Genomic DNA, 45,600 nt, shown 5'->3' with positions numbered 1-45,600 from the left:
CCGAAGGGGCAGATTTGCGGTGTCATTGGTGCTTCTGGTGCAGGTAAAAGTACACTTATCCGTTGTGTAAACTTATTAGAAAGACCGACTCATGGTGCCGTTGTCATCGATGATGTGGATCTGACTCAACTTTCTGACGCTGAATTAGTGAAAACACGCCGCCAAATCGGCATGATTTTCCAACATTTTAATTTGTTGACCTCTCGAACCGTTTTTGAAAACGTAGCGTTGCCACTTGAATTAGAAAATAAATCAAAAGCAGAAATTCAAGAAAAAACGACTGCACTTTTAGCACTTGTAGGATTAAGTGATAAACATAATGTGTATCCTGCTAATCTCTCAGGCGGTCAAAAACAACGTGTAGCTATTGCTCGTGCACTTGCAAGCGATCCAAAAGTCTTACTTTGTGATGAAGCCACCAGCGCATTGGATCCGGCCACAACTCAATCCATTCTAAAATTATTAAAAGAAATCAACCGCACTTTAGGTATCACCATTCTTCTTATCACCCATGAAATGGAAGTGGTTAAACGCATCTGTGATCAAGTTGCAGTGATTGATAAAGGTCGCCTGATTGAACAAGGCACAGTTAGCGAAATTTTCTCTAATCCGAAAACAGAATTAGCTCAAGAGTTTATCAGCTCTACCTTCCACATTACCTTGCCGGAAGAATATTTAGAAAATCTATCTGATACACCAAAACATGCCAAATCGTATCCGATCATCAAATTTGAATTTACAGGTCGTTCAGTAGATGCCCCATTACTTTCTCAAGCATCAAAAAAATTTGGTGTTGAACTCAGTATCTTAACATCACAAATTGATTATGCCGGTGGGGTAAAATTTGGCTTTACCATTGCGGAGGTTGAAGGTGATGAAGATGCTATTACGCAAGCCAAAGTTTATTTAATGGAAAATAACGTTCGAGTAGAGGTGCTAGGCTATGTTCAATGAGTTATGGGCAACATTTAGCCAACAATTCCCTGATAATTTTGCGAGTTTATTAACGGTATCAACTGTTGAAACGGTTTATATGTCGGTATTGTCGACATTAATTGCGGCTTTATTAGGCTTACCACTTGGTTTTTTAACCTTTTTAACCAATAAAGGGGCGATTTTAGAAAACAAAAAACTCAATGCGTTCTTAAACGTCATTATTAATATCGGACGTTCAATCCCTTATATTATTTTGTTACTTGCTTTAATTCCGCTTACCAGTTGGTTACTTCCTGGCGGGAGCATTGGTTCTAATGCGGCAATTGTGTCATTAAGTGCTGCAGCAACACCATTTTTTGCACGTCTTACGAGCAATGCACTTTTTGAGATCCCAACCGGTTTGACTGAAACAGCAAAAGCCATGGGCGCAACCAATTGGCAAATTATTCGTAAATTCTATTTGCCTGAATCTTTACCAACGCTTATTAATGCGATTACACTCACCTTCGTGACATTAATTGGCTATACCGCAATGGCGGGAACGCAAGGCGGTGGCGGTTTAGGAAGTCTTGCCATTAACTATGGTGTCTATCGCAATATGCCATCGGTAACTTGGGCGGCTACGATTGTTATCGTGATAATCGTCATGCTCAGTCAAAAATTAGGCGATACGCTCGCAAAACGAGTGGATCACCGTTAATTATTTTCTATACCATTTTATTCACAACAAGGAAAAAACATGAAATTAAAAAACTTATTTGCTATCACCGCTATCGCGTCAGCATTAGTATTAACAGGTTGTAAAGAAGAGAAAAAAGCAGATGCAGCGTCAACTGCGCCTGCAGCAACATCAATCAAAGTTGGTGTAATGGCTGGTCCTGAGCACCAAGTAGCCGAAACCGCTGCAAAAGTTGCAAAAGACAAATACAACTTAAATGTTGAATTTGTTTTATTCAATGACTACGCATTGCCAAACACGGCTGTATCTAAAGGTGATTTAGATGCTAACGCAATGCAACACAAACCTTACTTAGATGAAGATGTAAAAGCGAAAAACTTAAACAACTTAGTGATCGTTGGCAATACCTTTGTTTACCCACTTGCTGGATATTCTAAAACCATCAAAAATGTAAATGAATTAAAAGATGGCGCGAAAGTTGTTGTGCCAAATGACCCATCAAACCGTGGTCGTGCATTAATCCTCCTTGAGAAACAAGGTTTAATCAAACTTAAAAATTCTAACGATCTTCTTTCAACTGTAGCAGATATCGTTGAAAATCCGAAAAACTTAAAAATTTCTGAAGTGGATACCTCTGTTGCAGCTCGTGCATTAGATGATGTTGATCTTGCGGTTGTAAATAACACTTATGCGGGTCAAGTTGGCTTAAATGCACAAGATAACGGTGTATTCGTAGAAGATAAAGATTCTCCATACGTAAACATTATTGTTTCACGTACTGATAACAAAGACAGCAAAGCAATCCAAGATTTCGTCAAAGCATACCAAACTGAAGAAGTTTACCAAGAAGCGAAAAAACACTTTAAAGATGGTGTTGTAAAAGGCTGGTAATCTTAGCTTAAGCAAAATATTTCAAAGCCACCGATTAAGGTGGCTTTTTTATTGATAAAAAGAAAGTGCGGTCATTTTTTCGATACTTTTCCAAAAGAAAAATTCGTTAAAAACTGACCGCACTTTCTTTATTGAGATAATAAAAAACCCGAGCCTAAACTCGGGTTTTCTTTTATCGATTAGCGATTACTCTGCATCATCTGCCATATTAAGCATTTCTGCCAAGTTAGTTGTTGCATCATCTGCTGTCATCACGAATTCATCAGCAATTGCTGCTTCATCGTCTTCAGACAATTTAATCACAACATCGTCTACAATACGTTTTTTGTGACGACCTTGGTGATACGCAAAACCAGTACCAGCAGGGATTAAACGACCTACGATTACGTTCTCTTTCAAGCCACGTAATTCATCACGTTTACCCGCCACTGCAGCTTCAGTAAGCACGCGAGTAGTTTCTTGGAACGATGCTGCAGAAATGAAGGATTCTGTCGCCAATGACGCTTTAGTAATACCAAGTAATTCACGTTCAAATTCAACTGGTAGTTTACCTTCCGCTTCACGTTTACGGTTTACAATTTTCACGCGAGCCACTTCAACTTGTTCCCCTTCGAGGAATTCGCTGTCATAAGCTTTCGTGATAACTGCTTTACGTAACATTTGACGTACGATAACTTCGATGTGCTTATCGTTAATTTTTACCCCTTGTAAGCGGTAAACTTCTTGCACTTCGTTCACGATATATTCAGTTACAGCACGAACACCGCGTAAACGTAAGATATCATGTGGAGTCTCTGCACCATCAGAAATCACATCACCACGTTCTACCATCTCGCCTTCAAATACGTTTAGTTGACGCCATTTTGGAATCATTTCTTCGTAGATTTCACCTTCAGTTGGGGTGATTAGCAAGCGACGTTTACCTTTGGTTTCTTTACCGAAGGACACGATACCTGAAATTTCTGCCAAGATAGCAGGCTCTTTCGGTTTACGAGCTTCGAATAGATCAGCAACGCGTGGAAGACCACCGGTAATATCTTTAGTACCTACAGATTCTTGTGGAATACGTGCAAGTGGTTCACCCACTTTCACTTCCGCACCGTCATCTAAACTTACGATTGCTTTACCTGGTAAGAAGTATTGTGCAATAACGTCAGTTTCAGGTAAGAAGATATCGTTACCTTTTGCATCAACTAATTTGATGGTTGGACGTAAATCTTTACCTGCAGTTGCACGTTCACCCACGTCTTGTACCACGATAGAAGAAAGGCCAGTTAATTCATCCGTTTGACGAGTTACAGTTAAACCGTCCACGATATCGATGAATTTCACAAAACCTGATACTTCAGATACAACTGGCATGGTATGTGGATCCCAGTTTGCCACTGTTTCACCCGCTGATACTTCTTGACCGTCTGCTTTATTCAATACTGTACCGTAAGGCACTTTATAGTGTTCTTTCGTACGACCAAATTCATCAGTCACCGTTAATTCAGTATTACGAGAAGTTAAAACTAATTTACCTTCGTCATTAACAACGAATTTCGCGTTAGCAAGGTGTAAAGTACCGTTGTTTTTGATTTGTACGCTAGATTCTTTCGCTGCTGCAGAAGCTGCACCACCGATGTGGAACGTACGCATGGTTAACTGTGTACCTGGCTCACCGATAGATTGAGCAGCGATAACACCAACTGCTTCACCTTGGTTGATGAGATGACCACGCGCTAAGTCACGACCGTAACATTTCGCACATACACCAAAGTCAGTATCACAAGTTACAACAGAACGTACTTTTACGCTGTCCACTGAGTTTGCATCTAACACATCACAAAGTTTTTCATCTAATAAAGTGTTACGTGCAATTAAGATTTCTTCTGTACCTGGTTTATACACATCTTCAGCTACAACACGACCTAACACTAATTCACGAAGTGGAACTTTCTCATCGCCACCTTCGATTAATGGAGTCATGACTAAGCCTTCGTGTGTACCACAGTCATCTTCAACGATCACTAAGTCTTGTGCCACGTCAACTAAACGACGAGTTAAGTAACCAGAGTTTGCTGTTTTTAATGCGGTATCCGCCAAACCTTTGCGCGCACCGTGGGTTGAAATAAAGTACTGAAGTACGTTCAAACCTTCACGGAAGTTCGCTGTAATTGGGGTTTCGATGATCGAACCATCTGGACGCGCCATCAAACCACGCATACCTGCTAACTGACGAATCTGAGCTGCAGAACCACGCGCACCAGAGTCAGCCATCATAAAGATACTGTTGAAAGAGGCTTGTTTCTCAGGGTTACCTTCACGGTTGATTACTTCTTCCTGAGATAAGTTTTCCATCATCGCTTTCGCTACGCGCTCATTTGCCGCAGCCCAAATATCGATTACTTTGTTATAACGTTCGCCAGCTGTCACAAGACCAGATTGGAACTGTTCTTGAATTTCTGCCACTTCTTCTTCCGCTGCAGAAATAATTTCGTATTTTTTCTCTGGGATAACCATATCGTCGATACCCACAGAAGAACCTGAACGTGCAGCATAAGCAAAACCGGTATACATAATATGGTCAGCAAACATTACTGCTTCTTTCAAACCTAAACGACGATACGCTTCGTTGATAAGTTTAGAAATTGCTTTTTTACCTAATGTTTGGTTGAACAATGAATAAGGCATGCCTTTCGGCGCGATCATCCATAAGATTGCACGACCGATAGTGGTATCGGTTAATGTGGTTTTCTCTTCTAATTCGCCAGCTTCATTTTTCACATATTCAGTAATACGTACTTTAACGCGAGAATGTAACTCTGCTTCACCTGTGCGATACGCTTTTTCAGCTTCGCGCGGATCTTGCAGTAACATCCCTTCGCCTTTACCGTTTACTTTTTCACGGGTCATATAATAAAGACCCAACACCACGTCTTGCGATGGAACGATAATTGGATCACCGTTTGCTGGTGAAAGTACGTTGTTGGTTGACATCATTAACGCACGCGCTTCTAACTGCGCTTCAAGTGTTAATGGTACGTGAACCGCCATTTGGTCACCATCGAAGTCCGCGTTGAACGCCGCACAAACAAGTGGGTGTAACTGGATTGCTTTACCTTCGATTAGAAGTGGTTCAAACGCTTGGATACCTAAACGGTGAAGTGTTGGCGCACGGTTCAATAGAATTGGGTGCTCACGAATAACTTCTGCCAAGATATCCCAAACGATCGCGTCTTCACGCTCAACCATTTTCTTAGCCGCTTTAATTGTGGTTGCATAACCACGGCTTTCTAATTTTGCATAGATAAACGGACGGAATAATTCCAATGCCATTTTCTTCGGTAAACCACATTGGTGTAAGTGCAAGTATGGACCTACAGTGATTACAGAACGGCCTGAATAGTCAACACGTTTACCTAATAAGTTTTGACGGAAACGACCTTGTTTACCTTTGATCATATCCGCAAGTGATTTTAATGGACGACGGTTAGAACCCGTAATCGCACGACCACGACGACCATTATCTAATAACGCATCAACAGATTCTTGTAACATACGTTTTTCGTTGCGCACGATAATATCTGGTGCGATTAAATCTAATAAACGTTTTAAACGGTTGTTACGGTTGATCACGCGACGATATAAATCGTTCAAGTCAGACGTTGCAAAACGACCACCATCTAATGGTACTAATGGACGTAAATCTGGTGGAAGTACTGGTAATACAGTCATCACCATCCACTCTGGTTTATTACCAGACTGTTGGAAAGCTTCTAATAATTTTAAGCGTTTAGTGATTTTCTTACGTTTTGTTTCAGAGTTAGTTTCTTGTAACTCTTCACGTAATTTTTCACATTCCACTTCAAGATCAATACCTTTAAGTAAATCTTGAATTGCTTCAGCACCCATTTTCGCTTCGAATTCATCTTGCCAACGGTCTTCTGCATCAAGGAATTGTTCTTCAGTTAATAACTGTCCACGCTCCAAATCGGTCATACCCGGTTCGGTCACGATGTACATTTCAAAGTAAAGCACACGTTCAATATCACGTAATGGCATATCAAGTAATAAACCAATACGGGACGGAAGTGATTTTAAGAACCAAATGTGTGCAACTGGACAAGCCAATTCGATATGGCCCATACGTTCACGACGCACTTTAGTTTGTGTAACTTCAACACCACATTTTTCACAAATCACACCACGGTGTTTTAAGCGTTTATATTTACCGCATAAACATTCGTAATCTTTTACTGGCCCGAAAATACGTGCACAGAAAAGACCATCACGCTCAGGTTTGAACGTACGATAGTTGATTGTTTCAGGTTTTTTAACTTCACCAAATGACCAAGAACGGATCATGTCTGGAGAAGCTAACCCAATTTTAATCACATCAAAATCTTCACTCGTTTTTGATTGTGCTTTTAAAAACTTAACTAAGTCTTTCACAAATAGTCTCCTGTCGGAGTTAAGGGTTTCAAAGTGCGGTCAAAAATATTTTGTTTTTTAACCGCACTTCGGCGATTTCTTCCTTTTGCTTCCCCTGCGAACAGAGGAAGACAGGTTTGTCGATTACTCTTCGTCTAACTCGATATTCAAACCAAGTGAACGGATTTCTTTCATAATTACGTTGAAAGATTCCGGTGTACCCGGATCCATTTGCTGGTTACCGCCAACGATGTTTTTATACATCTTCGTACGGCCGTTCACGTCATCGGATTTCACGGTTAACATTTCTTGTAAGGTGTAAGCCGCACCGTATGCTTCAAGTGCCCATACCTCCATCTCACCGAAACGTTGACCACCGAATTGTGCTTTACCACCAAGTGGTTGTTGAGTAACAAGACTATAAGAACCAGTTGAACGAGCATGCATTTTGTCATCAACTAAGTGGTTCAATTTGAGCATGTACATATAACCTACGGTTACTGGACGCTCAAATTTCTCACCAGTACGACCATCGTATAACGTAATCTGACCTGAAGTTGGTAAGCCACCAAGTTTCAACATTTCTTTGATTTCTTGCTCAGCAGCACCATCAAACACAGGTGTTGCTACCGGTAAACCTTTACGTAGGTTTTCCGCTAAACGCATGATTTCGTCATCGCTAAAGGTGCTTAAATCAACTTTTTGTGCGCCATGACCTAAATCATATGCTTTTTGCATATAGCCACGAAGTTTCTCAACATCTTGTTTTTGTTTGATCATCGCATTGATTTGATCACCGATACCTTTCGCCGCTAAGCCTAAGTGGGTTTCTAAGATCTGACCGATGTTCATACGAGACGGTACGCCCAGTGGGTTCAATACGATTTCAACCGGTTGACCGTTTTCATCGTATGGCATATCTTCCACAGGGTTGATTTTTGAGATAACACCTTTGTTACCATGACGACCCGCCATTTTATCACCCGGTTGGATGTGACGTTTCACCGCAAGGTAAACTTTAACCACTTTTAACACGCCTGGTGCTAGGTCATCGCCTTTAATGATTTTCTTACGTTGTACTTCAAGTTTGTGTTCAAACTCTTTACGTAATTCTTCATATTGCTCAGCAAGCTGTTCTAATTGGTTTTGTTTTTCTTCATCAGAAATGGTTTGTTCTAACCATTTGGTGCGATCCATTTTATCTAATTGAGCTGCATCAATACCGCCAGCGATAAGTACATTACGTACACGAGCAAACAAGCCAGCTTCTAAAATTTCTAATTCATCAGAAAGGTCTTTCTTAGCTTGTTTTAACTGCATTTCTTCAATTTCTAATGCACGTTTGTCTTTTTCTACGCCATCACGGGTGAAGACTTGAACGTCAATTACAGTACCACTTACGCTGTTTGGTACACGTAATGAAGAGTCTTTCACATCAGATGCTTTTTCACCGAAGATTGCACGTAACAATTTTTCTTCTGGTGTTAATTGCGTTTCGCCTTTAGGGGTTACTTTACCGACTAAGATGTCACCACCTTTCACTTCAGCACCCACATAAACGATACCTGATTCATCCAATTTGCTTAATGCAGATTCACCTACGTTTGGAATATCCGCAGTGATTTCTTCAGAACCTAATTTCGTATCACGCGCCACACAAGATAATTCTTGAATGTGGATTGTCGTGAAGCGGTCTTGTTGTACAACACGCTCAGAAACTAACATTGAGTCTTCGAAGTTATAACCGTTCCAAGGCATGAACGCCACGCGGATATTTTGACCTAATGCTAATTCACCTAAGTCTGTTGAAGGACCATCAGCTAATACTTCACCACGGTTAATTGGATCGCCTAAATTCACACAAGGAATTTGGTTGATACAGGTATTTTGGTTAGAACGGGTGTATTTAATTAAGTTATAAATATCGATACCCGCTTCGCCTGCTACAGTTTCGTCTTCATTTACTTTGATAACGATACGAGAAGCATCAACGTATTGAACTGTACCACCTCGTTTTGCTACAACAGCCACACCTGAGTCAAGTGCGATTGGTTTTTCCATACCTGTACCTACTAACGGCTTATCGGCACGTAAGGTAGGAACCGCTTGACGTTGCATGTTCGCACCCATTAAGGCACGGTTCGCATCATCATGCTCTAAGAATGGAATTAACGCTGCAGCCACAGATACGACTTGTTGGGTTGAAACGTCCATATAGTGAATTTCTTCTGGTTTATAAAGACCAGATTCACCACGTTCACCACGAGCAGTAACGAATGCATCTGTAAAGCGATTGTTCTCATCAAGGTTTGAGTTCGCCTGTGCAATGATGTAGTTTGCTTCATCAATCGCAGATAAATATTCGATTTCCTCGGTTACTTGGCCATCAACCACTTTACGATATGGGGTTTCTAAGAAACCGTAATCGTTCGTACGCGCAAACGCAGAAAGTGAGTTGATCAAACCGATGTTTGGACCTTCAGGGGTTTCGATTGGACATAAACGACCATAGTGGGTGTTATGTACGTCACGTACCTCAAAGCCTGCGCGTTCACGCGTTAAACCGCCTGGACCTAATGCAGAAATACGACGTTTGTGTGTTACTTCTGATAATGGGTTGTTTTGGTCCATGAATTGCGAAAGTTGTGAAGAACCAAAGAATTCTTTCACTGCCGCAGAAATTGGTTTCGGATTAATTAAGTCTTGTGGCGTGATCGCATCTAAATCGCCTAAGGATAAACGCTCTTTAACCGCTCTTTCTACACGAACTAAACCAATACGGAATTGGTTTTCTGCCATTTCACCCACAGAACGAATACGACGGTTACCCAAGTGGTCGATATCATCCACTTCACCACGACCATTACGGATATCGATGAGTTTTTTCATCACTCGAATGATATCGTCGTTACTTAAAATACCCGTACCCTCGCCTTCAGGAATACCTAACGAGCGATTAAACTTCATACGACCTACCGCAGATAAATCATAACGTTCTGCAGAGAAGAATAAGTTATTGAATAATGCTTCAGAAGATTCTGGTGTAGGTGGTTCACCTGGACGCATCATACGATAAATTTCATATAACGCACTTACACGATCGTAAGTTGGATCAACTCGTAATGTTTCAGAAATATATGGACCGTAATCTAAGTCATTAGTGAATAATGTTTCGATCACTTTATAGCCTGCTTGCGATAATTTCGCTAACACTTCTAAAGAAATCTCTCCATTTGCTGGGCAAATGATTTCACCAGATTCAAGATCTACATAATCTTTCGCTGCAACTTTACCTGCGATATATTCAGTTGGCACTTCAACTTGTGTCACATTATCTTTTTCTAATGCTTTGATGTGACGAGCTGTAATACGACGACCGCGTTCTACATAGACTTTGCCATTTGCTTCAATATCAAATGTCGCCGTTTCACCACGTAGACGTTCTGGCACTAATGTCATTAATAATTTATTGCCAGCGATTTCGAAAGTTACTTTGTCGAAGAATAAGTTTAAGATTTCTTCAACGGTGTAACCTAACGCACGTAAAATAATGGTTGCCGGTAATTTACGACGACGGTCAATACGCGCATATAAGTTATCTTTTGGATCAAATTCGAAATCTAACCAAGAACCACGGTAAGGGATGATACGTGCGTTATAAAGCACTTTACCTGAAGAGTGTGTTTTACCTTTGTCAGAATCAAAGAATACGCCCGGGCTACGGTGTAATTGTGAAACGATAACACGCTCAGTACCATTGATAACAAAAGTACCGTTGTCAGTCATTAATGGGATTTCACCCATATATACTTCGCTTTCTTTAATGTCTTTGACTGCGTGTGATGAAGATTCTTTATCGTAGCTAACCAAACGTAATTTTACGCGTAAACCTGCTGCATAAGTTGAACCACGAATTTGGCATTCACGCACATCAAATTCTGGCTCTTCTAAACGGTAATCAACATATTGTAATTCTGTATAACCGTTATTGCTTACGATTGGGAATACAGAACGGAATGCAGCTTCTAAGCCTTGTTGACCTTCAGGATCTTTTTGAATGAATTTATCAAAAGAATCTAATTGGATGGTTAATAAATAAGGTACATTTAAAACTTGCGGACGTTTGCCGAAGTCTTTACGAATTCGTTTTTTCTCAGTATAGGAGTAACCCATTATTGGTTTTCCTCTGTAAATTTTAGTGAGACCGAGTTGATATAAAAAAGTGCGGTCAAATTGATTGACGCTTTTATTTATATCGGAGATTGACGCCGTTTCGGATACCGCACTCTGAACCTTACTTCTGTAGTGGGTTACTTAAATTAAAACGTCTGATTAATTTAAGTGGAAACAGATACCATTAAACGGAAAATGCCTATCTGTTTTTTGTGCTGTTTTTGATAGCACAAAATGGCTGATGGTAAACCACCAGCCATTAAGCCTGAGAAACAGGACATAAGTGAATCAAAAATTATTTGATTTCTACTTTTGCACCAGCTTCTTCTAATTCTTTCTTAAGTGCTTCAGCTTCTTCTTTAGAAATGCCTTCTTTTAAGTTAGCTGGAGCAGATTCAACTAAGTCTTTAGCTTCTTTTAAGCCTAAACCAGTTGCACCACGTACTGCTTTGATAACTGCTACTTTGTTAGCACCAGCTTCAGCAAGAACTACGTCGAATTCAGTTTTTTCTTCTGCCGCTGCTGCTGCGCCGCCAGCTGCTGGAGCTGCTGCTACTGCTGCTGCAGAAACGCCGAATTTTTCTTCCATCGCTGCGATTAATTCAACGATTTCAGTTACAGATTTAGAAGCAATCGCTTCAATAATTTGTTCGTTAGTTAATGACATAACAATCAATTCCTAAAATTAATAAAGTTAAATGAAGTAAGAAACGCTTAATGATTAAGCTGCTTCTTGTAATTTGTCGCGTAATGCCGCAAAAGTGCGAACAAGTTTGCCTGCCGCAGCTTCTTTCATTGTGCCCATTAAACGTGCAATTGCTTCTTCGTAAGTTGGTAATGTTGCTAAGAATTCAACATCTTGGATCTTACCTTCAAAGGCTGCACCTTTAATTTCAAACTTATCGTTTGCTTTAGCAAACTCTTTGAACAAACGAGCAGCTGCGCCCGGATGTTCGTTAGAGAACGCGATAAGTGTTGGACCTACAAACGTATCTTTTAAGCATTCGTAATCTGTGCCTTCAACCGCGCGACGTAATAAAGTATTACGAACTACACGCATTGTAACGCCAGCTTCACGTGCTGATTTACGTAATTCAGTCATTTTATCAACAGTTACACCGCGAGAATCTGCGATTACTGCTGAAAGTGCACCTTTGGCTGCTTCATTTACTTCAGCAACAATTGCTTGTTTGTCTTGAAGATTTAATGCCATTGGCTTTTAGCTCCTGAATACACTCCGATTTCTCGGAATTAATTTACCTCATCGAAAGAGTTATCTTTCAGACTAGGATGACTTCGGTGCCCAGAAGCAAGAAATATTCTTATTCTGTTCACCATCTACGTAGGATTATTAAGACGATTATTGCTAACCATTCCCTACGGTCTTGGACGGGGCTTGAATAGGTCAAGCACCAACCAGAAATTTTACGCTAAGCGTAATTTAGGAGCGAGATTATAGTGATTAATCTCGCTCTTGTAAAGTCTATTGTAGAAAAAATCTGCAGATCTTAACCGCACTTTCCTATTATTTTCTTACCGCAATCGCTTCGATTTCTAAGCCAACATCTTTTGGCAAGCGAGCAACTTCTACACAAGAACGTGCAGGGAAGTTAGGATGATTATTTTCTTTGAAGAATTTCTCGTACTCTGCATTTACTGCTGCAAAATCATTCAGATCTTTCACAAACACAGTAGTTTTCACAATATCACCCACGGTCAAACCCGCTTGTTCAATAATCGCTTTCACATTCTCTAAAGATTGACGCGCTTGAGCCACAATATCTTTCGGCACTTCACCATTCGCCGGATTAACGGGAATTTGTCCCGATGTTAAAACTAAATTACCTAAATCTACCGCTTGAACATAAGGGCCGATTGCGGCAGGGGCTTTTTCTGTATGAATGATTTTAGTCATGATATTCTCCTTTAATCTTGACGTATAAACACGCTTACTATCCTAACATATAAGCGTCTTAATCACTTATATGAGTATTCTTAATCAATCTCTTTTAATACATCATCAGAGAGTTCTTTCTGTGAACCTTCTTTCACTTTACCATCATTTACTTTAAATTCTAAATTCTGATAATAAGCTTCGCGGAAGGTGACATAAGGATCTTGTGCTTGATTTAGCAACTCGGTTTGGTCCAATGTTTTCGAGCGTTTATCTACCGCTTGCACACCGTATTTCACAAGTGACCACGGACCACCTACCCAATTCCAGAACGGATAGGTATAAGCTGCATCAACTACTGCCCCTGTTAATTGACGAGGTGTCGTCGCATTATAGATAGGCAACACAATATAGGCTCCCGCATCTACACCGTAGGTGCCCAATGTTTCCCCAAAGCTACGTTGATCATAAACCTGTAATTCTTTACTTGCACTTGCAAAGTCAAATAAGCCACCAATACCAAAGGTTGAGTTAATCCAAAAACGGTTGAAGTGAACAAAGGCTTTTTTCGGCTCACCTTCTAATAAACGGTTTACAAAGCTCACTGGCTCATCCAAGTTGTTTGCCACATTGGATAAACCTTTTGTGATCGGTGTCGGCACGTAATCACGCCAGCCTTTTGCTGCTGGTTCCAACACATAGCGATCCATGACTTTATAGTTAAAATCAAACATCGTACGGTTAAAACCTTCTAATTTATCATTGCGTTCACCATCAGCTTTAGTTGCACAACCTGTTAAAACAGCCGTTGCCATTAAGCCTACCGCAAGTAAAGGTGCTTTTTTCATTCCACTTTCCTATTACAAAAAATTGTCTTTATTCTAACCAACTTGAAAGATAACTACAAAAGAATTTATTTAAGCCTTGAGATTGCTCTTTCTGTTAGCCATTATTGAAATCGTATTTTTTAGTTTTCAAAAAATCACTTTTGTTCCCTGCATAAACAAAAAGTGCGGTTATTTCTAACCGCACTTTCTTCTCTATCAAATTAAAGTTTTGCTGAAAGCATCGCTTCTAATTTCTCTTGGTCAACTGCAAATTTACGAATACCATCTGCTAATTTTTCGACAGCCATCGCATCACTGTTATGTTGCCAGTAGAATTCAGCTTCAGTTAATGGTTGAGGTTTCGCTTTTACTTCACCTTTATACTCTAATTTACGCACAAGTGGAGCTGTGTTTTCTTGTAATTCTTTAAGTAAAGCAGGAGCAATAGTTAAACGGTCACAACCCGCTAATTCAGTGATTTCACCTACATTACGGAAACTTGCGCCCATCACCACCGTTTTATAACCATATTCTTTGTAGTAGTTATAAATTTTGGTTACAGAAATTACACCTGGGTCTTCTGCCGGAGCATATTCTTTTTTGTCGGTATTTGCTTTATACCAGTCTAAAATACGACCGACGAATGGCGAAATTAAATAAACACCCGCTTCAGCACATGCACGCGCTTGCGCTTCGGAGAATAATAAGGTTAAGTTACAGTTAATCCCTTCTTTTTCAAGAATTTCTGCCGCACGGATACCTTGCCAGGTTGAAGCAATTTTGATCAAAATACGATCATTTGAAATGCCTGTCGCATTATAAAGTGCGATAAGTTTACGTGCTTTTTCAACGGTTGCTTGGGTATCGTAAGAAAGACGAGCATCTACTTCTGTTGAAATGCGTCCTGGAACAATTTTTAAAATTTCTAAACCGATGTTTACCGCTAATTTATCTTCTGCATCAATTAATTGTTGCGTTTTGTCTGCACTTTGTGCTTTTGCATAAGCAACCGCTTCATCAATTAATGGTGCATATTGTGGTAATGCTGAAGCACTTAAAATTAAAGATGGGTTTGTTGTTGCATCTTGCGGTTGGTATTTTTTAATGGCATCAATATCGCCAGTATCAGCCACAACGACGGTCATATTACGAAGTGAATCTAACTGAGTTGTCATTATATTCTCCTTGAATGGACTTGTTTGAATCTAATCAAGTTACGATAGCATAATTAGCTTTAAAAAGGTAATTTCTCCAGGAAAATATTTGCGATAGGAAAAACCAATACATTCTAGACTTCCTTTCTCATATCATCACTTTTAGCAATTTTTTCGCGATTTATTAGATACAAATCACAAAATGTTATTTTTCTTCAAATAATTTCCTGACAAATCTTTACAAAAATGAATTTTTGAGCTAATAAGTGGAGGACTCTTTATAAAAATATCGCCTAATGACAAGGAGGCTCAAATGCAACACAAACTACTCTTCTCAGCAATCGCTCTTGCTCTTTCCTATTCTGCTCAAGCGGTTATAGTACCTGAGGGAACGCAATTAGATGAAAAACAGCATATCGTCATCAATAACGGGGCAGAACCACAAAGTTTTGACCCACAAAAAACCGAAGGTGTGCCAGAATCTGCCGTTGCTTATCAATTACTTGAAGGCTTAGTCACCTCAGACTCTGAAGGTAAACTTCAACCAGGTGTGGCTGAAAGCTGGGAAAATACACCTGACTTCAAAACTTGGACATTCCATTTACGTAAAGATGCTAAATGGTCAAACGGCGATCCTGTTACCGCGCACGATTTCGTATTTGCGTGGCGTCGTTTAGTGGATCCTGCAACTGCAGCGCCTTATGCAAGTTACTTAAGTTACTTACAAGTAGAAAATGCGCAAGACATCATTGACGGTAAGAAAAAACCGGCTGAATTAGGTGTTGAAGCAAAAGATGATTACACCTTTGTGGTTCATGCAACCAATCCTGTGCCTTATGCAGTCAGTTTAACGACTCACCAATCCTTATTGCCATTACCACAAAAAGTGGTCGAAAAATTGGGTGATGCATGGGTGAAAAAAGAAAACTACGTGGGTAATGGCGCCTATAAACTGACTAACCACATCATTAACGAAAAAATTGAATTTGAACGCAACCCACTTTATTGGAACGATAAAGAAACCGTAATCAATAGCGCGACATTCCTCGCTATTGAGAACCCAAGCACCGATGTAGCGCGTTATCGTGCAGGTGATTTAGACATGACCAATTATGGTTTACCGCCAGAACAATTCGCTAAATTACAAAAAGAATTGCCAGGCGAAGTATACATTACTCGTACCCTAGCAACTTATTCTTATGAGTTAAACAATAAGAAAGCACCTTTTGATAACGTGAATGTTCGCAAAGCCTTGAACTTATCCCTTGATCGTAATGTGATCACCGATAAAGTATTGGGCCAAGGTCAAACACCAACCTATGTGTTTACCCCAACTTACATCGAAGAAGGTCATCTCATTCAACAACCTGCTTATTCAAAAGAACCGATGGCACAACGTAATGAAGAAGCCATTAAACTCTTAGAAGAAGCTGGTTACAGCAAAGCGAATCCGTTGAAATTCAGCATTCTTTACAATACCAATGAAAACCACAAAAAAGTGGCCATTGCTGCAGCATCTATGTGGAAAGCGAACACCAAAGGTTTGATTGATGTGAAATTAGAAAACCAAGAGTGGAAAACTTACATTGATAGCCGTCGTGCAGGTCGTTACGATGCGGCACGTGCAGGCTGGAATGCGGATTACAACCAAGCCACAACATTCGGCAACTATTTCTTATCTAATTCGAGTAACAATACCGCGAAATACGCGAATCCAGAATATGATAAAGCGATTGCAGAATCTTATGTTGCAACTGATGCAGAAGGTCGTGCAAAAGCTTATGCGAAAGCCGAAGAAATTCTTGCAAAAGATTACGGTATCGTACCAATCTTTAACTATGTGAATCCACGCTTAGTGAAACCTTACGTAAAAGGTTATTCAGGCAAAGATCCGCAAGATCACATCTACTTACGCAACCTTTACATTATTAAACATTAATTCGTTGCTAGTATTTAAGTGCGGTTAAAAATTATCGCGTTTTTTGACCGCACTTTTCGCCCATTTTGGTTGGAGTTGTTATGCTCAAGTTTATTTTTAAACGGCTGTTGGAAGCCTTGCCAACGCTGTTTATTTTGATTACTTTTTCTTTCTTTTTGATGCGTCTCGCCCCTGGCAGCCCGTTCACTTCTGAACGTGCTTATCCGCCAGAAGTCATGGCTAATATCGAAGCGAAGTATCATTTAAATGAACCATTATATAAACAATATTTCCTTTATTTAGAAAATCTTTCCAAAGGAGATTTTGGTCCCTCTTTTAAATATAAAGACCAATCAGTCAATGATTTAATCGCGTCAGCTTTCCCTGTTTCCATAAAATTGGGAATGGTGGCCTTCGCCTTTGCAGTCGTGTTAGGGGTAACAGCAGGTACGCTCGCTGCTCTCAATCAAAATAGCCGTTGGGATTATATTCTGATGAGTTTCTCGATGCTTGGAGTCATTATGCCAAGCTTTGTCTTCGCACCAGTCTTGGTGCTGATTTTCGCCATTTATTTAGGGTGGCTGCCAGCTGGTGGTTGGAACGGCGGTACCGCCATGTACATGATCTTACCTGTAGCCTCCTTAACTATCGCTTATGTTGCAGGGATTGCGCGTATCATGCGTGGCTCGATGATTGAAGTGTTACATTCCAACTTTATTCGTACCGCCAAAGCTAAAGGACTTTCCACGTCGAGAATCATTTTAAAACATGCTTTGCGCCCTGCTCTTTTACCAGTGATCACCTATTTAGGGCCTGCTTTCGTAGGGATTATTACCGGCTCAATGGTCATCGAAAGCGTATTTGGTTTACCTGGCATGGGGTTATTATTTGTAAACGGCGCATTAAACCGCGATTATTCTTTAGTTTTAAGTCTCACTATCTTAGTGGGGACATTAACCATTTTATTTAATGCGATTGTGGATATTTTATACGCCATCATCGATCCAAAAATTCGTTATTAAGGATAAGTTATGACAGATTATCGTACTCAGCCGATTAATCAGAAAAATGCGGATTTTGTGGAACAAGTGGCTGACCGTATTGAAGAAATGCAACTGGAAGGCCGCAGTCTATGGCAAGATGCGAAACGCCGTTTTTTCCGCAACAAAGCGGCCGTTGCCAGTCTGATTATTTTGGCGTTTATTATTATATTTATCACCGTAGCGCCTTGGCTCTTCCCATTTACCTATGAAGATACCGATTGGAATATGATGAGCGCTGCACCAACAATGGAAGGCTATCACTTCTTCGGTACCGATGCCTCGGGTCGAGACTTGTTGGTGCGCACTGCTATCGGTGGACGGATTTCCTTATTGGTCGGTATCGCAGGTGCTTTCATTTCAGTAACCATCGGTACAATTTATGGCGCGATTTCCGGCTATGTAGGCGGTAAAACGGATATGTTGATGATGCGCTTTTTAGAAATTCTTAGCTCATTTCCATTTATGTTTTTCGTAATTTTGCTGGTGACCCTTTTTGGCCAAAACATTTTCTTAATTTTTATCGCTATCGGTGCCATTGCTTGGCTTGGTCTTGCACGTATCGTACGCGGACAAACCCTAAGCCTAAAAAATAAAGAATTCGTCGAAGCCGCCATCGTTTGTGGCGTACCTCGTCGCCAAATCATTTTGAAACACATTATTCCGAATGTATTAGGCTTAGTAGCAGTTTACGCCTCGCTTGAAGTACCGGGACTCATTCTATTTGAATCATTCTTAAGCTTCTTAGGATTAGGAACTCAAGAACCGATGAGTAGCTGGGGTGCACTCTTAAGTGATGGTGCTGCGCAAATGGAAGTCTCGCCTTGGCTATTAATTTTCCCGGCATTTTTCCTTTGCCTTACCCTATTTTGTTTTAACTTTATCGGTGACGGGTTGCGTGATGCACTCGATCCGAAAGATAGATAGGAGCGAATAATGAATCCTTTATTAGATGTAAAAAATCTCTACGTTCGCTTCAAAACACCAGATGGCGTCGTCATAGCAGTCAATGACTTAAACTTCACGCTGAATGCAGGAAGCACGCTCGGTATTGTAGGTGAAAGTGGTTCAGGCAAGTCACAAACGGCCTTTGCTTTAATGGGTTTATTGGCAGCCAACGGTGAAGTGGAAGGCTCTGCCATTTTTGAAGGTAAAGAATTAGTTAATTTACCAAATGCTGAGTTGAATAAAATCCGCGCCGAACAAATTTCCATGATTTTCCAAGATCCGATGACATCACTCAACCCATACATGAAAATCGGTGAACAACTCATGGAAGTGCTGCAATTGCACAAAGGTTATGATAAACAAACTGCCTTTGCCGAATCCGTGAAAATGTTAGATGCAGTTAAAATGCCGGAAGCCAAAAAACGCATGGGCATGTATCCGCACGAATTTTCTGGCGGTATGCGTCAACGGGTGATGATTGCGATGGCCTTATTATGCCGTCCAAAACTACTCATTGCAGATGAACCAACAACCGCTTTGGATGTGACGGTTCAAGCACAAATCATGACCTTGTTAAATGAGTTAAAACGCGAATTTAATACTGCGATTATTATGATTACCCATGATCTTGGTGTAGTGGCTGGTATCTGCGATCAAGTCATGGTGATGTATGCCGGGCGAACCATGGAATACGGCACTGCAGAACAAATTTTCTATCATCCGACTCATCCTTATTCTATTGGCTTAATGGATGCGATTCCTCGTTTAGATGGCAATGAAGAACACTTGGTGACCATTCCTGGCAATCCACCGAATTTATTGCATTTGCCAAAAGGTTGTCCATTCTCACCTCGTTGCCAATTTGCTACTGAACAATGCCAAACTGCGCCAAAACTGACTACATTTAATCACGGTCAATTACGTAATTGTTGGTTACCCGCGGAGAAATTTAACCTATGACAGTCTCAAACAACAAAGAATTACTCCTTGAAGTCAATCACTTAGGCGTCAGTTTTAAAATTAAAAATGAGAAATCCCTTTTCTTCGCCAAACCGCAAACCTTAAAAGCGGTGAAGGATGTCTCTTTTAAACTTTACGCAGGTGAAACCCTCGGCGTAGTAGGTGAATCTGGTTGCGGTAAATCCACACTTGCACGCGCTATTATCGGTTTAGTCGAAGCGAGCGAAGGGGAAATCTTATGGCTTGGCAAAAATTTGCGAAAACAATCAGCGAAACAATGGAAAGAAACGCGTAAAAATATCCAAATGATTTTCCAAGATCCGCTCGCCTCTCTCAATCCGCGAATGAATATTGGCGAAATCATTGCTGAGCCATTAAAGATCTACCAACCTCACTTAAGCGCCGCTGAAGTGAAAGAAAAAGTGCAAGCAATGATGTTGAAAGTCGGGCTTTTACCCAACTTGATTAACCGCTATCCGCATGAGTTTTCGGGTGGCCAATGTCAGCGTATCGGTATCGCTCGCGCATTAATCATTGAGCCGAAAATGATCATTTGTGATGAGCCCGTTTCTGCGTTAGATGTGTCGATTCAGGCTCAAGTGGTAAATTTATTGAAATCCCTGCAAAAAGAAATGGGGCTTTCCTTAATTTTCATCGCTCATGATTTGGCGGTGGTAAAACACATTTCTGACCGCGTATTGGTGATGTATTTAGGCAATGCCATGGAATTAGGCAGCGATGAGGAGGTATATAACAATACCAAACATCCTTATACCAAAGCCTTAATGTCTGCAGTTCCGATTCCCGATCCGAAATTGGAACGCAATAAGTCCATCGAATTACTTGAAGGTGATTTGCCTTCGCCAATTGATCCGCCGTCTGGTTGCGTGTTCCGTACTCGCTGCCTAAAAGCCGATGAAAATTGTGCGAAACAAAAACCACCTTTCACCAGCCAAAACAACAGCCATTTTGTGGCTTGTTTGAAAGTCTTATAAAACAAAAAGTGCGGTCAAAATTCACCGCACTTTTTACTTTTACAATCCTAACTTTTCTTCGATTACTTTGGCCAAATCATCTAGCATCGCATAACGCTTGCGATACATGGAACGTTTTTTACTCGGTACACCATCAAGATTTCTATCTATTTCTAAAGGTAATTCCCAATAGTCCTTCAACTGTCCACCTGATTCAGCAAAAATCGCATCATAATCTACGACATAATGTGAACTTTGAATAAAACGCGATTTATTTTGATATTTTTGTGGAATGCCCAATAACGTCTTAAAACCCAACGCTTTCGTCAATGCTTTCATCGTTTCCACCATCAAATAAGCAGGGCGCAAACCATGACAAGTTTTTGTGAGTTGCTTCACCATCTCTTTAGAACCCTCAAAATTGGGCCCCTGCACCACAGAAATAAGCAATGACTCGTCAAGTTTGGCAAAAGTAAGCAAATACACTAATTCATTACGTGGTTTATGCCATAACTCCAATACCCAATAGCCTTCCATTGGTTGGTGTGTGGTCATCGACAATATCATTTCAAAATCAGGAATCACTTCACCAAAACTTAATGACGTTTTATAAATAGGTGCTGAAAGTGCGCTCAATTTTTTAGGTAAAAAAAGTAGATTATCGCAGATAGCTTGGAAACGCTGTTTACTGTTAAAACGTTTATCTAAAAAACGATAAACTAACGGATAGCTATAATCTGCATGTTCATTTAATAACGTCACAAGAAAAGGATGCTGGTTAATAAATTGCTCAAATTGAGCAATTAATCCACGGTGTAAAAAAGCACGAAGACGATAACGTAGGCGCTTAAGCGTATAAGAACGCCCAGGTCTATCGGGATAAACGGCTTCCGCTTTTGGCCAGCGATATTGATTCTCTTGAGATTCCATAGTTATTAATATAATTAAAGAGGCTTTAAATCACACAAAGCGCGCATTCTCTCATAATTTCAGCAATTTTTCTATTTGTGATATGCTAGGATCAATTGATGAAAGGAACCATTATGTCTGAAATTAAACTGAATTATCATAAAACGCATTTTCTTACGAGCGCCCCAAATATTCGTTCCATCCCAGAAGATACTGGAATTGAAATTGCTTTTGCAGGACGCTCAAATGCAGGAAAATCAACCGCACTTAATGCGTTAACCAATCAAAAAAGCTTAGCCAGAACGTCCAAAACACCTGGTCGTACACAGCTCATCAACCTTTTTGAAGTAGAGCCGAATTGTAAACTGGTAGACTTACCTGGCTATGGTTATGCTGCCGTTCCTGAGAAAATGAAAATTGAATGGCAAAAATCCCTCGGAGAATATTTGCAAAAACGCGAATGTTTAGGCGGGCTTGTTGTTCTGATGGATATTCGTCATCCATTAAAAGATCTCGACCAACAAATGATCGAATGGGCAGTTTCTGCTGATTTACCAGTTATGCTGCTTTTAACTAAAGCGGATAAACTTAGTCAAAGTGCGCGTAGCAAACAGGTCAAAATGGTACGTGAAGCCATTTTACCCTTCCAAGGTGATATTCAAGTCGAAGCCTTTTCTGCACAAAATAAAATTGGCATTGATAAATTGGCTGCCAAGTTAGATAGTTGGTTTTCGCCACTTTTTTCGTAGTTTTTTATCAAGAAAAAGTCATTTCTGCGATCAAGATCGCAAAAAAAGCATAGGATGCATGATTTCATTCTGTGCTTTTTTTATAGTGCGAAAATCTGATTATTTTTGACCGCACTTTAAGGAATCTGAATGTCTCTTGCCATTGTTTATAGCCGTGCCTCAATGGGCGTACAAGCCCCTCTTGTTACCATTGAGGTACACTTAAGTAACGGAAAGCCTGGATTTACCTTAGTTGGTCTACCCGAAAAAACCGTAAAAGAAGCGCAAGATCGTGTCAGAAGTGCATTAATGAATGCCCAGTTCAAATATCCTGCTAAACGCATCACCGTCAACCTTGCACCGGCCGATTTACCCAAAGAAGGGGGACGATTTGATTTACCTATTGCAATCGGTATTTTAGCTGCATCAGATCAACTCGACGGTAGCCGTTTAAAACAGTTTGAATTCGTTGGCGAGCTCGCATTAACGGGTGAATTACGTGGCGTACACGGCGTGATTCCCGCCATTTTAGCTGCACAAAAAGCGAAACGCGCCCCCATTATCGCTTATCAAAATGCCAATGAGGCCTCGCTTGTTTCAGAACAAGAGACTTATTTTGCTAAAAACCTTTTGGAAGTCGTACAATTCTTAAATAATCAAGAAAAATTACCTTTGGCCTCATTACTCGCACAAGAAAGTGCGGTCGGATTTTCAGCTAAAAATCATTTAGATTTGACCGATATTATTGGTCAGCAACACGCTAAACGAGCACTAATGATAGCTGCCGCAGGCCAACACAACCTGCTCTTTTTAGGGCCACCTGGGACAGGTAAAACCATGTTAGCAAGTCGTCTCACTGCATTGCTCCCTGAAATGACGGATTTAGAAGCGATTGAAACCGCTTCGGTTACGAGTTTAGTACAAAATGAATTAAATTTTCATAACTGGAAACAACGTCCGTTTCGAGCGCCACATCATAGTGCCTCATTACCTGCCTTAGTAGGAGGAGGAACCATTCCAAAACCAGGCGAAATATCGCTCGCACATAACGGCGTACTTTTTCTTGATGAATTGCCTGAGTTTGAGCGTAAAGTGCTTGATGCGCTTCGCCAGCCATTAGAAAGTGGAGAAATTATTATTTCGCGTGCCAATGCGAAAATCCAGTTCCCCGCTCGCTTTCAACTCGTTGCCGCGATGAATCCAAGTCCAACGGGTCATTATACTGGAACACATAACCGAACCTCACCACAACAAGTGATGCGTTATTTAAACCGACTTTCGGGGCCATTTTTAGATCGTTTTGATTTATCTATTGAAGTCCCTCTTCTGCCACAAGGTAGCTTACAGAATACAGGAGATAGAGGCGAGACAAGCCAGCAAGTACGAGAAAAAGTGTTGAAAGTGAGGGAAATTCAACTTGCTCGAGCCGGTAAAATCAATGCGTATCTTTCAAGCAAAGAAATTGAACGGGACTGTAAATTACAAGATAAAGATGCATTATTCCTTGAGAATGCACTCAATAAGCTAGGACTTTCAGTAAGAGCCTATCATCGGATTTTAAAAGTCTCACGCACGATTGCTGATTTAAATGGCGAAAAAGAGATACAACAAACTCATTTAGCAGAAGCGCTAGGATATCGAGCGATGGATCGGTTGTTACAGAAATTGTCTGCGGCTTAAAAAATAAAAGGGCGAATGATTCGCCCTTTTTTATCTTCGATTCTTAGTAATAAGAATGTTCACCACGTTGGTGTTCTGTTACATCTCGTGCGCCTTTTAGTTCATTTGGGAAAAGTGCGACCAATTGTTTCTCTACACCATCTTTTAAAGTTACATCAACCATTGAGCAACCATTACAGCCACCACCGAATTGTAGAACTGCATAACCGTCATCGGTAATTTCAATTAACGTGATTTTACCGCCATGGCTGGCTAATTGTGGGTTGATTTGTGTTTGAATCACATACTCTACGCGCTCAATTAAAGGCGCATCATCTGCAACTTTACGCATTTTTGCGTTAGGTGCTTTTAAAGTGAGTTGAGCACCAAGCTCTTCGGTTACGTAATCAATTTCTGCATCTTCTAAAAACGGTAAGCTGATTTCATCTACAAATGCAGAGAACGTATCATACTTCATTTCAGTATCAGTCGCTTCAACTGAATTTGGCGGACAATAAGACACGCCACATTCTGCTCCAGGCGTACCCGGATTCACGACAAAAATACGAATATTTGTACCTTCTTCTTGTGTATCTAAAAGTTTCCGAAAATGTGCTTGTGCAGCATCTGAAATAAAAATTTGTTCCATAAATAAAGTCCTAATACTTGATGCAATATATCAAGAATGATACTCCTATACGGCAATTTTTTCTACATTTATTCCTATTTTTATAGATATAGACAAATCCTATCTTTAAAAATTTAGGCTCTCGCTAAGCCCCATACTTGAATTTCTTTTACACCTAATTTTCGAAGTTGTTTAGCTATCTCTGCCAGCGTTGAACCAGTTGTAATCACATCATCTACCAAAGCGACACGTTCATAAGGAAAAGATTTTTTGGTATTCACTGTAAAAGCATTTTTAAGATTGTGTCGTCGATCTTTCGCCGTTAAACCTCGTTGAGTGTGGGTATGTTTAATCCGTTTCACCACATGATGACAGTTAGGCACATCACACCAGCGACTTAACCAGTTCGCTAATAAATCAGCCTGGTTGTAGCCACGTTGCCACTGTCGAAAATGATATAGTGGTACGGGGATAATCGCTTGTGGTAGAGGGAGTCCATGTGTTCGTCTTGCCTCTCGCACCGCAAGATAAAGCAAACGCGATAAACTGCGATCTAACCAAAACTGTTTTTGGAATTTAAAACGATGAATAAGTGAAGAAAGTGGTTCGAGGTAATGCCCAATAATCACAATACGATCCCAAGCGGGTTCATTTCTCAAACAATGTCCACAGCCCATTGCATAATGCTGCAAGGGGGAACCACATCGCCCACAATAAGGGAAAGTTTTAACTTTCTTTTGGCATCGACTACACAATCCATTTCGACCAAGATGAATAGATCGCTTGCAATGCACACAGCTAAATTGAAAAAAATGAGAAAACATGAGAGAAATTGACTGCTCTTTTATTTTTTCGCTTTTTCAATTTGCTTAAAATGCTTTTCTTTCTTAGCCATTTCCATTCTTTCACCTTGTTTCAAAATATGAGGGGTCACAAAAATTACAAGCTCTCGCTTTTGATGACGTTCGCTTTCCTTACTAAATAAGCGTTTAATACCTGGAATATCGCCCAATAATGGTACTTTATCGACACCTTTCGTGATCGTATCGTGGAATACACCACCCAATACAATTGTTTCGCCATCTTTGGCAAAAACTTGCGTATTAATTTCCTGTTTATCAATGGATACCACTTCATTTTGCCCGTAAGCCACGCGATTACCCGGGGAATTTTGACTGACTAATAAATCCAATAAGATATTATTATCCTTAGAAATATGCGGAGTGACTTCCAATCCTAAGACAGCCTCGCGAAACTCTACTGACTGTGTATCATTTTTCCCATTCGTCACCACATAAGGAATTTCTGTCCCTTGTTTGATGCTTGCACTTTTCTTGTTGGTCGTAAGTAAGCGAGGGCTTGCAATAATTTCTACGTTATTTTCACGTTCAAGTGCGGTTAATTCTAAGTCTAATAATCGGCCATTAATTTTAGCCACTTGAAGTGCTAATGAGCCAGCTGGCGTGACCATTGTCGCAAAATTCACGTTTAAATTATTACTGATATTACTAAAGCCATTTGCATCTAGACTGCCACTCACTCTATGGGCAGCCTCAGTAGGATTAAAAATGCCCCAACGTACACCTAACTCTTTCAGGCTTTCATCAGTAATCGTCACAATACGTGCTTCAATGACAATTTGTTCAATGGGTTTATCCAGTTCTGCAATTAATTTTTTGATATTTTTGACAGAACGTGCATCATCCTGAATCAGTAACACATTGCTTCGATCATCAAATGTAATTGTGCCGCTAGGTGAAAGCAAAGAACCGCTCCCTGTTGTTAAAGATTTCATCACATCAGAGGCCTTAGCAAAATGCAGTTTAATCGTTGTACTCACAAGTGGTGTTTCACTAGACAAACTTTCCCCGCTAATTGCCATCGGTTCTGTCATTTTCTCTGCATATTGTTCATGTTGAGAAGGCTTACCCAAATAATAAATATTATTTTCTTGATAAAAAGAGAGCCCTTTGATTTTTGCGACAGAACGCAATAAACGATCAAAATCTACGTTCTCTAATTGTAATGAAAGCGTTCCTTCTAGCTCATCATCAATCATTAAATTAGCATTTTGCTCAAGAGCAAGTTGTTGGAGTGTCGCCACCATGGGAGCTTGCTTTAAGCGAAGTGAAAATACGCGATTCTCTGCCGCTGAGTAGGTTGTCCATAGGATCAAAAAACACATTAAAAACTGACCGCACTTTGTTTTTATTTTCTGCTTTATCATTTTAAAATCTCATTATGATTGAGCTCGTTTGTTCACATTGCCCTGCTTTATAACTTTGAAGCGTCACGCTGTTTTTACTCACTTTTTCGATTAAATAGCCTTCTTTTCCAATCCTCTGCCCGACTTGAACAGACAGAATATACCCATCATCATTAAATAACACTTCTGTCTGTTTACCATATTGCACGACTCCCACAACATGTAGCTGAGCCAATGGGCGTTCCTCCGCCAGTCTCGGCTCCGAATACACGCAAGTCGACACCGGCGGTAGGGTGAGCCCCTCTTTTGGATATTCGGTTTGTTCTCTTTGTTTACGATCAAAAGGATCTTGCGAAAATGCTGATACAGAAAAAAACGCTATCAAGATTAAGAAAAGCTTTTTCATTATTTGTCCTTATTTAGTTGGAAAATTAACTCGCATGTAATAGAAGCATTTTCCTCTTCATCTAATTTCTCAATGTTTAATTGAGTTAAAGAAAGTGTAGGAACATCGTTTAAAAGTGCGGTCAAAAATTGCTGTAAATCGACAAAATAGCCTTGCAATGACAAATGCAACAAAGTATGTTGAGAAAAATCCCAACGTAAATCCAACGCTCGAAGTCGCCCATTTAATAACGCCTGTACATGCTGATTAATTGGCAACACAGAATTAGCTAATTCTGGAGAAAGTTGTCGGCTGTCTGACTTTTGCCTTAAGGTTTGTAAAATCTTTTCCTGTTTATCCCACTCTTGCTGCTGCAAACTCAATTCTGCGTCAAGTCGATGTCGTTCGTTGCTATTTTCAACGTAACGAAAAACAGGTAAAAAGATGACCGCACTTAATGCACTCAACCAAAAGGCAGCATGGACCATTTGAGGTAATCGAAGCCATCTCCCAAACCAACTTTGTGCACTTTTTTGAACAAGCTCATGGATAAAGTTCCTCATTGCACAGACTCCGATAAATGAATATCAAATTGAAAAAATAACTGCTGTTGCACTGGCTGAAACTTAGTTAAGTTAACCTCTGTAAAATGGCGTTTGAGAAATTGATGTATCTCCTCAAACTCTTGTTGGCTTTCTGTCATGCCTGAAAGGACAATTTGCTTAGCATTGAGCGTAAATTCATCTAACTCGCCCTGTTTTAATGGCAGCTCAGTTAATAAATTAAGCATTCGATACACATATTTCGTATCCATTTCTGTCAGCTCATTCATTTCTTTCAGACTACTTTGTAGTTGCTGAACCTGAATGCGTTTCTGATGGACTTGATGAGTTATTTGTGTCAGTTTTTCTTTTGCCTGATTTAGAGTTTGCCCTTGTTGTTCATTGAGTTGGTTCAATCCAACAACAATCAAAACTGAGCAAGCTAGCCAAATTAAACCTTGCCACATAAAATGACGAAAAGCCTTTTGATGTTGTTCTAAGCGCCAAGGTAATAAATTAAGGCTAAACATCACCACTCTCCCGATTAATTGTAGGCAAAAGTGCGGGTGGTTTTAAAGATAAATCCACTAGCTTTAAATCGGTTTGCCAAAGTGCATTACCTAAAGCAATGAAAGGAAGATCTGTTTCGATACGCTGCCAATCCTGAGGCTGTAATTCGATTGTGTGTAAATTCAACATATCGGGCGTTTGATACACATAAACCTGTTCTATCGTTTCGGGAAAGCGTTGGATAAATTGTTGATAAAGTTCGGATAAATCACCTTGAGATTGCAAAACTTGTCGTTGTTGTAAGCGTTCACAAACGGCGAGACATCCTTGTTGATCTTGATATAAAAATAAGGTGTTAACCGGCTCTTGACCTAAAATGGCATAAAATGCACGTAAAATACTGTTATTCAGTAAATCAAGTGCGGTCAATTTTAGCGGCAAATATTTTTCTAATTCTGCATTGGCGCTTTCTTGTCGAATCGCCGTGATATCCAAACGGAAACCTTGTTTTAATGGCGTGGTAAGATAATCAAACCATAATTCATCCAAAGGAATCGGTAATTCTTTTTGCAAAATAAAACGACATTGTTGTTCACATTCCTGGGCATTGAGTGTTTGTGGTAAAATGAGCGTTTTAGACCAAGTTAAGTGGGGCGAAATGGCGCCAACAAAACAGCATTGACTGTTTTTTTGTGGCAAATGAGGCAATAACTGGGAAAAAATATCTTTTTGTTGCGTATTTAAACAAATTGATTGAACTTTGTGTAATTCATCTAGCCAAACAAAATAGAGGTTATCTTGTTGTTTACTCACACCAATTTGTAGTTTTTGCTGCTTTCTATTGGCAATTCCCATATTCTTTCCTATTCTTTAAGGGATTAATCTTTTATACTTAGCAGCCAAAATCATAATTTTTATTTTTTGAATATTCATTAAACCAGAGAGAATTTTACGATGCGGATCGCAAAATTAATATTAAGTACCCTATTTACGATATGTATACTGGGGTTAGTTGCCGGTGGAGTGTTTTATTTTCACTTAAAATCCTCCTTACCGTCGGTAGAAAGCTTAAAAACCGTTGAATTGCAACAACCAATGCAAATCTATACGGCGGATGGAAAATTAATCGGTGAAGTCGGTGAACAACGCCGTATTCCGGTGAAGCTAGAAAATGTGCCTCAACGTTTGCAAGATGCCTTCTTAGCAACGGAAGATAGTCGCTTTTATGACCATCATGGTTTAGACCCAATTGGTATTGCCCGTGCAATTTATGTTGCAGTCAGCAATGGTGGAGCCTCTCAAGGTGCAAGTACTATTACACAACAGCTTGCGCGTAACTTCTTCTTAACCCCAGAAAAAAAACTTATTCGTAAAGTACGTGAAGCGGTATTAGCGGTTGAAATTGAAAATACCTTGAGCAAACAGGAAATTTTAGAGCTTTATTTGAATAAAATTTTCTTAGGCTATCGTTCTTATGGTGTCGCAGCCGCTGCACAAACCTACTTTGGTAAAAACTTAGATGAATTAACGCTCTCTGAAATGGCTGTGATTGCAGGCTTACCAAAAGCACCTTCAACAATGAACCCATTATATTCACCAAAACGTGCTGAAGAACGCCGTAATGTGGTATTGGGCCGCATGTTGGATGAAAACAAAATCACCAAAGCAGAATATGATGCAGCCATCAAAGAGCCAATCGTAGCAAGTTATCACGGTGCAAAATTTGAATTCCGTGCAGACTATGTGACTGAAATGGTTCGTCAAGAAATGGTGAAACGTTTTGGTGAGGAAGATGCTTACACCAAAGGTTATAAAGTCTTCACAACTGTACTGTCAAAAGATCAAGCGGAAGCACAAAAAGCCGTACGTAATAACCTGATCGATTATGATATGCGTCATGGCTGGCGTGGTGGCGCGCCACTATGGAAAAAAGGTGAAGCTGTATGGGATAACGAGCGCATTGTCGCTTTCTTGAAAAAATTACCTGATTCAGAACCTTTTATTCCTGCAGCGGTAACCGCATTGGGTAAAAATGGTGCGGAATTACTTTTAGCTAACAATGAAACGATGACGCTGTCTTCAAACGCAATGCGTTGGGCAGGTAAATCACCCGTTAAAGTGGGTGAACAGATTTGGATTCGTAAACGTGATAACGGTGAGTGGGTGTTAGGCCAAATTCCAGCAGCTAACTCTGCATTAGTTTCATTAAACTCAGATAATGGTGCAATTGAGGCCATGGTGGGTGGTTTTAGTTACGAACAAAGTAAATTTAACCGTGCAACCCAATCTTTAGTGCAAGTAGGTTCTTCGATTAAACCATTTATTTATGCTGCGGCATTAGAAAAAGGTTTAACCCTTTCAAGCGTATTGCAAGATAGTCCTATCTCCATTCAAAAACCAGGACAACCCTTGTGGCAACCGAAAAACTCACCTGATCGTTATGACGGTCCAATGCGTTTACGTGTGGGTTTAGGCCAATCTAAAAACATGATTGCGATCAGAGCGTTACAAACTGCGGGTGTTGATTTCACCGCTGAATTCTTACAACGATTTGGATTCAAGCGTGACCAATATTTTGCGAGTGAAGCGCTTGCATTAGGTGCGGCTTCTTTCACACCGCTTGAAATGGCGCGTGCTTATGCGGTCTTTGATAACGGTGGTTTCTTGATTGATCCTTACCTCATCGAAAAAATTCAAGATAACACGGGTAAAGATTTATTTATTGCTAACCCGAAAATTGCTTGTATCACTTGTAATGACATTCCTGTGATTTATGGTGAAACCAAAGATAAAATTGATGGTTTTAAAGATGTTGCAGAAGTGGCTAATCCAGATAACCTAAAATCAGCGCAAGGTAATAACAACACGGATACGGAAGAAGGCGATCAACAACCTGAGAACGTACCTGACTTACCAGAGCTTCAAACATCAGCATTAAACGATGGTTCTGTTGATTTAATGGCTGATGCGAAAGACGGCGTGGCGAAACAAGAATATGCGCCTCGTGTGATTAGCGGCGAATTAGCCTTCTTAATTCGTAGCGCATTAAATACGGCGATTTATGGTGAACAAGGTCTCGGTTGGAAAGGTACCAGCTGGCGTATCGCGCAAAGTATTAAGCGTAGTGATATAGGTGGTAAAACCGGTACAACCAATAGTGCGAAAGTGGCTTGGTATGCAGGTTTTGGTGCAAACTTAGTCACCACAACCTATGTCGGTTTCGATGATAACAAACGCGTATTAGGTAAAGGTGAAGTAGGTGCGAAAACCGCAATGCCGGCGTGGGTCGCTTATATGAAAGCGGCACTTTCTGATATACCAGAACGTCAACTTGAACTTCCACCAAACATCATGGAAAAAACCATTGATAGTAACTCGGGTTTACTTTCTGAGGGTGGTGGTCGTAAAGAATACTTTATCGTTGGTACCGAGCCTAAACGCACTTATGTTGCAGAAATGCAAGAGCGCGGTTATTATGTCCCACCAGAGTTGCAACAACGCTTAAATGGTGGAACCGGCAAAACCAAAGACGCGATTCCAGCAACGCAACCAGAAGAATTATTCTAACGATTTAAATACTAAAAGTGCGGTTAATTTTGACCGCACTTTTTTACGTCAAAAGGACAAACCATGTTAAGTTATCGTCACAGTTTCCATGCCGGCAACCATGCCGATGTGCTAAAACACATCGTGTTGATGCTGATTTTGGAAAATCTCTCGCTGAAAGAAAAAGGTTTCTACTATCTCGACACCCATTCAGGTGTCGGTCGTTATCGCTTAAATTCTAACGAATCAGAAAAAACCGGCGAATATAAAGAGGGAATTGGGAGACTTTGGGAAAGAACAGATTTACCCGAAGAAGTTGCTCGCTACGTGGATCTCATTAAAAAGCTCAATTATGGCGGTAAAGAATTACGCTATTATGCTGGATCTCCAATGATTGCCGCGCAATTATTGCGTTCTCAAGATCGTGCATTACTGACAGAATTACACCCGAGCGATTTTCCATTGTTACGGAATAATTTTAAAGAATTCAAGAATATCACCACAAAATCAGAAAATGGTTTCCAACAACTCAAAGCGACACTTCCACCCAAAGAACGCCGTGGTTTAGTGCTTATTGATCCGCCTTATGAATTAAAAGAAGATTATGATCTCGTCGTGAAAGCGATCGAAGAGGGTTATAAACGCTTTGCAACAGGCACTTATGCGATTTGGTATCCCGTGGTACTACGCCAACAAACAAAACGCATTTTTAAAGGATTAGAAGCAACAGGAATTCGTAAAATTTTGAAAATTGAATTGGCTGTTCGCCCTGATAGCGATCAACGTGGTATGACCGCGAGTGGTATGGTCGTGATTAATCCACCTTGGCAATTAGAACAACAAATGAAGTCCATTTTGCCTTATTTGACCCAAACGCTCATCCCTGAAGGTACGGGAAGTTGGACAGTGGAATGGATTGTACCGGAATAATCCATTCCAAAACCGCGGTCAAAACGACCGCACTTTTAAATTTTAATTTTATTGGAATACAACACTAAACAAAGTGCAATAACCATAATTAAAATCGCGCCTGCGAATAAGATAGTATCAACTGAACTCTCATGATTCACAATAATCAGACGCAACATAGCGGTAATCCCCGCGTAAATAAAATAACGCAGAGGAAAGTGATAGCCGCTTTTAAAATATTGCACGATTAGGCCAATAAAACCGAAATATAAGAAAAACATCACGGCTTGTTCAGCAACATCATAAGGCACTACGCTTGATGTATTGAACACCATAATTGCTAAGCTATAGGTAATTTTAGCTAAAGCAATGATCAACACTAAAGCCAAAGCAATAAGTGAAAAACTTAATACCACTTTTAACACACTAGTCACTACTCGAGGCAGCTTTTCTAGTTCTTGAGATTCTTCCATAAAGTTCCTTTTTTGTTTTTTTGAATAACGAAAGGTGCGTATTTTAAAGGAATGTGATTTGGAGGTAAATAACCAAATTTAATCAAATAAAAAAGGCAGATATTTCTGCCTTTTCTTTTTTATATGAATGAATAATTACTCATCTAAGAAACTTCTTAAGGTTTCAGAACGACTTGGATGACGTAATTTACGTAATGCTTTTGCTTCAATCTGACGAATACGCTCACGGGTTACATCAAATTGTTTACCCACTTCTTCAAGTGTATGGTCAGTATTCATATCAATACCAAAACGCATACGTAATACTTTTGCTTCACGAGGTGTTAAACCTTCTAATACTTCATGAGTCGCCACTTTCAAGCTTTGTGCAGTCGCAGAATCTAATGGTAACTCAAGAGTTGAATCCTCGATGAAGTCACCTAAATGTGAATCATCGTCATCACCGATTGGGGTTTCCATAGAAATAGGTTCTTTCGCAATTTTAAGCACTTTACGAATTTTATCTTCTGGCATTCCCATGCGCTCAGCAAGCTCTTCTGGTGTTGCTTCACGGCCCATTTCTTGTAACATTTGACGAGAAATACGATTTAATTTGTTAATCGTTTCAATCATATGAACAGGAATACGGATTGTTCGCGCTTGGTCAGCAATGGAACGCGTAATTGCCTGACGAATCCACCAGGTTGCATAGGTTGAGAATTTATAACCACGACGGTATTCAAATTTATCTACCGCTTTCATCAAACCGATATTCCCTTCTTGAATTAAATCCAAGAATTGTAAACCACGGTTGGTATATTTTTTCGCAATAGAAATCACCAAACGTAAGTTAGCTTCAACCATTTCTTTTTTCGCACGACGAGCTTTTTGTTCACCTCGAGATACCGCATCGCAAATTTCACGCATTTGTTGGATAGTGAGATTCGTATGTTGCTCAATATTCGCTAAGTTATCTAAAGATAAACGGATACGTTCTTCATATTTTGGTAAACGTTTTGCCCAAGCTTTCGTTGATTTTAATGCTTTTGCTACCCATGCATCACTGCTGCCATTCGCAACAATCAGTGCCTCAAATTCATCTTTTGGCATACCTGCAATATCAACTAATACTTTTTGTAGTTGACGCTCTTCTGCACGTACACGTTTCATCATATTCTTCATTGATAAAACAAGTACATCAAATTGTTTTGGTACTAAACGGAATTGTTTAAAAATATCGGCGAGTTGAGCAATTTGATCTTTTGCACGTTTACCACTACGACCATGTTTTGCAATGGTCGCCAATGTTTTAGTATGTTGCTCTCTTAATGCTGCAAATCTTTCACGCGCTACTTCAGGATCGATGCTGTTATCTGAATCGCTGTCATCAGAACTTGAGCTGTTATCGCTTTCATCTTCCTCATCGCTCTCATCATCAACGTCTGCAGCAGATTCGGCACTTTCATCTTCATCAGCAAAATTTTCATCAATGTCCGCCGTTTCCTCTTCAGGAACATTTGGATCCACAAAGCCTGTGATTAAATCAGCCAAACGATAATTGCCTGCGTCAACTTGGTCATAATTATCTAATAATTCAGTTAACGCTTCTGGGTATGCCGCAATCGCAGTTTGGACTTCATCAATCCCTTCCTCAATACGTTTTGCAATGCTGATTTCATCTTCACGGGTTAAAAGATCAACGGTACCCATTTCACGCATATACATACGCACAGGATCGGTTGTACGGCCGATTTCAGATTCCACATTTGACAAAATCTGTGTTGCTTCTTCCACTGCATCTTCATCCGGAATCGTGTCATTCAACATCATTTCGTCACTTTCCGGTGCTTCATCAAGAACCGGAATGCCCGCATCATGCTGTAAAGTCTGCAACAACTTATCGTAATATTCTGGATCGATCAAATCTTCTGGAAGCAAGTCATTAATCTCCGCATAGGTTAAATAACCCTGCGTACGACCTAATTCCATAAGCTGTTCAATTTGTTCTGAATATTGCTCGGCGGTAGATTGTTGATTTTGTTCCATTTTTATTCCCGTTTTGCGTTATTTTTGGAAGATAAAAGCCCTTGTTTTGAACAGGAGATTTTACCATTGTTATGACGGATTAACTAACTGTTTTTTCTGCTCTTCTTTTCCCTTGAGCAAATTCACTAAAATTGCTCGCTCTTGATCAGTTAATCCTTCCGCCCTTTCTTTTGCAATCAGCATTTCAATGTCACGCTCAATCGCTTGAATATTCAATCGACGATAGTTTTGAGAGAATGCATTAATGATTTCTAAGTCATCTAATAGATGATCCCAAGAGGCTAATATTTCAAGGGGCTTACTGAATTCTGTATCACGAAAATATTCTAAAATTTGCCCTGTTGTAATGCCTTCTCGTTCACGGCAAAGTGCGGTCAATTTTTCGAGCAATTCGTAACCGGCCTCATGCTTTAAGGCTTGTAAACCCACATCCGAAATGCGATTTACTAACTGTGAATTCTGTAATAACAGCGAAATCACCACACGCATTGGTGTTTTCTTAATGGTTTTTTGTGGCGTTTTAGGTTTGGGTTCAGCCTTATCTATTTGATTTGGTATTAAGCTTTCAAGCTGTGATTGATCAAAGATCCCAAGCTTTTGCGCCAACATATTCCGCAATGAAAGACGAAGCATATCACCAGGGATTTGACGAATTAAAGGCGCCGCGAGTGCGACTAATTTGCCTCGCCCTTCTTGTGTCGAAAAATCCACCTGTGGACTTAAATGCGCAAATAAAAATTCTGTGAGAGACTGGGCTTGATCAATATATTCTTCAAACTTTTCTTTACCATATTGACGAATATAAGTATCCGGGTCTTCTCCATCTGGTAGGAAAATAAACTTGATTTGTCGTCCATCTTCCAGATAAGGCAAAGCGTTTTCAAGTGCGCGCCAAGCGGCATCACGCCCTGCTCTATCGCCATCGTAGCAGCAAATGACTTGCTCTGTTGAACGGAACAATAATTGAATTTGCTCCGAAGTCGTCGATGTACCAAGAGAAGCCACCGCATAATTCACACCAAATTGCGCTAATGCCACCACATCCATGTAGCCTTCAACCACCAGTAATTTTTCTGGTTCATCATTGATTTGTAAGGCTTCATACAAGCCATAAAGTTCATTGCCTTTATGGTACGTAATGGTTTCGGGGGAGTTCAAATACTTAGGTTTTTCATCCGTTAAAACACGTCCACCAAAGGCGACTGTTCGACCACGCTTATCCCGAATTGGAAACATAATACGATTACGGAATTTATCGTACACATTGCCACGATCGTTTCGAGAAAGCATACCTAAATCAAGCAACTTTTTCTGTTCTTCTCGATTTTTGCCGAATTGACGCAACACCGTATCCATCGCATTAGGTACATAACCAATTTGAAAACGAGCAATAATTTCTGGCGATAAACCACGTTGCTGAAGATAGCTTTGAGCAGGAATATTTAGCGGAAGTTGCGCTTGATAAAATGACGCAATTTCTTGCATCAAATCGTATAAATTACGTTTTGTCTGATAGCTCACATCCGGTTTATTGCCAAATTGGTTTGGGCGTTTTTCATAAGGCACTTCAAGCCCAGCCGAAGCAGCAAGTTCTTCAACGGCTTCAACAAATTCTAATTTGTCATAATCCATTAAAAATGAAATCGCATTGCCTTTCGCGCCACAACCAAAGCAATAATAGAATTGTTTTTTTTCACTTACTGTGAAGGAGGGTGTTTTTTCGTGATGAAACGGACAGCAAGCTTGATAATCTCGTCCCGCTTTTTTGAGTTTCACGCGTGCATTAATCACATCGACAATATTCGATTTTGTGAGCAGATCATCAATAAATTGGCGTGGAATTGAGCCTTTCATTGCCTTGCCTCCTTGAATACGATGCGAAAGTGCGGTTGATTTTGCGTGACTTTTTTTCGATGAGTTTAAAGCAACAAAACCGTGATACCCAAAAGGTTTCACGGTTTGTCTTAACTCGAGTTAGAAAATACTACAAATTAGTATAAACGGGTATTGCGCGCGTTTTCGCGAGCGTTACGTTTAGCGTGACGTTTAGCAAGCGTTGCTTTTTCACGTTTACGGATTGTAGTTGGTTTTTCATAGAATTCACGAGCGCGAACTTCTGCTAAAATACCAGCTTTTTCGCAAGAGCGTTTGAAACGACGTAAAGCTACGTCGAATGATTCGTTTTCACGTACTTTAATTACAGGCATAAGCCAATCACCTCAATGAGTTTAATTTAATTGCAATTTTAAATTTTTATTACTGCCGAATGAACGGCAAATTCAATAAAGGACGCAATTCTAATCGATCTTCCCTGCAAAAGCAAAGGAAAGATCGCCTATTTGCTGAAAATTTGGCGTTTGAACTGGTTTAAGCGGGCTAAACAAGGTAAAATCTTTGCCAATTTTTTTAATAAAATGAGAAGAAAATGCGTATTTTAGGAATCGAAACCTCCTGTGATGAAACAGGTGTCGCGATTTATGATGAAGATAAAGGCCTAATTGCCAATCAGCTTTACACGCAAATTGCCTTACATGCGGATTACGGCGGTGTGGTACCAGAGCTAGCTTCCCGCGATCACATTCGTAAAACGGCGCCATTGATTAAAGCCGCATTAGAAGAAGCCAATTTAACTGCTGATCAAATTGATGGTATCGCCTATACAAGTGGTCCTGGTTTAGTCGGCGCATTATTAGTCGGCGCAACGATCGCGCGTTCACTGGCTTATGCCTGGAATGTGCCCGCTATTGGCATACATCACATGGAAGGCCATCTACTTGCGCCAATGCTTGATGAAAATCGACCGCACTTTCCATTTATTGCTCTCTTAGTTTCAGGTGGACACACCCAATTAGTGCGTGTTGATGGCGTAGGAAAATATGAAGTCATTGGCGAATCCATTGACGATGCGGCAGGCGAGGCCTTTGATAAAACCGCGAAATTATTAGGGTTAGATTATCCTGGCGGTGCGGCACTTTCACGTTTAGCCGAAAAAGGATCAAAAGATCGCTTTGTGTTCCCTCGACCAATGACGGATCGACCTGGTCTTGATTTTAGCTTTTCAGGTTTAAAAACATCAGCGGCTAATACGATTAATCAAGCGATCAAACAAGAAGGCGAATTAACTGAACAAACCAAAGCGGATATCGCCTTTGCCTTCCAAGATTCTGTCGTCGACACACTTGCAATTAAATGTAAACGCGCCTTAAAAGAAACGGGCTACAAACGCTTAGTGATTGCTGGTGGGGTGAGTGCAAACAAAAAATTACGTGAAACCCTTGGCACCATGATGAAAAATCTCGGTGGAGAAGTATTTTATCCGCAACCTCAATTTTGTACTGATAATGGCGCCATGATTGCCTATACGGGCTTTTTACGCTTAAAACAAGGTCAGCATAGCGATCTCGCGATTGATGTAAAACCACGTTGGGCGATGGCCGAACTCCCTGCAATTTAAGGAAAAAATATGGAAAATATAATTAAAGTGAGAGCCATGCGTGCAGCTGGTATTGCTTGTTTTTTAGTGCTTGCGATTATTGGTGCATGGATTTTTACCACGCCAAGCAGTGATATTGTTGATGCTCTTGCTGAAGCAGGAAAAATGGTGGGCGGCGGTGCCACTTACGGGACATTTATGCTCGCAGCCTGTCCACCTGTTGCAGGATTCATTGCCTATTATTTCTGGAAATGGGTGATTAAATAATGGCAAAACTCTATTTTTACTACTCTACGATGAATGCGGGTAAATCAACCACATTGTTACAGTCTTCCTATAACTATCGTGAACGCAATATGAACACCATGGTTTATACGGCAGCGATTGATGATCGTTTTGGCGCAGGCAAAGTCACGTCACGTATTGGTATTCACGAAGACGCGAATTTATTTACATCGACGAGTGACCTTTTTGCCGAAGTGAGTCAACGTTTACAACAAGAAAACATTCATTGTGTTTTGGTTGACGAAGCCCAGTTTTTAACGAAACAACAAGTGTATCAGCTAAGCGATGTCGTAGATAAACTGAAGATTCCAGTGCTTTGTTATGGCTTACGCACCGACTTCCAAGCAGAGCTATTTGAAGGCAGTAAGTATTTACTTGCTTGGGCAGATCAACTAGAAGAATTAAAAACAATCTGTTATTGTGGGCGTAAAGCCAATTTCGTTTTGCGTTTAAATGAACAAGGTGAAGTCATTAAGGAAGGGGAACAAATCCAAATTGGTGGAAATGACTCTTATCTTTCGGTTTGCCGCTATCATTACAAAGAAAAGTGCGGTCAGCTTTAACCTCATTTTTCAATTTTATACTCGGAGGACAATTTTATGCTAAAGAACAAAACATTCGGCAGTGCCTTAATCATTGCAGGCACGACCATCGGAGCCGGGATGCTCGCGATGCCATTAACCTCTGCCGGAATTGGTTTTGGTTATACCGTTTTATTACTAGTCGGCTTATGGGCGCTTTTGGTTTACAGCGGTTTACTTTTTGTTGAAGTGTATCAAACAGCCGATCGCCTGAATGATGGCGTAGCGACTCTCGCTGAAAAATACTTCGGCATCACAGGGCGTGTCTTAGCCACTTTTAGCTTGCTCATTTTACTTTACGCCCTTTCTGCGGCCTACATCACCGGGGGCGGCTCACTATTATCAGGCTTACCAACGGCTTTTGGCTTTGAAAGTCTTTCCTCCGAACTTTCAATCATTTTATTTACTGTCGTACTCGGTGCCTTTGTGGTTGTGGGTACAAAAGGCGTTGATGGCGCCACTCGTATTCTGTTTATCGGCAAATTAATCGCCTTTGCTTTTGTTTTATTTATGATGTTACCAAAAGTGTCTGTCGATAACCTGATGGCCTTGCCTTTAGATTATGCTTTCGTGATCTCTGCGGCACCTATCTTCTTTACCTCTTTTGGCTTCCACATCATCATGGGTAGCGTGAATAGCTATTTAGATGGTAGTGTCACTCAATTCCGTAAAGCCATTTTAATCGGTACAGCCATTCCTCTTGTGGCTTATTTGGTATGGCAATTAGCGACTCACGGTGTATTAAGTCAAAATGAATTTGTGCAATTGCTCCAAGCAGATCCAACACTTAACGGTTTAGTCAATGCCACACGTCAAATCACCAACTCCCACATCATGGGCGAAATCGTGCGTGTGTTCTCTGCACTTGCATTAATCACCTCTTTCCTCGGTGTGATGCTAGGCGTGTTTGAAGGTTTAGGCGATTTATTTAAACGTTACAAATTGCCACACAACCGTTTAACGCTTACCATTGCAGCCTTTACGCCACCACTTGCATTTGCCTTGTATTATCCTGAAGGCTTTATCGCTGCATTAAGCTATGCGGGTTTACTCTGTGCGTTCTACTGCTTGATTTTACCTATTGGACTAGCATGGAAAACACGTCAAGCAAATCCAAATCTGCCTTATCGTGTAATCGGTGGTAATGTGACTTTAGTGATTGCATTAGTTATTGGTGTAGCGATTATGATCGTGCCATTCTTAATTCAAGCAGGCTATTTACCTGCAGTAGCAGGCTAAAGTGCGGTAGATTTCCAAGGCATTTTTCTCATAAAAGTAGGGCTTAAACGCCCTATTTTTTTATTTTCAAAAAATTTTCATTTTTTTACCTCTCTTAATCTTTCCTTAAGATTCTCTTGTTTAAATACACTCATCGAAAGGCAAACAATCCAATCGATAAATAAATCTGAAAAATGTTAATCACTTAAGAAAAGATTAAGATTTGAATGATTTAATACATCTGAAAGCAAAGCTTTCAACTTACTTTATGATTATCTTATTTAGGAGAACAAACTATGAAAAAATTACTTACTGTTGCAGCTATCGCATTATCTTCTGTTGCCGTATATAACACCGCAATAGCACAAGGATTTAATGATGGTCACAAGCACAACACCCAACAAGGTTTTGTCGATGAAAGTGTTATTGTAAAAACCGTTGATGATGCATTAAATGCCAATGATGACACTCCAGTTCGTTTAGACGGACAAATTGTAAAACAAATTGGTAAAAAGGATTTCTTATTTAAAGACGCAAGTGGAAAAGAAATTCAAATTGAAGTCAGCAAAAAAGCATGGAATGGTGAAACGATAGCACCTCAAGATAACATTCAAATTATCGGTAAAGTCGATAAAGAATGGAATAAAACAGAAGTGGATGTAAAACAAATCATCAAAAAATAAGTAACAAAATGACCGCACTTTTCTTAAGTGCGGTTAAAAATCCCAAAGGAGAAGAAAATGGAAAACGTACAAACAATGTCAGATCTTATGCAGCAAATTCAACAACGAATTTATTCAATAAAAGCCTCTGCCATGCAGCAACAAACAGAAATGAAACAGTCATTAAATGAATGTATTGAGCAAAGTGAAGCCATTCAAAATCAATTAGTTCAAAGCCAACAGCAATTAACATCACAATTGGAATACGGCACGGCAGTATTAATTGAACTGGAACAAGGGTTACAGCTAGATTTCAGTACAGAAATCGCCGAATTTGAACAGTTGTGTCAAAATGAAACCGCCGATACGACAGAATTAACGCAACGATTGGAACAGCATGTACAGGAAAAAATCACGTTCCAATTAAACGAATTAAAAGCCAAAACAGGTATAGCCTTACAAGAGATTGGTCAGGTGACACTCCATATTAAGCAGTTATTTGGGGCAGAAAAAAGTGCTAAAGTGAAAGGGTTGGCAAAATTAAAACAACGTTTATATAAACGTTTTGGTAAACAGATTATTGCTTCAAAAGAATGCTTGGCAAAACAACTGGAACGCGGAGCCAGTAAATTAAGAGCTTAAAATGTCCGCTATCGTTTATTAAGAAGAAAAGTTAAACCGCACTTAATCTTGAGATGAGATGAAGTGCGGTCATTTTTTTAGTTTTTTTTTCGATTGAGACGGTTAAATCTGAGCCAAAAATTCTTCTTCCGTTAAAACGGTAACACCTAATTCTTGTGCTTTTGTGAGCTTAGAACCCGCCGCATCACCGGCAATCACAAAATCTGTTTTTGCTGAAACCGAGCCGCTCACTTTCGCGCCCATGTCTTGTAATAAGGCTTTAGCTTCATTACGTCCCATTTGAGTTAAGGTTCCGGTTAATACAACCGTTTTGCCTTTAAAGCGGTTTTCTGTCACTTCTTTGGTTTCCACGGTTTCCCAATGTACGCCTTGAGCGATTAAATCATTCACCACCGCGACATTATGTGGTTCATGCCAAAATGCTAAAATACGATTAGCTACCACTTCGCCCACATCAGGCACTTGCTGTAAGGCTTCTAAATCTGCATTTTGCAAGGCTTCCAGGGTTTTAAAATGATTCGCTAAATTCAATGCCGTTGCTTCACCCACTTCACGAATTCCTAAAGCAAAAATAAAGCGTGCTAACGTCGTATTTTTTGCTTTTTCAAGGCTCGCTAAGGCATTTTCAGCTGATTTTGTACCCATTCTTTCCAAGCAAGTCAGCGTGGTTAAATCTAACTTAAATAAATCAGCTGGCGTATGAATTAATTCACGATCCACCAACTGTTCGATTAATTTACCCCCTACCCCATCAATATCCATAGCTTTACGAGAAACGAAATGTTTAAGCGCTTCTTTACGCTGTGCTGCACAGAACAAACCGCCTGTACAACGTGCTACCGCTTCGCCTTCAATACGAACAATTGCTGAATCACATACAGGACAAGTCTCAGGGAAAACAATCGGTCTCGCATCTGCTGGGCGACGGTCGTGTAATACGCCAATAATTTGTGGGATCACATCTCCCGCACGACGAATCACTACCGTATCGCCAATGGCAATATCCAAGCGTTCAATTTCATCACCATTATGCAATGTGGCATTACTTACCGTTACCCCTGCCACGAATACCGGTTCTAATTTGGCTACTGGAGTAATTGCCCCCGTTCTGCCCACTTGGAATTCTACATCATTTAGGCGAGTTAATTCTTCTTGTGCAGGGAATTTATAAGCAATCGCCCAACGTGGCGCTTTGGAAATAAAACCTAATTTCTCTTGTAACGCAATATCATTGATTTTCAACACGGTACCATCAATATCGTAGCCAAGAGCACTGCGTTTATTTTGAATATCACGATAAAAATCCAACACTTCATCTGTGCCGTTACATAAACGGATTTCTGGGTTTACTGGAATCCCAATAGACTTCAACCATTGCAGACGATCATAATGCGTATTCGGCAAATCTACCCCTTCTGCAATACCAATACCATAAGCATTCAATACCAATGGACGCTTACTCGTAATTTTTGGATCGAGCTGGCGCAACGAACCTGCTGCGGCATTACGTGGGTTAGCAAAGGTTTTCTCGCCTTTCTCTAAAGCCTGTTGATTTAAACGCTCAAAGCCTTCATGTGGCATAAACACTTCACCACGCACTTCTAAACGTGCAGGTGGATTGACCATTAAAAGTTGCAAGGGAATATTTCGAATCGTACGAATATTCGCGGTAATATCCTCCCCTGTTGTCCCATCACCACGGGTTGCGGCTTGAGTCAGTACGCCATTCACATACAAAATACTCACCGCTAAACCATCTAACTTAGGTTCACAGCAGAAAGTAAGAGGTTCAGGCAAACGAATAAGCCGATCTTCAATACGTTTTACGAATGCATAAAATTCCTCGTCTGAGAAAGCATTATCCAAAGAAAGCATTGGAATTTCATGACGAATCTGAGCAAAGCCTGACAGCGGTTTGGCGCCCACACGTTGAGTAGGTGAATCTGTCGTAATGAGTTCCGGATGAGCGGCTTCTAAGGCTTTAAGTTGATGAAATAAACGGTCATATTCCGCGTCAGGAATAGTTGGGTTATCCAATACATGATATTCATATTCATAACGACGAAGATCCTGACGTAATGTATCAATTTGTTGCTGAAGGCTCATAATGTTCTCTAACGGTTTACTCATTGAATTAAAAGGGCGAACCATCGGCTCGCCCAAAGTGCGGTTATTTTTTCGTGCGTTTTATGCGATGCGAGATAAATAATCTTGCTCAGCTACATCATCAAAAATCTCTTGCTGATCAGTCAATACCACACCACCTAAATCTTCTGCGATGGTTTTCGCTGCGCGAATCATCATACGTAAGTTAGCCAAATTATTACCTGGAGATGGCAACTGCATAAAGAGCACTACACCCATGGTTGAAAACTCGGCCATATTGTAATAATCAAACGTACCTGGTTGTTCAATGTTTGCCACGCTAAATAACACCGGGCTTGCCACACTTAAATCAAAATGGCGGTGATACATTTGACGCTCGCCAAAAATGAAACCGAGGTTTTCTAAAGATTGAGATAATTGTGGACCATAGAATTCACGATTTTGATTTGAAATCACATAAAGTTGAACAAAACCCGTGGTTTGTTTTGGTTTTTCAACCTCTACCGGTTCGTGGTAGTTAAAATGCACGTTCTCATGAACAGGTTCTTGAGTTGGATTTAATGACATCTCAGCTAATTGCTCACGCAGTTCAGGCGAGGAAGAATTCACACCGTCAAAATCATTGCTTTGTGCTTCTAGTTCTTCGATTGTCATTTCTGCTACACTTGGTTTCGGCTGTACATTCGTTTCAGGATAAACCACTGGCTCAGTTTTTGGCGCAGGAGCAGGTTGCGTTGTATTCATCTCATAAACCGGCTGATTTGGTAAGGAGATTTTAATATCGTCCACGCTTTTTTCTATTTGACGCGCATCCACTTGAACGCGCTGCTCATCAAAATTAAATTGCTGTTGGCTTGTCGCCTGCGGTGCTACTTTAGGTTGAACATGCTGTTGTACAGGCTGCGCCGCTTGAGCACGATGTGTTAAACGAATATCCGCATTAGGATCAGCAGCTTGCGAAAAAGGATTGACCTCACCGTTTTTAGAAGTGCGGTTAAATGTGTTCGCGCTTTTAAAATATTTTGATTTCTCACGGCGATTTGACCATAATCCGTGTACCACTAAGGCAATTAAAGCAATTACCCCTAAAATAATCAAAATGGTATTTAAGTCCATTTTTGTTGCTCCTTAACGCAATGATTTTTGCTAATCCTATCACATTTCCACAGGTGAAAAAATAGGAAAGCAAACAAGAGATTAAAAGGGATGAGATGGAATTTTTCTCAAAAAATATTGTCTTTCTGTGATATTTTGTATTTTTTACTTTTCAATTTAAAGGAACAATGATGATCGATCAAAATGAAATAAAATCTGCTTTCAATCATTTCGTAATGGGTTGGCAT

Annotated in this window: 40 protein-coding genes (2 of these 40 running past the window's edge); 19 read left to right on the top strand and 21 right to left on the bottom strand. The window is 40.2% G+C overall.

The genetic code is table 11. From position 1 onward, the window contains the following. The 3 genes in view from metN to INQ00_RS03850 are tightly spaced (at most 39 nt apart) and all read left to right on the top strand, a layout consistent with a single transcriptional unit that may run on beyond the window. Positions 1–954: the 3' portion of a methionine ABC transporter ATP-binding protein MetN gene (gene metN, locus INQ00_RS03860; RefSeq protein ID WP_197547351.1), read on the top strand. 84 nt of this gene lie to the left of the window's left edge; only the last 954 of its 1,038 coding nucleotides appear in the window; its start codon lies beyond the left edge, outside the window; its stop codon occupies positions 952–954. Then, positions 944–1,636 carry a methionine ABC transporter permease gene (locus INQ00_RS03855; RefSeq protein ID WP_111304832.1) on the top strand — a complete coding sequence of 231 codons (693 nt, stop codon included), beginning with the start codon at positions 944–946 and terminating at the stop codon, positions 1,634–1,636. The genes metN and INQ00_RS03855 overlap by 11 nt, the downstream gene beginning before the upstream one ends. Positions 1,637–1,675: 39 nt before the next feature. Further along, entirely contained in the window at positions 1,676–2,506 is an 831-nt protein-coding gene (locus tag INQ00_RS03850; RefSeq protein WP_197547350.1) for a MetQ/NlpA family lipoprotein, read from the top strand. 186 nt (positions 2,507–2,692) lie between these two features. On the opposite strand, the gene rpoC is transcribed toward INQ00_RS03850, so the two are convergent. The 7 genes from rpoC to tal form a co-directional block, all read right to left on the bottom strand. After that, the gene (gene rpoC, locus INQ00_RS03845) at positions 2,693–6,943 is read right to left on the bottom strand and encodes a DNA-directed RNA polymerase subunit beta' (protein ID WP_197547349.1); all 4,251 of its coding nucleotides are present in this window, start codon (positions 6,941–6,943) and stop codon (positions 2,693–2,695) included. Positions 6,944–7,066: 123 nt separating this feature from the next. Further along, positions 7,067–11,095, bottom strand: coding sequence for a DNA-directed RNA polymerase subunit beta (gene rpoB, locus INQ00_RS03840; protein WP_197547348.1), 4,029 nt, complete (start codon positions 11,093–11,095; stop codon positions 7,067–7,069). Positions 11,096–11,390: 295 nt separating this feature from the next. Further along, on the bottom strand, positions 11,391–11,762 hold the full coding sequence (gene rplL, locus INQ00_RS03835; RefSeq protein WP_049357197.1) for a 50S ribosomal protein L7/L12: 372 nt from the start codon (positions 11,760–11,762) through the stop codon (positions 11,391–11,393). A gap of 54 nt (positions 11,763–11,816) precedes the next feature. Beyond that, the gene (gene rplJ, locus INQ00_RS03830) at positions 11,817–12,308 is read right to left on the bottom strand and encodes a 50S ribosomal protein L10 (protein WP_197547347.1); all 492 of its coding nucleotides are present in this window, start codon (positions 12,306–12,308) and stop codon (positions 11,817–11,819) included. A gap of 312 nt (positions 12,309–12,620) precedes the next feature. Then, positions 12,621–13,010, bottom strand: coding sequence for a RidA family protein (locus INQ00_RS03825; protein WP_197547346.1), 390 nt, complete (start codon positions 13,008–13,010; stop codon positions 12,621–12,623). 80 nt (positions 13,011–13,090) lie between these two features. After that, on the bottom strand, positions 13,091–13,837 hold the full coding sequence (locus INQ00_RS03820) for an MlaA family lipoprotein (protein ID WP_197547345.1): 747 nt from the start codon (positions 13,835–13,837) through the stop codon (positions 13,091–13,093). Positions 13,838–14,037: 200 nt separating this feature from the next. Continuing rightward, positions 14,038–14,991 (bottom strand): transaldolase, encoded by a 954-nt coding sequence (tal, locus tag INQ00_RS03815; RefSeq protein ID WP_197547344.1) that lies wholly within the window; start codon positions 14,989–14,991, stop codon positions 14,038–14,040. A gap of 292 nt (positions 14,992–15,283) precedes the next feature. On the opposite strand from tal, the gene INQ00_RS03810 reads away from it, so the two are divergent. From INQ00_RS03810 to oppF, 5 genes are all read left to right on the top strand, one after another. Next, positions 15,284–16,909 (top strand): ABC transporter substrate-binding protein, encoded by a 1,626-nt coding sequence (locus INQ00_RS03810; protein ID WP_197547343.1) that lies wholly within the window; start codon positions 15,284–15,286, stop codon positions 16,907–16,909. A gap of 80 nt (positions 16,910–16,989) precedes the next feature. Then, the gene (gene oppB / locus INQ00_RS03805; protein ID WP_049357190.1) at positions 16,990–17,910 is read left to right on the top strand and encodes an oligopeptide ABC transporter permease OppB; all 921 of its coding nucleotides are present in this window, start codon (positions 16,990–16,992) and stop codon (positions 17,908–17,910) included. A 9-nt stretch (positions 17,911–17,919) separates the two neighbouring features. Beyond that, entirely contained in the window at positions 17,920–18,855 is a 936-nt protein-coding gene (gene oppC / locus INQ00_RS03800) for an oligopeptide ABC transporter permease OppC (RefSeq protein WP_197547342.1), read from the top strand. Positions 18,856–18,864: 9 nt separating this feature from the next. Then, the gene (locus INQ00_RS03795; RefSeq protein ID WP_197547341.1) at positions 18,865–19,836 is read left to right on the top strand and encodes an ABC transporter ATP-binding protein; all 972 of its coding nucleotides are present in this window, start codon (positions 18,865–18,867) and stop codon (positions 19,834–19,836) included. Beyond that, entirely contained in the window at positions 19,833–20,831 is a 999-nt protein-coding gene (gene oppF / locus INQ00_RS03790; protein WP_197547340.1) for a murein tripeptide/oligopeptide ABC transporter ATP binding protein OppF, read from the top strand. The genes INQ00_RS03795 and oppF overlap by 4 nt, the downstream gene beginning before the upstream one ends. Positions 20,832–20,870: 39 nt before the next feature. Here the strand turns inward: oppF and INQ00_RS03785 are convergent, their stop codons facing one another. Further along, complete coding sequence (locus INQ00_RS03785) at positions 20,871–21,740, bottom strand: VirK/YbjX family protein (protein WP_197547339.1); 870 nt, start codon at positions 21,738–21,740, stop codon at positions 20,871–20,873. A 113-nt stretch (positions 21,741–21,853) separates the two neighbouring features. Between INQ00_RS03785 and yihA the strand changes: the two genes are divergently transcribed. Beyond that, positions 21,854–22,468 carry a ribosome biogenesis GTP-binding protein YihA/YsxC gene (gene yihA / locus INQ00_RS03780; RefSeq protein ID WP_197547338.1) on the top strand — a complete coding sequence of 205 codons (615 nt, stop codon included), beginning with the start codon at positions 21,854–21,856 and terminating at the stop codon, positions 22,466–22,468. A 129-nt stretch (positions 22,469–22,597) separates the two neighbouring features. Next, a complete protein-coding gene (locus INQ00_RS03775) occupies positions 22,598–24,127 on the top strand; it encodes a YifB family Mg chelatase-like AAA ATPase (protein ID WP_070776023.1) in 1,530 nt (509 codons plus the stop codon). Positions 24,128–24,170: 43 nt separating this feature from the next. On the opposite strand, the gene nfuA is transcribed toward INQ00_RS03775, so the two are convergent. The 7 genes from nfuA to INQ00_RS03740 form a co-directional block, all read right to left on the bottom strand. Continuing rightward, entirely contained in the window at positions 24,171–24,755 is a 585-nt protein-coding gene (nfuA, locus tag INQ00_RS03770; RefSeq protein ID WP_014064659.1) for a Fe-S biogenesis protein NfuA, read from the bottom strand. 113 nt (positions 24,756–24,868) lie between these two features. Next, positions 24,869–25,558: a ComF family protein gene (locus INQ00_RS03765; protein WP_197547337.1), complete on the bottom strand. Its 690-nt coding sequence runs from the start codon at positions 25,556–25,558 to the stop codon at positions 24,869–24,871. 20 nt (positions 25,559–25,578) lie between these two features. Then, positions 25,579–26,961 carry a type IV pilus secretin PilQ gene (locus INQ00_RS03760; protein ID WP_197547336.1) on the bottom strand — a complete coding sequence of 461 codons (1,383 nt, stop codon included), beginning with the start codon at positions 26,959–26,961 and terminating at the stop codon, positions 25,579–25,581. A gap of 1 nt (position 26,962) precedes the next feature. Further along, entirely contained in the window at positions 26,963–27,346 is a 384-nt protein-coding gene (locus INQ00_RS03755) for a pilus assembly protein PilP (RefSeq protein ID WP_197547335.1), read from the bottom strand. After that, on the bottom strand, positions 27,346–27,888 hold the full coding sequence (locus INQ00_RS03750; RefSeq protein WP_054420357.1) for a hypothetical protein: 543 nt from the start codon (positions 27,886–27,888) through the stop codon (positions 27,346–27,348). The genes INQ00_RS03755 and INQ00_RS03750 overlap by 1 nt, the downstream gene beginning before the upstream one ends. Then, positions 27,885–28,397: a PilN family protein gene (locus INQ00_RS03745; RefSeq protein ID WP_054420356.1), complete on the bottom strand. Its 513-nt coding sequence runs from the start codon at positions 28,395–28,397 to the stop codon at positions 27,885–27,887. The genes INQ00_RS03750 and INQ00_RS03745 overlap by 4 nt, the downstream gene beginning before the upstream one ends. After that, the gene (locus INQ00_RS03740; RefSeq protein ID WP_197547334.1) at positions 28,390–29,232 is read right to left on the bottom strand and encodes a competence protein ComA; all 843 of its coding nucleotides are present in this window, start codon (positions 29,230–29,232) and stop codon (positions 28,390–28,392) included. The genes INQ00_RS03745 and INQ00_RS03740 overlap by 8 nt, the downstream gene beginning before the upstream one ends. Before the next feature lie 99 nt (positions 29,233–29,331). On the opposite strand from INQ00_RS03740, the gene INQ00_RS03735 reads away from it, so the two are divergent. Further along, positions 29,332–31,944 carry a penicillin-binding protein 1A gene (locus INQ00_RS03735; RefSeq protein WP_197547333.1) on the top strand — a complete coding sequence of 871 codons (2,613 nt, stop codon included), beginning with the start codon at positions 29,332–29,334 and terminating at the stop codon, positions 31,942–31,944. A gap of 63 nt (positions 31,945–32,007) precedes the next feature. Further along, positions 32,008–32,853 (top strand): 23S rRNA (adenine(2030)-N(6))-methyltransferase RlmJ, encoded by an 846-nt coding sequence (locus tag INQ00_RS03730; RefSeq protein WP_197547332.1) that lies wholly within the window; start codon positions 32,008–32,010, stop codon positions 32,851–32,853. A 35-nt stretch (positions 32,854–32,888) separates the two neighbouring features. Here INQ00_RS03730 and psiE read toward each other — a convergent pair whose 3' ends face one another. The 4 genes from psiE to rpsU form a co-directional block, all read right to left on the bottom strand. Further along, on the bottom strand, positions 32,889–33,305 hold the full coding sequence (psiE, locus tag INQ00_RS03725) for a phosphate-starvation-inducible protein PsiE (RefSeq protein ID WP_070868444.1): 417 nt from the start codon (positions 33,303–33,305) through the stop codon (positions 32,889–32,891). Between the two features lie 135 nt (positions 33,306–33,440). After that, positions 33,441–35,330, bottom strand: coding sequence for an RNA polymerase sigma factor RpoD (gene rpoD / locus INQ00_RS03720; RefSeq protein WP_070868441.1), 1,890 nt, complete (start codon positions 35,328–35,330; stop codon positions 33,441–33,443). 69 nt (positions 35,331–35,399) lie between these two features. Then, complete coding sequence (gene dnaG, locus INQ00_RS03715; protein ID WP_070868438.1) at positions 35,400–37,184, bottom strand: DNA primase; 1,785 nt, start codon at positions 37,182–37,184, stop codon at positions 35,400–35,402. A gap of 137 nt (positions 37,185–37,321) precedes the next feature. Next, a complete protein-coding gene (rpsU, locus tag INQ00_RS03710; protein WP_005694732.1) occupies positions 37,322–37,537 on the bottom strand; it encodes a 30S ribosomal protein S21 in 216 nt (71 codons plus the stop codon). Positions 37,538–37,755: 218 nt separating this feature from the next. Here rpsU and tsaD point away from each other — a divergent pair, with 218 nt between their 5' ends. The 6 genes from tsaD (at position 37,756) to INQ00_RS03680 (ending at position 42,151) form a co-directional block, all read left to right on the top strand. Then, positions 37,756–38,784 (top strand): tRNA (adenosine(37)-N6)-threonylcarbamoyltransferase complex transferase subunit TsaD, encoded by a 1,029-nt coding sequence (gene tsaD / locus INQ00_RS03705; RefSeq protein ID WP_049373834.1) that lies wholly within the window; start codon positions 37,756–37,758, stop codon positions 38,782–38,784. Positions 38,785–38,793: 9 nt separating this feature from the next. Continuing rightward, complete coding sequence (locus INQ00_RS03700; RefSeq protein ID WP_049373833.1) at positions 38,794–39,030, top strand: hypothetical protein; 237 nt, start codon at positions 38,794–38,796, stop codon at positions 39,028–39,030. After that, complete coding sequence (locus tag INQ00_RS03695; protein WP_070868435.1) at positions 39,030–39,611, top strand: thymidine kinase; 582 nt, start codon at positions 39,030–39,032, stop codon at positions 39,609–39,611. The genes INQ00_RS03700 and INQ00_RS03695 overlap by 1 nt, the downstream gene beginning before the upstream one ends. A gap of 36 nt (positions 39,612–39,647) precedes the next feature. Then, positions 39,648–40,868: an aromatic amino acid transport family protein gene (locus INQ00_RS03690; RefSeq protein ID WP_070868432.1), complete on the top strand. Its 1,221-nt coding sequence runs from the start codon at positions 39,648–39,650 to the stop codon at positions 40,866–40,868. A gap of 275 nt (positions 40,869–41,143) precedes the next feature. Next, positions 41,144–41,530 (top strand): YgiW/YdeI family stress tolerance OB fold protein, encoded by a 387-nt coding sequence (locus INQ00_RS03685; protein WP_005694737.1) that lies wholly within the window; start codon positions 41,144–41,146, stop codon positions 41,528–41,530. Between the two features lie 57 nt (positions 41,531–41,587). Beyond that, on the top strand, positions 41,588–42,151 hold the full coding sequence (locus INQ00_RS03680; RefSeq protein ID WP_070868429.1) for a hypothetical protein: 564 nt from the start codon (positions 41,588–41,590) through the stop codon (positions 42,149–42,151). A gap of 102 nt (positions 42,152–42,253) precedes the next feature. On the opposite strand, the gene ligA is transcribed toward INQ00_RS03680, so the two are convergent. Together ligA and zipA are read right to left on the bottom strand one after the other, a co-directional pair. Then, complete coding sequence (ligA, locus tag INQ00_RS03675; protein ID WP_197547495.1) at positions 42,254–44,257, bottom strand: NAD-dependent DNA ligase LigA; 2,004 nt, start codon at positions 44,255–44,257, stop codon at positions 42,254–42,256. An 81-nt stretch (positions 44,258–44,338) separates the two neighbouring features. Then, positions 44,339–45,373: a cell division protein ZipA gene (zipA, locus tag INQ00_RS03670; protein WP_197547331.1), complete on the bottom strand. Its 1,035-nt coding sequence runs from the start codon at positions 45,371–45,373 to the stop codon at positions 44,339–44,341. Between the two features lie 170 nt (positions 45,374–45,543). Here zipA and cysZ point away from each other — a divergent pair, with 170 nt between their 5' ends. Continuing rightward, positions 45,544–45,600 carry the start of a sulfate transporter CysZ gene (cysZ, locus tag INQ00_RS03665; protein WP_054420344.1) on the top strand. It continues 789 nt past the right edge of the window, so only the first 57 of its 846 coding nucleotides appear in the window; the start codon lies at positions 45,544–45,546; its stop codon lies beyond the right edge, outside the window.

This window comes from Haemophilus parainfluenzae, from assembly GCF_014931275.1.
Classification (GTDB): Bacteria; Pseudomonadota; Gammaproteobacteria; order Enterobacterales; family Pasteurellaceae; genus Haemophilus_D.
Note: the sequence above shows the minus strand (reverse complement) of the source record. Positions and strands in the feature narration are given on the sequence as shown.

Excerpts from the sequence above, each read along its gene's own strand:
- oppC (WP_197547342.1), top strand. The coding sequence starts at position 17,920 with ATGACAGATTATCGTACTCAGCCGATTAATCAGAAAAATGCGGATTTT.
- INQ00_RS03775 (WP_070776023.1), top strand. The coding sequence starts at position 22,598 with ATGTCTCTTGCCATTGTTTATAGCCGTGCCTCAATGGGCGTACAAGCC.
- INQ00_RS03825 (WP_197547346.1), bottom strand. The coding sequence starts at position 13,010 with ATGACTAAAATCATTCATACAGAAAAAGCCCCTGCCGCAATCGGCCCT.
- INQ00_RS03750 (WP_054420357.1), bottom strand. The coding sequence starts at position 27,888 with ATGAGGAACTTTATCCATGAGCTTGTTCAAAAAAGTGCACAAAGTTGG.
- rplJ (WP_197547347.1), bottom strand. The coding sequence starts at position 12,308 with ATGGCATTAAATCTTCAAGACAAACAAGCAATTGTTGCTGAAGTAAAT.
- INQ00_RS03735 (WP_197547333.1), top strand. The coding sequence starts at position 29,332 with ATGCGGATCGCAAAATTAATATTAAGTACCCTATTTACGATATGTATA.
- yihA (WP_197547338.1), top strand. The coding sequence starts at position 21,854 with ATGTCTGAAATTAAACTGAATTATCATAAAACGCATTTTCTTACGAGC.
- ligA (WP_197547495.1), bottom strand. The coding sequence starts at position 44,257 with ATGAGCCTTCAGCAACAAATTGATACATTACGTCAGGATCTTCGTCGT.
- INQ00_RS03680 (WP_070868429.1), top strand. The coding sequence starts at position 41,588 with ATGGAAAACGTACAAACAATGTCAGATCTTATGCAGCAAATTCAACAA.
- INQ00_RS03810 (WP_197547343.1), top strand. The coding sequence starts at position 15,284 with ATGCAACACAAACTACTCTTCTCAGCAATCGCTCTTGCTCTTTCCTAT.
- INQ00_RS03695 (WP_070868435.1), top strand. The coding sequence starts at position 39,030 with ATGGCAAAACTCTATTTTTACTACTCTACGATGAATGCGGGTAAATCA.
- INQ00_RS03855 (WP_111304832.1), top strand. The coding sequence starts at position 944 with ATGTTCAATGAGTTATGGGCAACATTTAGCCAACAATTCCCTGATAAT.
- INQ00_RS03795 (WP_197547341.1), top strand. The coding sequence starts at position 18,865 with ATGAATCCTTTATTAGATGTAAAAAATCTCTACGTTCGCTTCAAAACA.
- oppF (WP_197547340.1), top strand. The coding sequence starts at position 19,833 with ATGACAGTCTCAAACAACAAAGAATTACTCCTTGAAGTCAATCACTTA.
- zipA (WP_197547331.1), bottom strand. The coding sequence starts at position 45,373 with ATGGACTTAAATACCATTTTGATTATTTTAGGGGTAATTGCTTTAATT.
- psiE (WP_070868444.1), bottom strand. The coding sequence starts at position 33,305 with ATGGAAGAATCTCAAGAACTAGAAAAGCTGCCTCGAGTAGTGACTAGT.
- INQ00_RS03690 (WP_070868432.1), top strand. The coding sequence starts at position 39,648 with ATGCTAAAGAACAAAACATTCGGCAGTGCCTTAATCATTGCAGGCACG.
- INQ00_RS03850 (WP_197547350.1), top strand. The coding sequence starts at position 1,676 with ATGAAATTAAAAAACTTATTTGCTATCACCGCTATCGCGTCAGCATTA.
- rpsU (WP_005694732.1), bottom strand. The coding sequence starts at position 37,537 with ATGCCTGTAATTAAAGTACGTGAAAACGAATCATTCGACGTAGCTTTA.
- tal (WP_197547344.1), bottom strand. The coding sequence starts at position 14,991 with ATGACAACTCAGTTAGATTCACTTCGTAATATGACCGTCGTTGTGGCT.
- INQ00_RS03730 (WP_197547332.1), top strand. The coding sequence starts at position 32,008 with ATGTTAAGTTATCGTCACAGTTTCCATGCCGGCAACCATGCCGATGTG.
- dnaG (WP_070868438.1), bottom strand. The coding sequence starts at position 37,184 with ATGAAAGGCTCAATTCCACGCCAATTTATTGATGATCTGCTCACAAAA.
- rpoD (WP_070868441.1), bottom strand. The coding sequence starts at position 35,330 with ATGGAACAAAATCAACAATCTACCGCCGAGCAATATTCAGAACAAATT.
- tsaD (WP_049373834.1), top strand. The coding sequence starts at position 37,756 with ATGCGTATTTTAGGAATCGAAACCTCCTGTGATGAAACAGGTGTCGCG.
- INQ00_RS03745 (WP_054420356.1), bottom strand. The coding sequence starts at position 28,397 with ATGTTTAGCCTTAATTTATTACCTTGGCGCTTAGAACAACATCAAAAG.
- nfuA (WP_014064659.1), bottom strand. The coding sequence starts at position 24,755 with ATGGAACAAATTTTTATTTCAGATGCTGCACAAGCACATTTTCGGAAA.
- INQ00_RS03685 (WP_005694737.1), top strand. The coding sequence starts at position 41,144 with ATGAAAAAATTACTTACTGTTGCAGCTATCGCATTATCTTCTGTTGCC.
- oppB (WP_049357190.1), top strand. The coding sequence starts at position 16,990 with ATGCTCAAGTTTATTTTTAAACGGCTGTTGGAAGCCTTGCCAACGCTG.
- INQ00_RS03785 (WP_197547339.1), bottom strand. The coding sequence starts at position 21,740 with ATGGAATCTCAAGAGAATCAATATCGCTGGCCAAAAGCGGAAGCCGTT.
- rplL (WP_049357197.1), bottom strand. The coding sequence starts at position 11,762 with ATGTCATTAACTAACGAACAAATTATTGAAGCGATTGCTTCTAAATCT.
- INQ00_RS03700 (WP_049373833.1), top strand. The coding sequence starts at position 38,794 with ATGGAAAATATAATTAAAGTGAGAGCCATGCGTGCAGCTGGTATTGCT.
- INQ00_RS03740 (WP_197547334.1), bottom strand. The coding sequence starts at position 29,232 with ATGGGAATTGCCAATAGAAAGCAGCAAAAACTACAAATTGGTGTGAGT.
- INQ00_RS03820 (WP_197547345.1), bottom strand. The coding sequence starts at position 13,837 with ATGAAAAAAGCACCTTTACTTGCGGTAGGCTTAATGGCAACGGCTGTT.
- INQ00_RS03765 (WP_197547337.1), bottom strand. The coding sequence starts at position 25,558 with ATGTTTTCTCATTTTTTTCAATTTAGCTGTGTGCATTGCAAGCGATCT.
- rpoB (WP_197547348.1), bottom strand. The coding sequence starts at position 11,095 with ATGGGTTACTCCTATACTGAGAAAAAACGAATTCGTAAAGACTTCGGC.
- INQ00_RS03760 (WP_197547336.1), bottom strand. The coding sequence starts at position 26,961 with ATGATAAAGCAGAAAATAAAAACAAAGTGCGGTCAGTTTTTAATGTGT.
- INQ00_RS03755 (WP_197547335.1), bottom strand. The coding sequence starts at position 27,346 with ATGAAAAAGCTTTTCTTAATCTTGATAGCGTTTTTTTCTGTATCAGCA.